The sequence below is a fragment of the Alicyclobacillus fodiniaquatilis genome (genome assembly GCF_042678105.1).
Classification (GTDB): domain Bacteria; phylum Bacillota; class Bacilli; order Alicyclobacillales; family Alicyclobacillaceae; genus Alicyclobacillus; species Alicyclobacillus fodiniaquatilis.
Map to the genome: position 1 here is coordinate 96,259 of NZ_JBHUCX010000014.1, position 57,671 is coordinate 153,929.

Below are 57,671 nucleotides of genomic sequence, written 5' to 3' on the forward strand. Positions count from 1 at the left end.
TGCCGTTTTTTGATGGGCCACGCGATGGGCACCCCACCCGCAAACGCATCGGCGATGAGATGTAGGCCATAACCAACGCTGACACCGATCACACCGTTTTTCCACATCTGTGGATAGGGATGCATTTGTCCGAATGACATATGCAATCCAGCCGTTAACAGCGCCCATCCCAACGCGCTGTGGGTAAATGTTCGGTGCCCGGTGAGCATGGCAAACAAAACCCACACCCCAATGAAAATGGTGCCCAACAGATGTGTTTCATGCTGGATGCCCCAAAACAGGATACCGACGGCGATGACGCACAGGCCGATCATGCGCGCAATGTCGGATCTCTCCCCAAGCACCCATGAAATAAACAGCGCCCCTAGCCAAACATACCAGTGTGTCTGCACGTGCATGAGAAAAGTTAACAGCGCCAACAGTCCAAACATGATCACTTGGCCCAGGCGTTCGACTTTGCGCGCCATCGTTGAATCCGCCTGATCCAAGTCCGGCATCAAGCTGCCAGCCACGGCCGCGCTCACCAGCACGGCCTCCGCGCCTAAAGTGTGAGGAATGTGCGACCAGTTGCCTTGAAAAAAGTGGCTGATATCGACCCACTTCGTCTGTAATACAATCGGAGACACGAGCGCTGCCCCGACCGCCCCAATCGCCATATGTGTTTTGCCTAGCATGATATATCCTCCATTATTTCGCTATCATTTTTCGATCACGCTCTAGCGTAGCAGACTTCTGTCATTTTTTCGTTGGTGGGGTGAGTTTTGTGGGGGATGATCATGTAAATTTGCACTGGAAACGGCGCAAGAGAAAGGGGAGCATATCACTCTAAGCTACGGGACGCTTCTCCCTGTACCTGTGCGGGTTCAAGTTCACGCTCGTCACGGAAAGCGCGTTTCCATTCTATCGCCTCCAGAGAGTTGATATTTTTATTATAAATTACAATTCAGAAAATTGTTGAGGAGAAAAGACATGTGAGGATCGACCGAACGGTGAACCTGGTGCTATTTTTCGATATGAATGTTTGCTACCCACATACCAACCACAACATCGTACGATTGCACCGCAACCGCTGGAAAATATGAGCGCCGTTTGAAGCGATGTTTTCGTGTATACTTAGAGCTATCTATGACATCGGATACAATTTGGGCTGCAGAGTATGAGTTTGGTGTGGCATGAGGAGAAGTGAAGATTTGACGCAAGAGATCGTGATCGGCATTGATGGCGGCGGGACATCTACGCGCGTCATGGCTGCCGATTTGACGGGGAATATACTTGGATATGTTGAAAGTGGCACAGCGCGATTGGACAAGCATCAGGACGCATTACAGAATGTGCAGGGCGCAATCGCCGATGTCGTCCTGGCGAGCCAGCGCACGTTCGCGGATGTGGCTTGCATTGTCGCGGGCATCGCTGGATTGAATTGTGAAAATGACAAGGCGTGGGCGAGATCCTTGACTCAATTGCCGGGGGTGGAGTGCCGTCGCAGGCATGTCAACGACGCGGTCATCGCGCATGCAGGCGCGTTGCAATCCAATCCCGGGATCATCGTGATATCGGGAACGGGTTCCGTCGTTTACGGGGTTACGGACGCAAGGCGGCATATCAGAAATTATGATATGCAGCATTACGCGAACTCTGGTGCGCGGCATATCGCGTATGCGGCCATTTTTCAAATCCTGGCTGGGGAGAACACGCCAGCAGATGAGCCGTTGATCGCGCAAGTGTTGGATCATTGGCAGGTACCGACGCTGGACATGCTGCGCGATATGCTGACGTACGAAAACACGGGCGCTCATGAGGTTGATTGGGCGCATGTGGGGCAACTGGCGCCCATCATCACCGAGGCTGCAATGAAGGGCGTCCCCATTGCCAAACGCGCGTGTGATCGCGCCGCAGATGAGCTATCCGTCGGCATCCGGTTAATTGGAAGTCACTTCGGCACCGCGTCGGTGGATGTCGCGTTCATCGGCAGTGTCATCCGCAGTCGATACATGCGATTGGCCACGGGAGCGCGGTTGCAGATACAAAGCGCGAATAAATCCTATCATGTTGTCGAATCTGTATTTTCCAGTCAGGTGGGGGCAGTTTTATTGGCTTTGGAGGAATTGGACATCCCGTTGACAGAGAATGTCATGACCAACATCCGCCGTCATCCCAAGTCGATACTGCTTGATGAGTAGAAGGAAGACAACTGCGGTACATAGGAGTGCGACATATGGCAAATACGACTGAAATGATGTCGATAGAAGCGGTCCAGCAAGTGGTGGAGCGGATTCTCGCAAATGCGTTTGCGTGTGTGGTGCATGCCACCGTAACGCGCATCACGGATGAAGAACGCCGAAATCAGGTATACCGATGCGAAATACAGGGTGATCACCCGGATCTTCCGTCATCCGTTATCGTCAAACAAGCGTTGCACGGCAACGGCATCTTTAACGATTGGGCAGGCGTGCAGTTCCTCTCCCAACTCGGTGTGTCGATTAGCCCGCGGTATTTCGGTGGGGATCGGCAAACCGGGCTCTTGCTGATTGAAGACATCAAGGATGCCAAAGGGATTCATGATGTCTTGCTCGATGGCACCGCAGTTGAAAGCAAAAGCCATTTTGTGCTCGTTTGCCCAGGCGCTTGGTCAAATGCACGCGCGCACAATCGGGCGGGAGCCGGAATATCGCGCAATTCGCGCCGAGTTGGCATCGGTCCATTCCGCCAATAAGCCGCGTGATATCGCCGATGATGTCCGTCGCATGTTCGCTGAGACGGCCAATCAAGTGGATATCCAAGTGGATGAAGCGTTTTATGCGGCGTTATCGAGCATCGAGCGCAAGATGCGTGCACCTGGGCCATTCTATGCGTTCTCACATGGGGATCCATGTCCAGACAATTGGCTGTGCGACGGCGAAACGACGAAGCTCATCGACTACGAATTCGCGGGATACAAGCATGCCCTGTTGGACGGGGTATATGGGCATATCATGTTTCCCACCTGTTGGTGTGTAGGGCTGATTCCCGAAGCGTTGGTTGCCGAGATGGAGGACATTTACCGCAAGGAACTGATGCAGGGCTGCGCTGAAGCGGCCGACGATGCCACATTTCAAGAAGAGTTGTTCGCGGCTTGCGCTTATTGGACATGGCACACGTTGCGTGGCTTGCTCAAGAGCGCGCTGGAAGAGCGCCATACTTGGGGCATTGCCTCCACGCGCGCGCGCATTGTCAGTCGGCTGGCGGCGCTTTTGGCCATGGCAGAGAGAAACAAAAGCAGCCAATACCCTTTGCTCGTGGCGGTATCGCAACGCTTGTACGCGCTTGTCAGCGCATTGTGGTCAGAGGAGAAATTGCAACTGTACCCATGTTTTCAGGAGAAGTGAGGTGCGCTTTGAGAAAACAATCATTTGGATAATAATAACATTTTTGGGCATTCATAATGCAAGAACCTTCTATAATTTAGAGGAGCATATGAATGCGAACGCACACACGTCGAGGCCGTCATCGAATCAAATTATATGAATCAAAACAAACGGATACACACGATACACACGCTTCAAACGATGAAGTGTCTTCTGAGATCCCACTGTTTGATCGGTTAGAATGGAATCTAGAATTCTTCCGGTCTGTCTTTGACCATTCTTCTGATGTTATTTTTCATGATTTTCGAATCCTCGATGGCCGAGATGCAGTCATTATTTACATTGACGTATTGTCAGATACGAAACTGATTGATTCTGACATTTTATCTCCACTGACAAAAGCGGAAAATCCTTTCAAAGAATCTGTTCCAACGCTTTCTCTAGAAGCGATTGCTAAGGATTACATTACGATTTCGAGCACCCAACAAGTACGTACATTCTCGGACGCGATTAGAATGATTGTCAAAGAAACGAACGTGCTTCTGCTGGTTGATCACGAAGCTGGGGCGCTTGCTTTGTGCGCAGGTGGCGGAGAAGACCGCGGAATTCAGGAACCGAACACAGAAGCTGTCATTCGTGGTCCCCGTGAGGGATTCAATGAAAGTGTTCGTACAAGTCTCTCTCTGCTTCGGCGTAGGCTGCGTACCGAGCATTTCAAGATAGAGAACCTTGAGGTCGGAAAATATACAAAAACGAAAGTTAAAATTTGCTACATCGAGGGAATCGTGGAGCCAGGTGTGGTCGAAGAAGTACGAACTCGCCTCAACCGGATCGAAATAGACGGAATCATTGATTCTGGTTATATTGAAGAGCTGATTGAAGACAATGCATATTCACCGTTTCCACAGGTACAGAACACCGAACGTCCCGATGTTGTTACAGCTGCGCTTCTTGAGGGAAAAGTTTCTATAATGACGGACGGTTCTCCATTTGCTTTAATCGTGCCGTGCAATCTGTGGGGTGCAATACAAGCCTCGGAGGATTACTACGAACGGTACATGATCGCAAATGCAATTCGGTTTCTCCGCTATGGCTTTTTGTTCATCAATTTGTATTTACCGTCTTTATACGTAGCGATTACCACGTTTCATCAAGAGTTGTTACCGGAAAAGGCGCTCTTGTCTATTGCGGCAGCACGAGAAGTGACCCCGTTTCCTGCGGTAGTTGAGGCCTTTATTATGGAAATTACTTTTGAGGCCCTCCGTGAAGCGGGTGTTCGGTTGCCGAAAACAGTCGGTTCCACAATCAGCATCGTCGGGGCGCTCGTCATCGGTCAAGCTGCTGTCCAAGCGGGAATTGTTTCAGCGCCTATGGTGATTGTCGTGTCGATTACTGGCATAGGTTCCTTCGTGATTCCACGTTATAATTTCGCAATTACACTTCGTTTGCTTCGATTTCCAATGATTCTTTTGGCAGCCTTCTTGGGTATATTTGGGGTTGTGGTGGGTACACTTGCGATTGTTATCCATCTCAGTGGCCTAAGATCTTTTGGTGTTCCATACTTGTCACCCGTTTCTCCGTTTACTAAAGGTGGTATGAAGGACGTGATGATACGTGTGCCTCAATGGGCAATGCAACTAAGACCGAGACAGACCAGCAAACTGAATCTACGCCGACAAACGGATGCAACACGCCCTCGGAATCGGATGCCAGGTCTTCCTAAGCGCAAACCGCAGTCGTAGTGAGGTGATTATTGTGGGCATTCGCGCTTTTACTTGTGTTGCAATCCTCGCTTTATCGACACTGTGCACCGGCTGCTGGGATGCGACAGAAATCGATCAACTGGCCATTGTTGTCGCAAGTGGCATGGATCTGGTCCAACATGACGATTCACAGCAACCGACCTTTCGGGGCATGTTACAGATTGCTCGGCCAAGTGAGTTGGGAACAAGCGGGGGTGGGACGCCAACAACATCAACGGGCTCAACTGGTTCATATGTACTTGAGCAAGCAGAAGGCCCTAATGCGCTGGCAACGCAAGACATCATGCGAAAAAGATTATCGCGTAAGTTGTTTGTTGGCCAGCGTAGAGTCATTATCCTAGGCGAAGATTATGCCAGACATGGTGTATATGATTTGGCGGACGAGATTCTTCGCAATCCCCAATCTCGTCTTCGGACTTACATTGTCATCGCCTATCATGGCACTGCTCAGTCCATTTTAGAAAGGCCTTATCCACTAAATCGTTTGCCGGCTGACGCCATTTCAGATTTGGAGCGAAACGGCGCCACTCCAGAAGTGGACGCGAAACAATTCCTTCAGCGATTGACCTCAAAGGGGGATCCTTTTGCAATGGGAATCGAACAAACCTCTACGTTGTATGATGCATCGGATAACCCGTCTGGCGCGTTCGCTTTAACACGTATTGCGATATTTCAAAAAGACAAACTTGTAGGCTGGTTGGGGAGCGCGCAACTTCGTGGCTTTATCTGGATATATGGTCGAGCGAAGCGGGAGGAATCGACCGTTAATATCCCGGGTACCCCTGGTTATATCACGGGGAGAATGCTTGGTAACAATACGACTCGGTCAATTAAAATCATCAACGGAAAACCACGCATTGATATACACACGAGATCTGAATATGACATATCGGAAAATGGCACGCCTTTAAATTTAAATGATCCGAAGAATATTCAACTCGTGCGCTCAGCTATTACAAAAGAAGTAACGAGCCAAATACAGTCCACAATGGATACGCTCCAACACAAGTATCATGCTGATTCGTTTGGATTTAGTGATCTGATAGACAAAAAGCATCCGAGGATGTGGGCAAAAATGGAGAAACACTGGCGTGAAACGTATAGCAGCATGCCCGTAACGGTACGCGTCGATGTCGATATTCGAAACAGTGGTCTAACAGGTCCATCACTACGCGGTTCTCAAGGAACAAGCTTGCAAAGGGGAGCATCCTAATGTTTGGTACCCTCTTGATACTGATGCTCATTCTCGTTGTGACCTTTTCGGTTGACTATCGTATACTTGCCGCGGAGGCGAGTAGAACACAATGGGTCGTCTATAGCACATTATTTAGCATCGGGTTTATCATCACTGCGCTATATCTCTTCAATCCTTCTCTTCCGGACCCTCTAAAATGGATACAAAGTCCGCTACAACCGATAGGTGCGTGGGTGTCATGAGTAAAACGAAAGAACAATTATCAAATATTCAAATTTTCATCATTGTGATTGCCTCCTCCACTGCGTTTGGTCATTTTGTTTACGTGCACTTGTCCATACTCTATGCAGGAAGAGATGCTTGGATCTCGCTCATTCTTGCGGCGTTGATTGGCATCGGCATTGTTTATATTCACCTTAAATTCGCGATAAGTTCGGATTCTGGGCTATATAACCATGTTCATTCCGTCTTCGGTAAATGGTTCGGTCGGTTGATCACATCCATTTATGTCATGTTTTTCATGATTGCTGTGGCGGTAACCATCAAAGTCCTCAGCGATTTTATGGATGTGATCTATCCAACAACGCCTCCGTCCGTATTTTTGTTGGCTGAATTTATACTCATTTTCTGGGTTGTTCACTCTGGTGTTGAAGTAATTGGTCGGACGATGCAGTTTTTATTACCCATTTTGATGGTGCTTGGGATACTAGCCAGTGTCTTATCCACGGGTGATAAAGATTTTACGCAGATATTTCCCATTTTCGAGCGGGGTATGACACCTATCTTTTTAGGGGCATTGCCTTTCATAGCGATGTTTTCAGAACTCGTGGCGTTTTGTTGTATTACCCAACATGCAAGGGATCCTAAGAAACTCCCCAAACAGGCTTGGCTCTTGGTTACAGTGTTGTTTTTTATGTTTATTTCTCCTGTGACCGGCCCCATCATGACGTTTGGCGAAAACATGGCTAGAAATTTGGCGTTTCCTACGTACACTGAGATTCAGTATATTCGAGTGACGAACATCATTGAGCGTATGGATATCGTAGGAATTTCGTTGTGGACAATCGGAAGTTTCTTTCGAATATCCATGTTCACATTTGCAATAGCCAAGGGCCTAGCAAGATTATTTGATGCCAAACGGCAAAATGCGTACCTCATTCCGACGGTCATGCTCATCGCCGCAATCAGCCTCAGTTTGATGAAGGCTTCGCGAGAAGAGGTTTACCATTTTATTGGGGGTATTTATCTATACTTAGCGCTTGCGGTCGGGGTGGGAATCCCACTATTCACCGGGATCGTCGCTCTCATCCGCAAGAAATTTGGCATGAAGTCCCGCAAGCTAGAAAGTGCGAATTAATCTCGACGATGTTTTAAACACCAACGATCAGAAAGGGGCACAGAAACTGGATTTCCGCAAATCTGCATGAGATTCCGTTCTGGTGCCACAAAAGTCAAATTTGCAGTGACCAATAAAATCAAATTGTCACGTCGAATATCTATCAAAGTCACAGAGAGACGCCCATCAAACACCGTTTGCGGGTCAATCCTCTTCCCGATTCATATCTTGAAGCAGTTGAATGGTGTTGTTCAGACTGTTGTTGAAGATTTGCTTTGCGACATCCAGCAAATCAAACAGGAGCGGATCTTTCACTGAGTACATCACTTTGGTTCCATCCTTGACACCCAATACAATATTCTTATTCCTCAATATGGCGAGTTGCTGTGACACCACAGCACTATCTACGCCCATGTGCTCCTGCAGTTCGTGTACATATTTATCACCGTCGCGCAGCAACTCTAAAATTCGGATGCGGAGCGGGTTTGACAATGCTTTAAAAAATTCAGCCTTAAATGTTTGCAATTCATGCAGCATACACATCAGTTCCTTTTCGGGGGAGATTTCAATTCGCGCGTCCGTTCAATTGCCTGCAAGATTCCCTCTAAAATCGCCTGTGGGCGTGGCGGACAGCCGGGGACATACACGGATACAGGGAAAATCTTGTCTACTCCGCCAAAGTTGGCGTATGTCTTGCCAATCAGATCTTCGCCACAGGCACATGCACCAACGGCAACCAATATTTTGGGACTCGCAGCCGCGCGATATGTTTTTCTCAGTGCTTCTTCTAGGTTGCGGGTCACGCCTCCAGTGACAAGCAGCATATCCGCATGTCGTGGAGATGCGACAAAGTCGATGCCATACTGCTGAATGTCGTACACCGGATTCATGAGCGCCATCGTCTCAAATTCACAACCATTACACGAGCCAGCATCGATATGACGGATGTGCAGGGAGCGGCCAAACATATGCCGAATGCCGGAGGTCAATCTCTGTTCGATCCCGGTCAAACCCATCTCCCCCTTTGCTGTTCCGTTTGTTCGCGCGTGGCGCGCTGACGTTCATCTGTGAACCAAATCGTCTTTATCACTGCAATCAACTTTAGCGTCCTCTCTCAAAATAACAAGTGTCTGCGGCAAATTAGCGATCACAACATGCATAACACAGTTCGAAGCTCTTATTGATGAGCGGAAAGTCCGGAATGATATTGCCCGGCACGCAAAATGGCACAACGGGCCAGTTGGCATACGCCGCTGAACGCACGCGATAGCGATAGATGCTGTGATTGGGTCCGGTCATCACCAAATGGACATTTTCTCCGCGCGGGGACTCTGTGATACCTATCCCGAAGTCATACGGCGGTAAATTTCCAAGCGGCACACGGATATCTCCATCAGGCATGCCTTCTATGACTTGTTCGACCAATCTGAAGGACTGTTTGGCCTCAAGAAATCTTTGTTTGAATCGGGCTAACACATCTCCTTCGGGTAAGGTGGGAACCTCAAAGTTTAATTCCCTGTACGCTGCGTAAGGTAGATCACGACGCGTGTCGACATCGTAGTGCGAAGCGCGCGCCGCAGGCCCGACAGCCGCGAGATCACGCACGACTTGTTCAGGCAAGACGCCCGTATTCGCAAAGCGATTCACGACAGTATCATGGGATAAGATCTGATCCACAATTGCCTCTAATTCCGCTTCCACACGGCCCAATGTAGCTTTGATCCACCCGCGTTTCTCAGCACTCACATCTGCAGCCGCGCCGCCGAGCGCAATGGAGCCTCGTAGAAAGCGATGCCCAATGACTATATCATTCAATTGCATCAGCTGTTCTTTTAAGCGCGCGCCGCGATTGATGCCAGGAGCGTAACCAATGCCGACGCACATGTTGCCAATATCGCCGACATGGTTATACAACCGCTCCAGTTCAGCAAACAAGACGCGTAGATAGGCCGCTCGTCTTGGAATGTCTACGCCTGCAATGTTCTCAATGGCTTGGGCATAGGACAACGCATGAGAGACACTGCATACACCGCAAATGCGCTCAGCAAGCTGCAAGCCGTCTGTAACGGGCATGCTCTCACTGCGCTTCTCAATCCCTCGGTGGGTATAAAACAGCTTTGCCTCCAAGTGAAGCACGGAATCGCCCATCACCTGGAACCGAAAGTGACCCGGTTCGATGACGCCCGCGTGAATTGGCCCGACTGGGACCTCAAAGACGCCTTCCCCTGCCACTTTTGGATATGACCACGGGCGCGTGTTCTCCCGTGGCGGCATGGCTGTCAAAGGGGAGTCTTTGCGCAGGGGAAAGACCCCTTCAGGCCAGTGCTCATGCAATACCAAAGGCCGTAAATCCGGGTGCTGCAGCGGACGGATGCCAAAGAGATCATACGCTTCTCGCTCCGCCCAAGCGGCGGCCGGGATGATGGACGCCACGGAAGCATAGGTCGGCTCCTGTTCCGGCACGACACTTTCGATCACGCTCAGCTCTGTTCTTCCCTCTTGCGCAAATAGATAGCGTACGACAAAGCGATCAACGCCGCATTCACATTCATCGGACGCGACCATGGTGATGAAACGCCCGCGCTGATGGATGACTGCCGCGCAGGCGTCTGGCAGTTCGTGTGGCGGGACAGCGACACGAATGGGGCTCATACATCATTTCCTCCTGTCAGAATCACCGACGCATGGTGAATCAATTGGGTAAACGACTCGGGCATATATAAGCCGAGCGCAACCACAAAGAGTAGGGGCAACACCAGCGGAATGGCAGACCAGCGACTGATTTCCCCTTTTGTGACTCGCTCTCCGCCTTCTGCTCCAAAGCTCATCTTTGTGACGTGGAACATCATGGCCGCAAAGATCAAAGCGATAAAGAAAATCAGTATGCTCGTTGCAAGCGCATGTCCCTGCCTAAAACCAGCGACAAAGATGGCTAATTCACTGGTGAAAATATTGAACGGCGGAACACCTGTCACGGCCAATGTGCCGACCAGAAACACCACACCCGTAAACGGCATGATGCGAAGCAAGGAAAATACACGCGGTATTTGCTTTGTTTTATATTTCTGATTCACGTTTCCGGCAGACAAAAACAACATCGATTTTCCCATGGAATGGTTAAACATTTGCAGTAATGCCGCAGAGTAACCCAAGGAGCCGCCGATGCCAAGCGCCACGGCGATGATGCCCATGTGTTCGACGGTTGAAAAGGCCAGCATTCGCTTGAAATCTTTCTGAACGAGCATAAAGGGAAAGGCGACGACGACAGACAACAGTCCAAATCCGATGAACAGATGTTGAATCAACTGATTATGCAGTGTGTGTTCGGCGACAATGCCAAAGCGGATGAGTCCGAGCATCGCGCAGTTGAGCAGAACGCCCGACAACAAGGCGCTGACTGGCGATGGCGCCTGGCTATGCGCGTCAGGCAGCCAAAAGTGCATCGGAGCCAGCCCAACTTTAGTGCCAAACCCGACCATGATGAACACGAAGGACAACGTGACGAGATTTGGCTGTAGCATCAGGTGCGCGTCAGCTAAAACCGTCCAATTCAGCACCTGATTGCTCGCGCCAAGTTTTGCCACAGACGAAGCATAGAGGATGATCACGCCCAAGAGTGCAAATGCAATGCCCGTACTGCAGATGATGAGATATTTCCACGCCGCTTCGAGCGCTTCCCCTTTTTTGTATAACGCGACTAAGAACGCAGATACGATGGTGGTCGCCTCAATGCCGACCCAAAGCAGTCCCATGTTGTTCACGACGGCGACGAATACCATTGTGGCGATGAACAAGTGATAAAATAGATAGTATTGTTTGCTCTGTTGATCGTTCAAAAGGCCGTGCGCTTCTTCATGTCGGACGTAGCCGATGGAGTGAAGCGAAGTCGTCAAACTGACAATGGCAACAATCATGAGCACGATTGCGCTGAGCGCGTCAATGTGAAAAAACTGATTATGGCTTGTCATCGCGCCATGTTTGGCAACTTGCCAAACCAAGCCAAGCCCGATGAGGCTCGTGGCAATGCTGCCGGCCAAATGAATCCATTCACGCAGTCGAGCTGGACTGATGAATGCAAGCAACCCTGTGATGATGGGCACAATTACAGCGAGTAAAGCCACCATTTCTCACCCCCGCAGCCTGCGCAGATTTTCTGTGTGCGTACTCTTGAATGTCCGGTCGATGCGATACGTCAGCATGCTCATCAAAATCATGGCCACAAACACGTCAAGAAACACGCCGATGTCAATGAGGAAGGGCATGCCGTAAGTCGTGACGAGCGCGATGAGAAACAAGCCATTTTCCATCACGACAAGCCCAATGCCCTGCATAATCGCTTTCTGGTGCGTCATCATGATGAATAAACCAATGAGCAACATCGCGATGGACAACGGCAAATATGCATGGTTCGCGTTCGGCGTCGCGATGTGCAGCCGATTCGATACGATATATCCAATCGCCAGCAATCCACCGCCGCACAGCAAGGAGAATTCACGGCCAATCAGTTTCTCCGTTTCCCGCCGCGTGCCAATCTTGCAGAGTGTATACCAAAGAATCCAGGGAATGCCGATGGCCTTCATCAGAATGGTGAGTCCCGCCATCACATAGAGATCGACCGTGTGCGTCTGTCTGGCGATGATGAGCGCCATCACACCTAGAATCAGCGATTGGACAGACAGGATTTTGATCCCGGTCGCAATGTGTTTGACCCAGAGCAGCGCGAGTGTGGTCAGGACGAGCGCAATGGATAATGCTTGTAAGAGCGTCATACCGGATTCTCCCTATATCAAGTACTCGGTTACGATGGCGATCATCGACAAGGCAAATGCCGCCGACAGCAATCTTGGAATGCGAAAAAACCGGATTTTCGCGTAGGACATTTCAACGAAAGCCACCACCACGGCAAGCATGATGAGCTTCAGCAAGAAAGCGGCCAAGCTCGCCAACAACAGCCATCCGCGCCCGCGGCTATCGATGCCCCAGGGGAAGTAGAAGTCGATGAGAAGGGTGAACATGAGGACTTGCTTGATCCACGCGCTCCACATCATCAACCCCAGCCGTTTCCCGGAATACTCCAACAGCATGCCTTCGTGCATCATGGTCAACTCCAAATGCGTATCTGGGTTGTCCACGGGAATTCTCCCTGTCTCAGTCACCACCAAAATGAAAAACGCCAAGCATGCCAAGTAAAATGTCGGTGATAAAAGCAGGGCATGATTTGCAACCATCCGTTCGGTCATCAACGTGACATTCGTCGTTTTCGTGGGGAGTGATACGGACAGCAAGGTCACAAACAGAACCGGCTCGGCCAGCGCGGACACAAACATGTCTCGACTCGAACCCATTGCGCCAAATGAGCTGCCTGTATCCATGCCCGCCAACGCCGTAAAGAAGCGAGCCAGCGCAAATAAATAGACGACCAGCAGCAGTTGACCCGTAGCGGCCAGCAGCGCCTGTGTCGTGAACACAGGAATCATCGCGACAATCGTCAGCGTGATCGCGAAGACCACATACGGTGTGATGAGAAAGAGCCATGAGGCGTGGGTGGACACCACTTCATCTTTGCGCAGAAACTTGCGCAAATCGTAATAAGGCTGCCAAATGGGCGGGCCATGGCGGCCTTGAAGCAGCGCTTTTGTCTTTTTGACAATGCCTTGTATCAGTGGCGCAACACCGACGAGAAAGATGATTTGAACGAACGACAGTACGACGTGCATCATGTCTTTTTGACCTCACTTCACCAGTAGCAGAACCACAATGAGCGCGATGAACAAATACGCCAGATAACTTTGAACTTGTCCATTTTGAACGCGGCGCACGATGCGGGCGATGCGCAGTACAGCGCCGACAACCGGTTGATAGAAATATGTTTCCGCAAATGCGTTGATTCTGCTGCTATACACGTATTTAGCGGGGAAGTAGTCACTCCCCTCGGTGCGGCGCAATAGACGAACAGGCTGAATCACTTTCCGAAAGGCGATTCGAATCGGCTTGCTGTAACCGCTGGCCGTGTAGGTCATCAACGGTGTCAACGTCTCCCCGCAGGCCCAGGTTTCGTCGCGGACGACAGATGTGCGTTGCCCCGTAAAACGGGTGATGAGCCATATCAAGATGAGCGCCGCCACAGCGGTCAAGACAACCGAGACCACTGAGAGGCGCGCGTTGGCGCTTCCTACATGTTGAAACGCGAAATGAAGCGGGCTTGTCATTGGGCGCACACCCGTCATTTCTTGCGCCAAACCTTGGAGCAGGCGAATCCAATTCGTCGCGAAGATGCCCATCAATAGACATAGCCCAGCCAATCCAGCCATGGCGATGCGCATGGAGCGCGCCACCTCATGCGCCTTTTGCGCGTGTTCGCTTCTCGGCAAAGACAAAAAGGTCATCCCGAATGAACGTACGAAGGCCATTGCCACAAGCGCGCCTGTCATGGTCAGCGCGCCGACCAGCAAAATCGCAAAAACACTGACCCAAGGGGCATGCGCCGAAGTGGACAGGCCAAAGGCCGACTGGAATAACATCCACTCCCCGATAAATCCGTTGCACGGGGGCAGCGCAGCAATGGACAGGGCGCCGACCAGCGTAAATGCCGCCGTCCATGGCATGCGACGCATGAGGCCGCCGAGCTGATCCATATTCTGTGTGTGCGTCACAGACAGCACCGCGCCTGCGCTCAGGAACAAAAGGCTCTTGAACAGCGCGTGGTTGAGCGCATGGACGAAAGTGGCGAGCAGTGCAAATGCCGCCAATGTGGTGTCGTGCAAAGACAGGAAAATCAGGCTGATGCCAAGTCCCATGAAGATGAGCCCCATGTTTTCGATGCTGCTATATGCCAGCATCCGTTTTTGATCACGCTGGCTCAGAGCGTGAAGAATGCCTAACAGAGCCGTGATCGCGCCAAGACAGGCGACGAGCATCCCCCACCAAATGGGTCCGCTCGCTAGAAATTGAAAGACGACAACCAGGAAGCCATACATCGCCATTTTGAGCATGACGCCAGACATGAGCGCTGAAACATGACTGGGCGCAACTGGATGGGCACGCGGCAACCAGATGTGCAGCGGCACGAGGCCAGCCTTTGTCCCAAAGCCGATGAGCGCGAACAGAAAAACCAGTGACTTGACTCCCAGCGGCATATGTGCCGAGTCCATATGCTGAAATGAGAGGCTGTGGGTGTAATTGGCCAATAGCAAAAAGGAAATCGTCAAAAAAACCGTTCCGACATGCGTCATGACCACATAGATAAATCCGGCGCGCTGTACCTGCTGTCGCTCATGTTCATAAATCACCAGAAGAAATGAGATGACAGACATACATTCCCATGAAACGAGAAAGGTGAACACGTTCCCAGCAAGCGCGACACAAACCATGGTCGCCAGAAAAATAAGCACGCCGGACACGAGCAGGGATGCAGACTTGCGACCGGTGTATTCCCTCACGTAGCCGATACCGTATATCGACGTGCACAATCCCACGATGCCGATGAGCAACACAAAAAAAGCTGCTATAGCATTCATGCGAAAGCTCAGTGTCGCGAACGTAAAAGCGCCATGGCCGATAGACACATATTCTGTTGGCTGAAACAGCCCCAGCAAGCCTGAGACAACAAACCCAAGCGATGCGAGCATTCCCGTGAAATGACCAAGGTTGATACAACGTTTGACAGCCGCTGCGAGCAATCCCGCGAATAGACAAATCGCCACACAACCTATCGCGGTATCAAGTGCGCTTGAAGACAACGTAAGGCTCCTCCGCTCCAACTCGTTTGCATAAATTTTATAATATATATATATTACTATATACTCAATAACGGATTTAGATCAATCATTGAACAGCGCAATGGTTGGAACGCGGTGAGGGGAGGGAATGAATCATGCGTATTGGCATCAGTTGTTATCCGACCGTAGGCGGATCAGGCGTCGTCGCCACTGAGTTAGGAAAGGCGCTTGCCCAAAAAGGGCATGAGGTGCACTTTATGGTGACGGATGTTCCATTTCGCTTGGGAGAATTTGTGGAGCATGTCTATCTGCACGAAACGCTCGTCACCACATATCCCGTTTTGCGTACACCGTCGTATGATTTTTCGTTGGCTGCGCTGATGGCGAAAGTCGCGGATGAATACGACTTGGACGTCATCCATGCGCACTATGCCATGCCGTTTGCGGTCTGCGCCTATCTTGCCAGACAGATGACACAAAGAGACGTGAAGATTGTGACGACACTGCATGGGACAGATGTGACCGTGCTTGCGCAGGATGAGCGTTTGAAACAGGTCATCAAACTGGGATTGGAAAAAAGCGATGCGGTCACTGCGGTGAGTCGCAGTTTGATTGACCAGACGAAAGCGTTGTTTGAGACGGACAAAGATATTGAGTGTGTATACAATTTTATTGACACTGACGTTTTTCGCCCCGGAGCGGGCGTGGATATTCGTCGTTCCCTCGCACAGCCTGGCGAGCGAGTCATACTGCATATGTCCAATTTCAGAGCAGTGAAACGAATTGACGATGTCATCGATGTTTTTGCCAGTATTGTGCAGGAGATGCCCGCAAAGCTCGTACTTGTGGGGGAAGGCCCTGATTACAGTCGTGCGCGTCAAAGGGTACACGCGCTACATCTGGAACCGTTCGTGCACTTCTTGGGAAAACAGGATGAAGTGGCCCCGCTCGTCGCGGCGGCAGACTTGCTGCTTCTCCCTTCGGAAAAAGAAAGTTTCGGTCTCGTGGCGTTGGAAGCCATGGCATGTGGAATTCCAGTCATTGGCTCGGTGGCTGGAGGGATACCGGAAGTGGTTGAACACGGCGTGACCGGCTTTTTGGCAGCCGTGGGGGATGTAAATCAAATGGCGCGGGATGCGCTGTATTTACTTCGCGACGAATCACGCTACAAGATGTTCTCCACGAATGCTCGACTTCGTGCCAGCACACACTTTCAGATTCAGGACAGGGTTAGCGAGTACGAAGCGATTTATCGAAAAGTCTGTGGACGAAGGACAGTTGATGTACGCTAACTGGCGCTGTCAAATTCGGGAGATGTCGCAAGCGCATGTATATATTCTATGGTCTGGTACCCGTGTTGCTATTTGCTTTTTGGTGTGTCCACTTCGCTTTGGCACGGTACTTTGAAACGAAAACGCACATAGATACGTTGCTTCAGCAGATTGATGCAGTGAAGAAACAGCTGGCAACCCAGCAGCGTGACCTCAGGCGCGATACGGCGATTCGAGCGGCGTTAGGCGCCATTGAGCGCGAGTTAATGAACCTCACTGTATCTAAAAATGTACTTGCGCGGGAGCGTTCATGTGAAAAACTTCAGAGGAAAATGGCAAAGATACAAGCGTGCGTGGAGACGGGCGCCAGTGAAATGGCGGTGAAGTGCGATGCCGCAGATTGAAAAGCGGCGGTATAGGGTTTCAGGTCAGTTGGCTAGATGAATCTTTATATCAGACAAAAGGGCACAGAAACTGGACATGAGATTCCACTCTGTGCCATGGACCTACGTTACATACCTGGTTTCAAAATGACTTTAATACAGTTGTCCTCCCGGTCATGAAACGTTTTATACATTTCACTCGCCCGCTCAAGGGGAGCTTTATGCGTGATGATCTCTGTCGGATCGAACTGGCCTTCACGAATCATGTCAAACAGCATGGGCATATAGTGAATAACGGGCGCTTGTCCCATTTTGAGGGTGATATTTCTCTCCCAAATGTTTCCGAGCGGAAACTGATTGTATTTTGATCCATACACCCCTGTAAGCTGAATGGTGCCGCATTTCCGCACGGTATCCATCGCGATTTTAATGGGACTCAATGTCCCGCCCACGAGCTTGATTTTCTGTTCTATGGCCTCCATGGCGGTCTTTTTGCCATCCATGCCGACGCAGTCAATGACAACGTCTGCGCCACCAGTCAGCTCTTTGACGTATAGGCCGACATCTTCATGTTCGTCAAAATTAAATGTCTCCACATTGTTCATTTTTTGCGCATGGTCTAGTCGATAGGGCAAATTGTCGATGGCGATGACGCGTTTGGCGCCTTTCATCCAGGCGAACTTTTGCGCCATGAGACCCACAGGCCCGCAGCCCAGCACCACCACTGTATCACCAGATTTGACGCCGGCGTTGTTCACACTCCAATACGCAGTGGGCAGTACGTCGGATGATCAGAGAACGAAATATAAATCGTATTAATTACTATTTACACGCGCGTTGAGCTGCTGTAGAATAAACCGAAATTATTACGATTTATGGTTCGGGAGTTCAAGCTGAAGACAGCGTCAAGTGTGAATGACCGCAAAGTGGCGGGTTTCGGCGCGATGGGTTCCGTAAACCGTGCAAATGCGGGACGATGAGCGCAGTTCGAATGGCGCCGCAAGTCGATCAATTTTACTTTCTAGATGGGTGGAATGAACCAAATGACGCAGGCAAGGCATACATACGATGTCGTCATCGTCGGCGCAGGCGCGGCTGGAATTGGGATGGGCGTCATCTTCAGCCAGCTCGGCGTGTCCAATTTTGTCGTTCTTGAGCGGGGAACCATCGGCGCTTCCTTTCAAAAGTGGCCGCAGGAAATGCGGTTTATCACGCCGTCTTTTCCCGGACAAGGATTTGGCGCATTGGACTTAAACGCCATCGTGCCAGACACCTCCCCTGGGTATACGTTGGCCAAAGAGCATATGTCGGGGTGTGAATACGCCGAATATCTGGAGGCCATTGCCCGGCATTTTGCCGTTCCGGTCGCCGAGCATATGGATGTGCAGGCGATTCACAAAAAAGATGAGCTGTTTCAGATACAAACGGGCGCTGGCGTGATCGACAGCCGTTTTGTCGTCTGGGCGGCTGGAGAATTCCAATACCCGAGAGAGGATGCTTTCGCAGGCGAACAATATTGTCTGCACAATAGCCAGGTGCAAACTTGGGCTGAACTAGAGGGGGAAGCCTTTCTGATCATCGGCGGGAACGAGAGTGGGATGGACGCGGCCGACCATCTTGTCCAATTGGGCAAACAGGTCACTGTGGTGACGTCGGGCAAGCATCATCTGGAGGAAGATGATGACGAGGTCGATCCCAGCCTCACATTGTCTCCCTTCACATATCAGCGCTTGGAAGAGGCCAGCGCCAGCGGTCGCTTGACCATCAAGCCACATTTGCGTGTCACACGTGTGGAGAAGACGGGGGATATCTACCGAATTCACTTGAGTGACGGCGAAACGTGGACACAATTGACTCAGCCGATTTGCGCGACTGGATTTCGCGGGGGACTCTCGGCAATTTCTGATCATTTTGACTGGGAGCAGGCCGGAGAGGCGGCGCTCAACCAGCATGACGAATCCACCAAGACGCCTGGGCTGTTTGTGGTCGGGCCGAGTGTGAAACACGGCAATGTCATCCTGTGTTTCATCTATAAATTTAGGCAACGGTTTGCAGTGGTGGCGGAGGAGATCGGCAAGCGTTTGGGGATGTCCGTGCCAGAGTCAGTCATTGCCTATTACCAGCGCAACAACATGTATCTCGATGATTTGAGCTGCTGTGAGGTGAAATGCGAATGCTAGAGGCAAACGAATTGACCGCAGTTTTGGTCGGCATGGAGTCGGCGGGAAAATCCACGCTGTTTGCCAAACTGACCAATTATGCGACGGGGGAAGAGACCAACTTCCGAGGTTCCACCGTCGTTTGTCGCAGGGGAACCATCAACGGCACAGACATTGTGCTTGTTGATACCCCAGGCATACGGCAAAAAACGGACAGTGAAACAACGAGAATGGCCCTGCAAGCGGTGCAGCAAGGAGATGTGATTGTCTTTGTGATTCGCGGGACGCATGTCGCCGCGGAGATGAATCTGCTTTCCCGCGAAGTGCACATGCACAATCATCGCGTGGCGGTGATTTTCACGTTTGAAGACAAAACGCCGCCGCCGTTCAAGCAAGCCGTCGAATTGTTTTGTCGGGAACACGGCATTTCCTTTGTCTCGGTGAACGCGCGAGATTTCGAGGAAAATAAACTGGCGTTGACCATAGCAACCGTGCGATCCGCCAAACCGATGCCGCGGCCATTCCATGAACTGTTTCAACTTACATTGGCGAGTATGGATCCGCCGAACACTGTGCTCGAGCGAGTGAAAGTGGGATCATGGCTCTCTTTGCTCTTGATTTTTCTGCTATTCGGCGTTCCGGTGTTTGCCGCATACCTGTTCGCAAATGTGACCCAGCCTTACGTGGATGATTGGATATTGAATCCCCTGCGCGATGTCATGGGCGCGACCCCGGCTTGGCTGCAGGTGCTCACCGTGGGTAACTACGGTTTGCTCACACTCGGGCCATATTCGTTTTTATGGGCATTTCCCGTTGTGCTGTTTATTGGGATCAGTGTAGCGGTGACCGAAGAGATGGGATTGAAGGACCGCATCACGGACGCGCTTGATCCATGGCTGCAAAAAATCGGGCTGGAAGGCCGTGACCTGATTCCAGTCCTGACGGGTTTTGGCTGCAACGTGGTCGGCGTCTTGCAGAGTCGGGCTTGCGGCGCGTGTTCCCGCAAGCAGTGTGTGTCCCTCATCGCATTCGGATCGGCCTGCAGTTACACCATCGGATCGACATTGTCCCTATTCAGTTCGGCGGGGAAGCCATTTTTATTCTTTCCATACATTGTGCTTGTGTTTATCGTTGGCGCATTGCACACGCGGATTTTCAACAAAGGCGACATGAGCCTCCCAGAGACGCCAAGGCGGACATTTCTGCAGCGTCCGACCTGGAAGGGTGTCTCGTTCCGGGTTCGTTCGCTTGTCAAGCAATTCATGCTGCAGGCCATGCCGACCTTTTTGCTCATCTGCCTCATCGCGGCGATTCTCGATGAATTTCACATCATCGACTGGCTTTCGATCACGCTCGCGCCAGTGTTCGTCTTGTTCCATCTACCTGCTACTGTCGCGCCTGCCGTTTTGTTCTCAATCATTCGCAAAGACGGCATGCTGGTGCTCAACCAGGGCGACATCCTCTCCACGTTGTCCATCATCCAGTTGTTTGTGGCGGTGTATCTCGCTTCCACATTGTCCGCGTGCTTGGTCACGCTATGGACCATTGGCAAGGAGTTCAAGTGGACATTTGCCCTGCAAATCGCGGGCAAACAAGCCACTTCATCCATTGTGAGCGCGATGATCTTGGCTTGGTCATTCGTATGTTTGCAGTGGGTGTTTTGAGCGGAGACACGGCTCCTTGAAACTCGCAGGTGTCAAGGGGGCGTGGTTTGAGGAGCCAGTCGTTTATTGAGCGAATTTTCCACTCTGATAATCCTCAATCGCCTGCGCGATCTCGGCCTTCGTATTCATGACAAACGGTCCATAAGCGACGACAGGCTCGCGTACCGGCTCACCGGCATACAGCAAGACGCGCGTGGGTTCGATGGCGCTGATTGTAATTTCACTGTCCGCGTTTTCGTCTGCTTCAGCCAACTGCAAGGCTTGACCTTGCTCAGCTGCTACCTGTTGGGTGCCGAATACTCCTCGTCCCTGTAGCACGTAGAGAAAGCCGTTGTAGCTGCCTGGCAGGTCCTGGCTGACTGTGGCGCCTGCTTCCAGCGTGATTTCTACCATGGTCACGGGTACATGGTTCTTTGTATCTGCTTGAATGCCCGCCGACGCGCCAGAGAACACGCGAATGACGGCGCCCGCTTCACGGCGGACGGGCATATCTTGGCTGCGCAGGTTTTGGTAGCGCGGCGCGGTCATTTTGTGCTCGCGCGGCAAATTGACCCACAGCTGCAGACTGTGCACGCACTCCCCAGGAGCGGGATCTTCTTTATGGATGACACCGCGCCCTGCAGTCATCCACTGCACGTCGCCGGGCAGAAGTTCCCCGTTCCCGGCCTGATTGTCATAGTGCTGCAGTTTTCCCTCAATGACGTAAGTGACCGTCTCGATGCCGCGATGTGGGTGGACGTCGAACGTCCCTTGTTGGAACCAGTCTTCTGCCATGAGCAGAAATGGATCATACTCAGCGGTTCGCCCGGGTTCAAGCACCATGGCAGCCGTGTGAATTGGACTATTTTGATGTGGTTCCGGATGCCAGACACGCTTGATGTCGCGCTGTACCACTTGTTGATTGGACATATGACAACCCTTCTTTGCAAAAGATTGGTATTGCATGCATGCTCATTTTCATCGTTATTATATCATAGTTACTATACAAATGTAATAAAATGAAATTCTTTGAAGTTTAGTAGCTGTCTACGGGATCTGTTGTGCCAAAGCATGGGAAAGTCGCCGCAAACGGCGTATCATGATAGAGCAGGTATATACAGAAGGAGCGCGGATATGGCGATGGATGTATGTGCAATCGGAGAATTGCTTGTGGAAGTCATGCGCCCCAGTCCCAATGTCCCGTTGTATCAAACCGGGACTTTCACTGGTCCTTACCCCAGCGGCGCGCCAGCTATTTTTATTGACGCACTCGCCCGACTAGGTGTGGCGACGGGGATGATTGGGTGTGTCGGAAACGATGACTTCGGCAAATGCGTTTTGACGCGGTTGGTGGAAGACGGCGTCGATGTCCATCAGGTGGCCACGCTGCAAGACAAAACCACCGCCGTGGCCTTTGTCACCTATTTTTCCGCTGGCGCTAGGCAGTTTTTATTTCATGTGGCAGACGCGGCGGCCGGATGTATTCAAGTGGATCAATTGGATGAACTGGTGCTGGCGCAGACGCGCGTTTTGCATCTCAATGGCTCTACTCTATCTATCAACGAGACCACGCGTCTAGCCTGTTACGAAGCGGCCCGCATGGTCAAACAAAACGGGGGTATTGTCACGTTTGATCCCAATATTCGGCCGGAACTGTGTGAGGCGGGCGAGATGGAACAACTGTACACGCCGCTGCTGAACATGTGCGATTATGTGCTGCCGAGCGACGGAGAAGCAGAGTTGCTGACCGGGCAGGCGCAAAGAGAGGATGCGGTGCGCGCGCTGCTGGAGTTGGGCGCAAAAGCGGTCATCTGCAAGCATGGAGCAGCCGGATGCACGTTGTATCATGGCGCCGGACAGGTGCAGGTGCCAGCGTTTCACGTCGACGTGGTGGATCCGACGGGAGCCGGTGATTGTTTTAGCGCAGGATTTGTCTATGGTTTGTTGAAAGAATGGGACTGGGAACCCATTTTGACGTTCGCGAATGCGATGGGCGCTTTGGCTACGCGCAAGCAGGGCCCGATGGAAGGCATCGGACATTTGGCGGACGTGAAAGCGTTTATCCAGCAAAATGTCAGGCAATTCGGGCATCGTGGATGGGCGCACACCAAGGCGCCGTATTATTTTTAGAAGAGGTAGGTGAAGCACATGGAACTGGTGTCCTCCACACCGTTGCTTGTCGAAGCTAGGGCGCGCGGGTACGCCGTTGTCGCTTTCAATATTCACACTTTGGAAATGCTGCAGGCGGTGGTGGAAGCGGCGGAAACGGCGAGATCGCCACTCATTTTGCAGACAACGGTCGGGACAGTTCATCATTTGGGCGCAGAATATATCGCAGCGGCAGCAAAGGTGGCGGCGAGTCAGGCTACGGTGCCCATCGCGCTGCACTTGGATCACTGCCAAGACTTCGATCTCATTTTAAAATGTATGCGGGCAGGATACACGTCCGTGATGATGGACGCTTCGATGTATCCGTTTGCGGAGAACGTGCGCCGGACGAAGGCGGTGGTCGATGTGGCGCAGGCATTGAATGTCAACGTCGAAGCGGAACTGGGGAAAGTAGGCGGCGTCGAGGACAACATCGTGGTCGATGAAGCGGACGCGTTGCTAGCCGACCCGGCTGAATGCGCGGCGTTCATTGAGCAGACAGGCGTGCCCACATTGGCGCCCGCCATCGGAACGGCGCACGGCATTTATCACGGCGAGCCGAAAATTGACTTTGCGCGCCTTGAGCAAATTGCGCGCATGGTCGAGGTTCCCCTGGTTTTGCACGGCGGATCCGGCATTCCGACGGCGCAGGTGCAGCGTTGTATCGCGTTGGGCATGGCTAAGATGAACGTGGCCACCGAGTTGAAGAACGCCTTCTCACAGGCCATTCGTCAATTTTTTATCGATCATCCGTCTTCGCTCGATCCGCGGCAATATATGGTGCCTGCTAAAGCAGGGGTTAAACAATTGGCGCGTGAGAAAATGGAGATCTGCGGTTGCGTCAATCGAGTTTGAGCGATGCATACGCGCGCAGATGATGATTCACTTATCCATATATCGTGGACGTTGGCGGAGGAATTTCAAGTAAGCAAAATGCGTTCGAAAGCAGGGCGACAGATGGCGGGAAGCTATTTACTGGGGATTGACATAGGCACTTCCGGCTGCAAGATGGCAATCTTTCGCAAGGATGGACAAGCTGTTTGCCAAGTGACGGAACCGTACGACACGTTTTCGCCGCTCGCTGGTTACGTGGAGCAGGACCCCAATGATTGGTGGCGCGCTGTTTGTACGGGAATTCAGCGCATGCTGGCGGAAGCAGGCATTCGATCCAGCGACGTGGCGTGTATTGGCGTGGATGGGCAAAGCTGGAGCGCGCTTCCCGTGGACAAGCGCGGAAATGCGCTGCGCAAGGCCATCATCTGGTTGGACACGAGAGCAAGTCAAGAATGTGAGCAAATCGAGCAGACGGTTGGCGAAGAGCGAATTTTTGCGATTGCGGGCAATCGGCTCGCGCCTGGCTACACAACCGGCAAGATATTGTGGCTCAAAGCGCATGAGCCTGACGTGTATCGGCAGACTTTTAAATTTTTGCAGAGCAACAGTTTTATCGTCTACAAACTGACAGGGCAGTTCACGCAAGATCTGTCCCAGGGGTACGGCATCCACGCTTTTAACGTGAGCACAGGCAGATGGGATGACGCCTTGTGCGCGCAGATGGGCATTGATCGGGAACTGCTGCCGGACATCTACGCCTGCAGTGACGTCGTCGGTGAATTGACAGCCGAAGCCGCGCGTGCCTGCGGTTTGAAAGCAGGGACGCCTGTCGTGGCGGGCGGTCTGGATTCAGCTTGCGCCACGCTTGGCATCGGTGCGATTTCACCTGGCCAAGTGCAAGAGCAAGGCGGTCAGTCTGGCGGCATGAGCATTGTGATGGACGAGGCGCAGCGCGACAAAAATCTGATTTTGGGTTATCACGTCGTCGCCGATACCTGGCTCCTGCAAGGGGGGACCGTTGGCGGCGGCAGCCTGAAATGGTTGCGTCGAGAACTTGCCAAGGAGTTTTCTTCCGCCAGCGATGAAGCATTCTTTGCCACGGTCAACCGTGAAGCAGCGTCTGTTCCGCCAGGGAGCGACGGGGTGATTTTTTTGCCCTATATGGCGGGCGAGAGATCTCCACTATGGGACATCCATGCCAAAGGCGTGTTTTTAGGCCTGTCCTATGACAAGTCGCGGGCGCACATGATTCGCGCCGTGATGGAGGGTTGCGCGTTTGCCTTGCAGCACAACCTGATGACGGCGCAGGCGGCAGGTGTCGCCGTCCACGAACTGTACAGCACAGGGGGCGCAGGCAACAGCCATGTTTGGACGCAAATGAAGGCGGATATCACAGGGAAGATCATCAAAGTGCCTACCATGGCCTCTGATAAAGCGACTGCGCTGGGCGCCGCCATGCTCGCGGGGATTGGCGTGGGCATCTATGCGGATTTTCAGGACGCGGTGCAACATACAGCCTGCAGCCATCGCATCCACACGCCGGACGCCAATCTTCGGTCCGCGTATGGACGTCAGTATGAACTGTATCTGGAGACGTATGAACGGTTGAAAGATCTATTCCCAAGGTTAGGGTTAGATGACCATGCGTGATGCGTCCCGCATCAGCAGCAGCATGAAAATGCCAGTTGATTCAGGCATCGCCGCTGGCGCAGGCAAAGGTAGCAATTTTATTTTCAGGGGAGGACGGTGAACACATGAAGACGATGCAAGCGGCGGTTTTACACGGCAAAGACGATTTGCGTGTGGAAACTGTGCCCATGCCCGAAATTGGCGATCACGATGTATTGGTCAAAGTGATGGTGACCGGCATTTGCGGTTCCGATTTGCCGCGGGTGCTCGGGGATGGCGCGCATTTTTATCCCATTGTCCTCGGTCACGAATTCGCGGGTTTGGTGGACAAAATCGGCGCAGCCGTCACGGATGTCCAAGTGGGTGACCGCGTGGCGGGAGCGCCGCTCGTGCCTTGCCGCAGCTGTGCCGACTGCCAAAAGGGAAACTATGCGCAGTGTAAGCACTACACATTTATCGGATCGAGAATCCCGGGCAGTTGGGCGGAATACGTCAAGTTGCCGGCGGCGAACATCGTCAAACTGCCGCACAAGGCGAGTTTTGCAGAAGGTGCGCTATTTGAACCGTCGGCGGTGGCGTTGCATGCGCTGCGTCATATTGCCTATGAAGGCGGCCAGGACGTCGCCATCCTAGGCGGTGGCAACATTGGCCTATTGGCGCTGCAATGGGCGCGTGTGCTCGGCGCCAAATCGGTGACCGTGTTTGACATCGCAGATGCGCGATTGACGACCGCGCAAAAATTGGGCGCTGATTATACACTCAATACAACCGCTCCCGATTTTAAAGCAGCATGCCAAACGATCACCGCTGGCCAAGGGTTTGGCGTGGTACTGGAAACGGCTGGCGCCGTCGCCGCCATGAATTTGGCGTTCGAATTGGCAGGCAATCAGGCGAAGGTCTGTTTTGTCGGCACCGCCAGTCAGGATGTCACATTTGATGCCCGCTTGTTTGAACTCATGAATCGCAAGGAGTTTACACTTACGGGGTCATGGATGTCCTACAGTGCGCCGTATCCAGGTGAGGAGTGGGCGATGACCAGCCATTTTCTCACGGCAGGGAAACTGAATCTGACAGACATCGTTTTTCAGTCCATGCCACTGGCCGAAATCAATCAGGCGTTTGCATTATACAAGACGCCTGGGACGGTGCAGGGCAAGATTTTATTGCGCTGTGCGGCGGAATAAAGCGCTTAGAAGAGGAGGTTGAGTCGGGGATGGAACATCATCACCACATCAGGTCGAAAGAAGGGCATGAGATGCTGGACAAGGTGCGTGAAATTTGCCAAGCCTTGCCCGAGGTCGAGGAGATCATCGATGGATTCGGCCACACGACATTTAAAGTCAAAGGCAAGTCGTTCATCATGATGAGTGAAAGTGAGGAAGGGCCGGGTTTTTCGTTCAAATCGGATCACGCCAATCAAGAGATTCTGTTGCAGCAAAGCTGTTTTTTTAAACCGCCGTACATTGGGCACCACGGCTGGGTAGCGACCAAACGGGGCGAGCCGCTGGATTGGAATGAAATGCGTGAATTGCTAAAGGAAGCTTATTTGCGGGCAGCGCCAAAACGGTTGGTGAAGCAACTGCTCCAGTGAGTTCGTGTACGGTATGCTCCGCTGGTCATGCAGAAGATGCACAGGCTGGCGCAGTGACAACACCCTGAATGGAATGTTGGTGAAAAGGGCGCGTCTTCCACTTGTGTTGACGTGTTCTTTGTTGTATTTTTGTTATATCTGATATAGAACAAAGGTGCTGACTATGAAAATTATCCTGGAATTGGAGAGCGATACACCGTTATATCAGCAAATTCGCGATCAGATTGTCGAGGGCATCGCGACAGGACAATTGGTTGATGGCGCGTCACTGCCTTCGACACGTCAATTGGCGGCCGATTTCGGCATCAACTTCCACACCGTCAACAAAGCGTACGACTTGCTCCGACAGGAAGGGTTGTTACGCTTAAACCGAAAATCGGGGGCCGTCATCCACGTCGATTTGCCGCCTGAAGTCTTCCGGGAACAGTGGCAGGCTAGAGCGCGCGTATTGCTGGCTGAGGCGTTTGTGAAAGGAATTGACGGCAACGAACTCCTCGAAATCTGCCGGACCATTCTCGCTGGCTTTACTGCATCGCCACTTGAAGACACGAAATAGACCGCCATGTGTGATGCGTCCCGCACCAGCAAAATCATGAAAATGCCCATCAATCAGGCAGCGCGAATGGCGCACACTAAAAGTACCTTATGATTTTCAGGGTAGGGCGATGTATCGGTTAGCAATCTCAGATTTCTCAAGGGGCGAGTTGCATGTTTGATTTTTTTGCCGTATTCACTATCGTTCTTTTGCTGATTCTGGTCCTCAACTGGATGATGCCATCCCTATTGCCAAATACGTTGCAGTTCGGTGTGCGCATTCCGCCAGATTTCGTTCACCATCCAGCCGTACTGCAAGCGCGAAGTGTTTATTATCGCTGGCTCGCTGTGATCACGCTTGTGGCCATTGCCGCCGATGTAGCGCTGTATGCTGCGAACACGAGCGAAGGTATGGCGCCATTCTGGATGCCTGCGCTCATTCTGTTCAGTCTGCTGGCCAGTTATGCGAATTATTACACAGCGCATCGCCGACTTGGCCGCACAAAGAAGGCAGAAAGTTGGTATGCGGGGAAAAAGCAGGTGTTGGTTGCGGACATCAGCGCCAGCCAACAGCCGCAGCATGTGTCTCTCTGGTGGGCCTTGCCATCTGTCGTTATTTTTCTTGGGACGCTTGTCATCGGCATCGTGCGGTATCCGCATCTGCCCAATCGCATCGCCATCCACTTCAACTCGCATGGCGTGCCGGACGGGTGGGCTGACAAATCCATCTTTAGCGTGCTTGGCCCCGTGTTTGTGCAGTTGTTGCTATTGGTGATCATCGGGATCGTCAATTTTTCTGTACAGCGCGCTGCCGTGCGGATTGATGCAGGTGAACCGGAAAGCGCGTTCGAGCATCAGGTGTGGACACAGCGCCAACTTGTGCGGCTGATGTGGCTGGTCATCGCCATTTTCAATCTGATGATGCTATTTGTCAGTTTGTTCGCCTGGGGTTCGTGGAACCATGGCGGAGTCAACGGTCCAGTGTCCGTTTTGCTCCCCACGCTGCTTTGTTTTATCGCTGTGCTTTTCATTGTCATTTGGGCAATAAAGCGCAAACAGCAACGTGAACAAATGCAACAAGTGGCAGCGTCAGCGAAGAAATATGTGCACCCAGATGACGATAAATACTGGAAAGGCGGCATTCTCTATTTCAATCCGCAAGACCCAGCTATTTTCGTGAATAAGCGGTTTGGCATTGGCTGGACGTTCAATTTTGCGCATCCAATTGTCTGGGTCATTCTCGTTGTGATCATCGGCATTCCCGTGATCCGTTCATGGTTGGCCAAATAAGCGGTGTACATCTTGAACTTGCGAAAAAAACCTTTGAACCATTCAAGTAGGTCGTCGATCCCGCTCGTTCACTGCGGTGGAGGGCAAGCAGAAATGCGCACGAGCTTATCTGGGTTGACCAGGTAATAGATGCGGTTGACACCTTGTGCGTCACAGGCCAGTGACAGAACTCCGTGCAGGGTGGGGCCGTGATACAACAACATCCCGGGGTGGCCATTGACGAGGGCGCACTGGTAGGTGCCCTGCAACGCACCCCGTCGACTGATGCCCAGGATAAATCGAACAACTTTATCCTGCCCGTAGATTGGACGTAAGGCAGATCTAACGCGCCCGCCGCCGTCGGAAACCATTTGGACGTCCTCGGTCAATACTTGAATAAAGCCAGAGAAATCGCCTGTTTTTACGCCATGAATGAACCGGTTGATATAATCGCGCATCACATTTTCATCGGTCATATGCGTTTTCGGTTCTTGGCCCAGTTTTTGTTTGGCCCGACTGTGGATTTTGCGGCAGTTGACCGCTGATTTGCCAACCATGTCGGCAATTTCATCGTAGTCAAAGCGAAGAATGTCCCGCAAGACAAAAACGGCTCTTTCGATCGGATTGAGTCGTTCTAACACGACCAGCATCGCATACGAAACGGACTCAGCCTGTTCGAGCGACGCGAGTGGGTCTGTCCTTTCTGCGGTTTGGATCACAGGTTCCGGCAACCATGGACCTGTGTACACCTCCCGCTGGTAACGCGCCGATTGCAGCGTATTCAGGCAGCGATTGACGACCATCCGCAACATGTATGCCTCAAGGTTTTGTACAGACGCCACGTCTACTGCATGGACAGTAGTGAACACATCCTGTACGACATCCTCCGCCTCTGTCCTTGTACCAAGCATGCGATAGGCGACAGACAACAACCTGGTTTTTTGTTGGATATACAATTGTGCGATGTCCAACGGTTCTAGGTTCATGGGCTCCTCCGTCCATGTCTCTCAATTGATGCGCAAAAAATGCGCGTACGCTGACTAGACAATCAAGTGGGCATTTTTGTGACAAAAGAGATGTCGCCTCGAGGCAATGGGGCATACGTGGTCCATCGTCATCATTTATTCCAAGTGTGCCATGTAGTCTTTTAACGCGTTTTGGTTGTGGGCTTTGGCGAGCTGTTCGGCTTCTTCAGCGTTTCCTTCAGCGATGGCGCGCATAATGGCATGGTGTTCCTCCTGGGAACGAATCAGTCGATGAACGAGCACTTCACTGAAGAAGTAATGTCGAATCCGGTTCCACTTGTTCAATATTTTCTTGGTGATTTCCTTGAGCATGGGCATGCCCGTCATATTGGTAATGGCATCATGAAATTCAGTATTGAGCGCACCCCACGCCTCATAGTCGCCGTTTTGCAGCGCGTCGTCCATGTCGGCCACGTGCTGCTTGAGCAATTGCAGGTTTTCCGGCGTCATGCGCTCCACTGCTGTGCGGGTTGCCACTGCTTCAAGCGCCTCTTTGATGGTAAATGTCTCGACGATGGAGGCCTTGGATATGGGCGACGCGATGGCGCCGATGTGTGGTTTATACTCAATCAGATCTTCGGAGTGAAGCATGCGCAGCGCTTCGCGCACTGGAATGGAACTGACGCCAAATTGATCTGCGATGTTTTGGATGATCAATCGCTGTTCGGGTTGAATTTCACAACGCATGATCGCGTCGCGCAGCGCTTGATAAATAAATTCCTGCTTGGTGTTATACGATGGGGGCGTAAACCCGGATTCTTTCATCTTTTCAGCTCCACTCTTGATTTCAATTGATATCATTATATATTTTTATAATGAGATAATCCGCTTATTATATCCTATATATTATATATGTAATCTAGGGATTGTTCAAGATGAAGTGCACCGTGAGTGAGTTCAGTGCAAGTGGATTGAGCACATGGAAGGGGTTGTTCTATGTTTGATTTTACTTTTTGAGCATTATACCTTATATATTATATATGATATGTAGAAAGCGCCTGAGAGAAGTTGCGCGAACGTCACTTGAGAGGAATGGTCATCATGAAAAAAATCGGCGTGATCATGAACGGCGTCACGGGGCGGATGGGGACTTTTCAGCACTTGGAGAGATCCATCATCGCCATTCGCGAGCAAGGGGGGATCCCTTTGCCAGGCGGGGAAACTTTGTGGCCGGATCCCATCCTGGTCGGACGAAATGAGCACAAGTTGCGCAGCTTGGCGGAAAAGTACGGTATAGAACGATGGAGCACAGATTTACAAGCGTGTCTGGCAGATCCGCAAGACCAGATTTATTTTGACGCCCAGACGACTTTGCAGCGGGCAGCGTCTGTCACAGCGGCCATCGAGGCGGGGAAGCATGTATATTGTGAAAAACCGCTGGGCGTCAGCTTGGCAGAATCGTTGAAACTGGCCAATTTGGCCGTGGAAAAAGGGGTTAAGAACGGGATTGTTCAAGATAAGCTTTTTTTGCCAGGGTTACTCAAACTAAAGCAGTTGGTGGACAGCGGCTTTTTTGGCCGCATTCTCTCTGTGCGTGGCGAGTTTGGCTACTGGGTGTTTGAAGGAGATGGCCAGCCAAGCCAGAGACCTTCGTGGAATTACCGGGCGGAGGACGGCGGTGGAATCATCGTGGATATGCTCTGTCACTGGCGGTACGTGCTCGACAACATTTTTGGCGGAGTGAAAGCGGTGTCTTGTCTGGGAAAAACGCACATTCCCGAACGTTGGGATGAGCAGGGGGAAGCGTATGCCGCCACCGCGGATGATGCTGCTTATGCGACGTTTGAGCTTGCAGGCGGCATCATCGCGCACATCAATTCCTCGTGGTGTGTGCGTGTAAACCGCGGTGAGCTGTTTGAGCTTCAGGTTGATGGCACGAAAGGGAGCGCTGTGGCGGGCCTGCGAAACTGTAAAGTGCAGCATGCCGCATTTACGTCTGCGGCAAGGTGGAACCCGGATGTGGCAGATCCGAATGACTACAGCGCCCAATGGGTTGATGTGCCCACCTATCAGGAACCGGACAACGCATTTAAAGTGGAATGGGAGATGTTCCTGAAACACGTGGTGTTGGATACGCCGTTTCCCTATGACTTTTTACAAGGCGCCAAAGGCGTGCAACTGGCAGAGTTGGGTTTGAAATCCTCGACGTCGCGTTCATGGGTGGATGTGCCCGAACTGAAGGTGGAGTCTTTGGCGAGGAGTGGCAACTAAACAGTGGCGAAACCAATATTGCTTCCACGTGCGAATGGTCAGCTTGAACCCTATCATATGACAGAACAAGTCATTCCTACGCCTAAGGGAACATCCTTTGCGGCGCGTACAGCGTACGCGGCAGCCCATGTGGTGGCCAATCCACTGGCAGATGTACATCCATCCAGCGATTGCGCGATTGACTGGGAGGCGACGCTTGCCTACCGGAGGCATCTGTGGTCGATGGGGTTTGCTGTCGCCGAGGCGATGGACACTGCGCAGCGGGGAATGGGCCTTCATTGGGAGGCGACGAAGGAACTGATCCGTCGTTCTGTTGCTGAGGCAAATGCGCTCAACGCAACGGTTGCCTGCGGCGCCGGGACGGATCAGTTGCAGAGCGGCGTCACCGGGTTGACCTTGAGCGCCGTTCAGCAGGCTTATGAAGAACAGTGCGCGTTTATTGAATCTATCGGCGGCCGGATCATTCTCATGGCGAGCAGGACGCTTGCAGCGATTGCCAAAGGGCCGGAGGACTATGCCAAAGTCTATGACGCCGTACTGTCGCAAGTCTCTCAACCTGTCATTCTCCATTGGCTTGGTGACATGTTTGATCCTGCGTTAACAGGCTATTGGGGGCACAAGGATCGGTCGGCGGCAATGAATGTCTGTCTGGACATCATCCGCAGACATGCGCAGAAGATTGAAGGAATCAAGATATCGTTGCTCGATGCGGCATTTGAGATTGAAATGCGCCGACAACTGCCAGCGGGCGTCAAGATGTATACGGGGGATGACTTCAACTATCCTGATTTGATGCTGGGCGACGACATAGGCTACAGTCATGCGCTGCTCGGCATCTTTGACGCCATCGCGCCCGTGGCCGCCGCCGCGCTGCACGCGCTCGACGATGGAGATGTCCCGCGCTATCAATCTCTTTTGGCGCCTACGGTTCCTTTGAGCAGACATATTTTTCAGGCGCCGACGCAGTTCTACAAGACGGGCGTCGTGTTCCTGTCGTACCTGAATGGTTATCAGACGCACTTCAAAATGGTCGGCGGGTTGGAGAGCATGCGTTCAACCTTGCATCTGGCTGAGATATTTGTCTTGGCTGATACAGCTGGCTTGCTCGTGGACAAAGAACTTGCCTGCACGCGCATGAATCGTTTTTTGGCGCTCGCGGGGGTGGTGTAAAGATGGAGCTATCGCGGCTCAGTTTCAACCAAATCACCGCGAATGATTGGAGCGTGCGCGAAGCTGCCATGGGCTGCGTACAAGCGGGCATCCCTTACATCAGTCTATGGCGGGATAAAGTCGAAACCACAGGTTTGGCGGAAAGCGCGCGCATTGTCCGCGATTGTGGACTGCGCGTCTCCAGTCTCTGTCGCGGCGGCATGTTTCCCGCCGCGAGCGCGTTGGAGCGGGCGGCGCGCGTGGATGACAATCGTCGCGCCATTGACGAAGCCGCAGAACTCGGCGCTGAGGTCCTTGTGCTCGTCTGCGGCGCTGCGCCAGATAAAGATTTAGATGCTGCGCGCAAAACGGTGGAGTCGGGGATAGCGCAAATCATCCCCTACGCGGTAGAAGCCAATATCAAGTTGGGGATTGAGCCATTGCATCCGGTTTTTGCCGGAGACCGCTCGGTGATTGTGACTTTGGCGCAGGCGAACGACATGGTTCAGCGACTCACTTCACCGCAAGTGGGCGTGGTTGTCGATGTCTACCACGTTTGGTGGGATCCTGCACTGTATGCGGAAATCGAGCGCGCGCAGGGGCATATCGTTGGCTTCCATGTCAACGATTGGCTGGTTCCGGTCGGCATTCCGTTGACGTCGCGGGGCATGATGGGCGACGGCGTCATCGAGATCAAACGCATGCGCAAAGCGGTGGAAGCGGCCGGATACAAGGGGCCGATTGAAGTCGAAATCATGAATCAGGAAATCTGGAATCGCCCCTATGACGAGCTGCTGGAAGAAATCAAAACGCGCTTTATACAGCATGTGTGATGTGGATGGGATGTGTAAGTGCAGAAAGGCGGATGGACGATGACGAAGGAATTTCGTTTTGCGCTCTTTGGCTGCGGCGGCATCAGCAGAGTTCACAGGGAGCAAATCGCAAAAATCGACGGCGCGCGCTTGGTGGCTGTTGCGGATATCTCCGAAGCCAACGCCAGCGCGGTGGCGGCAAAGGCGGACGTGGATTGGTACACAGATTATCAGGCGATGCTGGCGCGGGACGACATCGACATTGTGAACATTGTCACGCCGAGCGCGACGCACGCTGACGCCATTGTCGCAGCTGCAAGGGCAGGCAAGCATGTCATTGTGGAAAAGCCAGTGGATATCGCCATTGATAAGGCCGAGTTCGCCATTGCGGCATGCCGGAAAGCGGGGGTGAAATTGGCCGTCGTGTCCCAACATCGCTTTGACGATTCGACCATTCGCGTCAAACGTGAGATTGATTCCGGGAAATTTGGCAAGCTGTTTCTCGGCCAAGCCGCTGTCAATTGGTATCGTGCCCAATCTTATTACGATCGCGCCCCATGGAGTGGGACATGGGCCATGGATGGCGGCGGTGTGCTGATGATTCAAGCGCTGCATACGATTGACGTGCTGCAATACTTGATGGGCCCTGTCAAAAGTGTGTTCGCACACACGTTGACTGCGACACATGATCGCATCGAAGTGGAAGATGTCGCCGTGGCTGCCGTCACGTTTGCAAATGGCGCAATTGGCACCATTTCGGGCACCACGAGCGCTTACCCCGGCCTGTCGACGCGCTTGGAACTTTTCGGTGAACTGGGTACGGCCGTGATCGAAGACGACAAGTTGAAACAACTGTATTTTCGCGATGCGAATGAGGCTGGTGGGATGTTTGGCGGGGTGGCGGCGAACTGGGCGGCGGATGCTGAAGTGGAGCCAGGTCAGGCGCATCGACGCCAGTTTGAGGATATGCTCGACGCCATTCGCGAAGACCGCGAGCCTCTGTTAAATGGGGAAGAGTCACTCCAAGTCCTGAAGTTGATTTTAGCCATGTACAAGTCCGCTCAAACCGGAGAACCGGTGGATTTGTATGAGACTGTTGCGCAGCATGGATAACGAAATGAAAGGATTTTTGTCATGAACTGGACAGCGCGCTATCGCCTGGGGGAGCTCATTTATGAGAACTCCCTCGGCGTCCCAGCAGATGTCGCGGTCTTTCGCATGGAGGGTCAAGCGGCGGTCACATTTCCGCTGGGGCGGATGAGATTGGAGAATATGTTGGATCCAGAGCAAGGTCAGGCATCCAACTTTGTTTTTTGGTGTCCGGAAGTGTTTCCGAACCAAATATCGATTCAATGGGAATTTTGGCCCATCCGGGAACCTGGATTGTGTATGCTCTTCTTTGCTGCCGCGGGCCGCGATGGCGAGCATCTGTTTGATGCGTCGCTGCAGCCGCGAGACGGACAGTACCCCATGTATCACAGCGGGGAGATCAACACCTATCATCTCTCCTATTTTCGGCGTAAATTGGCGGACGAGCGGCGTTTTCACACTTGCAATCTCCGCAAGAGCTTTGGCTTTCATTTGGTCGCGCAAGGGGCGGATCCGATACCAGAGGCGAGCGAAGCTGTCGGCCCTTATCGACTGCAATTGATTCATGCCGCGGGAGAGATCTTTTTCTCAGTTAACGAACTTCCAGTCCTCTATTGGCGGGATGATGGCGTTGCGACAGGACCAATTTTGGGAGAAGGGCTGCTGGGGTTTCGCCAGATGGCGCCGATGATGGCAGAGTATGCGAAGCTTAGGGTTCATCGGTTGGCGTTGATTTAGGATTTGGTTTCAGGCAACGAGTAGATCCTTGCTGCGCGTCAGCTTCAACATCTTACGGATTGTTTACGGATAAGCCCAACGATTAGTAGTAAAATCGGGATTCCGATCATAACGATTGGAACCACATAATGAACTGCAAAATTTACAAAGACAACACCGGTACTCGCGGTGTTACGTGGAATCATAGCGAAAATAAAAGTGATGAGCGCAACAGGACCAATCATGCGCTCCCAGTATTTTGGGAATGAGAGCCATTGTGTTGTTCCATATGACGTGATGAACAAATAGATAGACAACTTTACAAAGATGCTTACAATCCACACGATCACGATGAGTACATCGGTATTTTGAATGAAATCCAGAATAGAGATATATTGAACGAGCATAAATACAGGGTATATCATCCTGGACGGAACATTTGAGCCAAATTCTGCGACGACTCCGATAGCCACAAGCACTGTGATTGTCGCAACAATGATGCATGCCCAGAGTACAGGGATTACAGCTGTCTTTGGTTTTTTCAAAAAACTGAAGAGTGTCAGTACCATGATTGCAGGCTCGCCAAAAAAAGCCGTAGCAGGTAGTCCGCCGCTGATAATATGTGTAACCCCTTTATGCAAATATAGAGGTAACAGTCGATGATAATCCCAATCACGAATACTCAAACCAGAGACTATGATCATGCTCAATATGATGATCACGGCTAATATTTCGGCACATCGAGCGATGCCTTCAATGCCTCCTTTGTACGTGACATACATCAAAGCCAATACCATAATGCTCATGGGTACCCAAAGTGGTGTTTGTTCAAATAACGTGATTTGAATAAAGTCTGCAAACTCACGCAGAATGACGGCCAAGTATGAGTAACATGTGAGCAGGTAGGGAATTGTAATCAATCTCCCCAACCACTTGCCTAAAATGGATTGGCTGTACTCAATGATGGTTTGACCTGGGTATCGCAAACTTAAGCGTGTCGAGATATATGCAATGAGTATGCCAAATACGCCTGGCCACATGATGGCTATCCAAGCATCCTGTTTGGCATACAGAACCGCTGGGTTGATGGTTAAAAGAAGGATCATGCCAAGAGACATCGTGAAGAGTAGCCAATATAATTGTAAACTCGAGATTCTCACTGTTTGATGTCGCTTCCTTTAGCCGCGAGCGGTGCCCCAACCAGCCCGACATGTCGAATCGCCACTTTCACAGCCACATGTACATTTGCATGAGAAAATTCGTCTTTCCAGTTATTCCGAAGTTGATTCCAGATGACCGGATGCTGTCGATTTATATTTTCACCAAAATTGAAGACGTCTGCCCCGAATTGGTGTTGAACCCTTGCTATCATATTTGACACCTGCTTTGACGCTTGAGCATCGAATGATCGCTCAACTTCATCAATGTTCTCTGGTTGAGACAGATCCAAGAATGTATTATTCTCACGGACAATACCCGTTCCCTTAAGTTCAACGTTGATTTCGACCTGATTGTGTGGATGAATCATTGTGCGAATTCTGCTCCTGACATGGGTGATATTCACGGTTACGTTTCCTTTTTGATTCGGTACTTCACAGTGAAAGAAGCCGTATGAGTCTTTTCCTAATATCCATAGGCGTTCAACAGCCTCATCGAAGGTAAGGTAGCCAATCAAGTGTAGATTTTTGTCAAAGATTGCTCGACCGGCTAACTGTATAGCAGGTTTTGTCTGACCTTCTCCAACTTTTGAGACAATTTCCACAGCAGGTAGTGTCGGGTAAGTGCTGTCATTCTCCACATCCATAAGAAAATTCAAAAAAGATTCGCCGACCTCCCCGCCCATCGCTTTATAAATTTGTGAGGCGGCAGCCGCAGAAAAAGGTTCAAGTGGATAGCTTAATCTCAGGAGTGTCCGTGCTTCTCCATCTTTCACTACCCAGACATCAGTACGAAGTCGATTTTTCGGATCCCTGTTAAACACATCCATGGTACGTTCTATCCCGTGTTTTGCCATGTTTTCACCAATGTACAAATTTCTTCTATAGCTCACAAAAATGTGCCTGGATAATTGCAATTGATTCTTTTTGATGCACTCACTAATATCTGAACCGGTACTGGATATGATGAAGTACGCGTTGTTGGCTTGCCCTCCTTGCGTCTGGCTACCATTCATTTTTGAAGGGACAATAAACTGCTTTGTCACAGAAAATTGTTTTGGCTTGACGAGATCAATTCCTGCGCCCATATCAATTGCCAGGTCATTGAGTTCCATCTCATCCAAACAACCTGTGCTCAGACAGGAACATAGCATCAACGACAGAAAAACCACCAACTTTCTATTCATCGGCGTCTCCTAGAGAATCGATTTGCAGGTTGGCGCTGAGAAATACGGTTTGTGGTTGACTCCGAAAATTCTGAACGTGTTGTCATCATCCAGCGTGGGATACGAACGATGGAGTCCTTCATTTCGCTAAAAATTTGGGGTGCGATTGGGCTCAGGTAAGGTTCGCCAAATGAACGTAGACAGACCAAATGAATTAGAACAAAAATACATCCCATCGTCAATCCGAAGATTCCAAATACACCAGACATAATTAGAATTGGAAATCGCAATAAGCGATGTGCAATCCCGAAATTAAATTTTGGGATTGCGAAGGAGCAAATACCTGTGAGGGCAATAATAATGACCATTGGAGCAGAGACAATGCCCGCTTGCACCGCGGTTTCACCAATGACGAGCGCGCCAACGATACTGACAGCTGGTCCAACGGGTTTGGGCAAGCGAAGTCCAGCCTCGCGCAATCCCTCAAACATAAACTCCATGATGAGGGCTTCGATCATCGTTGGAAAGGGGATCCCTTCACGCGCCGCAGCAATACTGAACAGTAGTGGCGTTGGCAGCAGTTGCTGGTGGTAAGTCGTGATGGCAACATAAAAGGACGGTAACACGAGTGAAATCGTGTACATCATTAACCGTAAAAGCCTGATGCAAGTTGAAAAAATAAACCGCTCATAATAATCCTCTGAAGATTGTAATGCTGCCCAAAAACTCACGGGTACAATCAAGGCATTTGGACTTCCGTCAGCCATGATCGCGATTTTACCATCCAAAAGGGTAGTGGCTACAACGTCTGGCCGTTCTGTATTTTGAATCGTTGGGTAGGGAGAAAATGTGGCATCTTCAATAAACTCTTCAATGTAAGCTGTGTCAATCACTGAATCAATTTCAATCGCAGAAATTCTCCGACGAACCTCATCGACCATTGGCTCGGAGGCAATGTCCTTGATGTATGCAACTGCAATACTTGTATGAGTAACCGTACCTAAGGTGAAATGCTCCATTTTAAGTCCTGGATGAACAATTTTTCTCCGGATCAAACTAGTATTGGTCAATAGAAATTCCGTAAAACCTTCCTTCGGACCTCGAATTGCGACTTCAGAGCTCGGCTCTGTGACTGTCCTGGTTTGAAAACCATGCAAATCCGCAATGATGGCCTGCTGTTCTCCGTCTGCTAAAATTGCAACTTTTGCGCTTAATATCTCCATAACGATTTCATCAATGGTGAATGCGGTCTTGGTTTGGGCAATTGCAATTAACTGGTGTTTGATGATTTGATGTAAACTGCAATTCGTCCGGAGTTTCATCGTGTCCCCTTCAAAGATAAGGGGCTTCAACACTGCACTGTCGAGACTGTCGGAGTTCACTAATCCGTTCACGAACAGGATTAATATCTCACCGAGATCAGGAAGATGAATCGGACGAAATACGATATCAAAAGAATCATGAAAGATCCCATGTAAAGTTTCTATATTCTTATCTAGGCTCTTGTCTAATCTTGTGTGCGGCGGATCAATGGTCGCCTGGGCTTTCTCTACAGAGTGTCTGGTTTTCCCCATAACTTAGAATTCATCTCCTCCGCCAGTCCTTGTTTGGTAAATTTTCCGTATAGGCTTTGGTTTATACGCACTGCGGAGGATGTGCGGATCTAAAAAAGACCACAATCGGTGGTCTTTTCGACAATCTAAAGGCTACCTTGTTGATGAAGCCTATGATTTATTTAGTTGAGATGACGGATAGCTGTCATCGTTTGCTATGGGTTTATTCACGTACATCAAACTTTATAATCAGGCAAGGAATCGACATCTTTAGGAATGTCGACTAAATATAAATTCCCGTATCCATTTTTATCGCTGGTAAATAAAAGTTGCGTTCCATCCGGACTAAACCGAGGATGCGCGTGGACCTTTTGGGAGTGGAAACTGCAGCGATGCTGGCACAGAAGTTTAGCGTGACTAAAGGAACCATGTTCTCTTTTCCAGTAAATGATGGAATCTGACGGAGTTCGTCCATCAACGACCACTTGTGTGAAACCATCTGACTGTGCGTGCCAATTCCTGAACGGGAATTCGATTTCTTCTTGCTCAGTATTATCATATCTGGTTTTTCCAAAAAAACCGATGCCATTTTCGCGGAATCCATGATACCCCAGGTGAATACCGTCTGCGTGCCAATACTCATGTCCGACCTTCTCGTGCGCTTCAATACGAGGCCGAATTTTCCACACGTCTTTCGTGTTCAAATCAAATCCCCAAATTCGATGGTCGACGAGATCCCATGGTCCTTCGTGGCAGAATGTAATGAGATGTGACTGGGTCGGAGATGTATTGATATGCCCAATCCAGTTCTGCTCTTCAAAGACCACTTCTGGTTCTCCACCGTTGGTAGGAATTTTGATGATTTTAGAATGTGGTTTTGCCTCCATGATTTCACGATGTCCCACATATCCGTTGCCAAGATCTACTCTGAAACGATGAGACATATTTTCTGACAACGCGGTGATAAGAAATTGCCCATCAGCTGTACAACTCAATTGCCCGACACGAAAAGTTGATGTCTCTTCATACAATTTGTCGAGCTGAAGTGAGTATAAATCAACTGCGTATACTTTTTCCCCAGTGGAGAAGTAGGCTTTGGTTCCTTCTGGATTGAGGCAAGGGTTGATATTGGTTATTTTCTCATCGAGATCGGTCAATTGTGTGATTTCTCCAGTTGACATACATAGGCTAAATAAATTCGTCCGATTTTCCCGATCCGAGATGAACAGCAATCGCCTATTTTCATCGTACCAACCATTTTCAGTGAAATATAAGTGGGCGCTATGTGCTCTATAGTTTGTGAGTTGGCGGATATGTACGCCAGAGAACGGATCGCGAAATTCAGTCCATTCAGTTGGCCAGATATATCCTTTACCAGTTGTCATAAGTGCTTCCTCCTAATGTTAAGAAATGATTGGAATTTTAATCACCATTGGGGCAACGACTGGTTCTATAAAATATATTATATACGAAAAAGGCGGAGGTGGGTATTCAAAGCGAAGTGTAAAAGTAAAAAAAGATGAAGTGACGAACGAGCACTAAGTATCAGAGCGCATGACGGACAGGTATCGCTACGAGGTTTCATCGTTTTAATCGACAGACATCATGTTTAATGTGCATTTTGAATTCTATGGGGGATGCAGTCGCGTTAATGCATGAACTGCTGTAATTTCAAGTGCATATGCATCAATCGTCTTGCTGTACACACTCCTTTCGACGAGAATTGGAACGCAGGAATCTGGCTTCATTGAGAACCATCAAGCGCCTGTTTGGCGAGATGTTCCATGTAATTGCGCAAGGCGTTTCGATTGTGTTTTTTTACAAGATTCTCTGCCTTTTCACTGTCTCGTCTCTTCACTGATTCAAGGATGGTATAATGCTCTTCTTGCGAATGATAAATGGTGTGAAGTAGCACATCCTTAAAAAAGTATCTTCGAACTCGATTCCATCTGTCTATGATATGTTGATAAGTTTCCCGTAGCATGGGCATGTTGGCCGTCAACGCAATGGTTTCATGGAACAGGGCGTTCAGATCACCCCATTCTTCGTATCTTTTCTCTGAAATAGAAACCTCCATTCTGCCAACGATTCTCTCAAGCTCCGCGATTTCATCTAAATTCATTTTTTCCACAGCCATTCTTATCGCTACAATCTCAAGTGCTTCCTTGATTGTGAAAATCTCTTCAATTGATGAACTCGTAATGGGGGATACCACAGTTCCTATATGGGGGCGGTGTTCAACAAGGTGCTCGGAGTCCAGCAAGCGCAAAGCTTCTCGAATGGGAATGGGACTGACGTGATATTCAGCGGAAATGTCCTGAATAACGAGCCGATGGCCAGGAGGCAGTTTGCAGTGCATAATGGCATCTCGCAAAATTTGATATATAAACTCTTGTTTGGTGTTGTATGAGGGCTTTGATTTACCAAAGACATTCATAGAATCGCTCCTTAAGAATCAATCGCAATAAAGTCCCGCAATGAAGTTTATAGAAGAAGGCCCCTACTCGAATTTGTGCAAATGAGTATATTATATCAAAGATATAATATATGAAAGAGAGGATGAGACTATAAAAACCCTAAAATTACATCAATGTTTTTGTGAAATCGCGTAGTAGGTAAGTTTGTACAATGCAAATGTTTATAATTTGATATTGTGTTATTAAACCCCATGAATTGATAGGCATATCCGCGATGAGATAGCCAGTATGCAATGATATAAGTGTTTTGAAAATGTCCGTTTTATTTTATTTTACTTTGTTTAAATCGAGTGTGCAATAGAAGAAAAATTCGGAGTGATTATCGATCTAGGATTTCTGGTTCTCTGTGTTCATTCAATTGGATATTTAAGTTTTATTTTGTGTTTATTTTATCTTTTTCAAAAAACAATCAATGATGAGGGTTTATTGAGCCTGTGAATTTAAATCATCCTTGGCTATTATCGCCATGAAACCAGATTTTATTAGGGAATTGTCAAGCCGAATTTTCAGAATTAACGGTTGACACTTAAAATCGTATATTATATAAAGTATATGTATGCGGATTCATGGCGGGGTATGAAGAAGAACACAGAACTTCAAAGGCGGAATGGGGTGTTATAAAAATCTTTATGTCAGAAATGTCTGTTCTTTTTATTTGGTTATCGGTCTCAATGATGCGGTATTTCACAGGGAGGTCAGCACATTGATGAAGAGAAAGAATTTAGTGACATTCGTTGGTGTCTCGGTGCTGTGTGTCGGCACGTTAGCTGGTTGTGGGAAAACAACGCCGTCGAGCGCATCGAAGACGGGAGATGCTAAGTCCGCTTTTACCGTCACGATGATGACAGCGGGAGGGAGCCTTACGCACGCAGCGGCAAATAGCCCCTTGTGGCAACAATTAGAGAAGTTGACTAACGCGAACATTCAAGTGCAGTGGGTAGACGATAGCAATTATGATTCAAAGGTCAGCGTGGAATTGGCATCTGGGAATCCTCCGGCAATCATGAGGCTGATTCATTTGAACTCCGATGTTACAGATGCGGCTCAATCGGGTGCATTTTGGGATTTGGGTCCATATTTAAAGAATTACAAGTACTTAAACAAAATCAACCCAATTATTTACGACAACATAAAAATTGATGGACAGATCTATGGTATACCAGCTGTTCGGCCATTAGCAAGATTTGGGATCATCTACCGAAAGGATTGGCTCAAAAACTTGGGCCTAACCCCGCCTAAGACGATGGAGCAGTTTTACAATATGCTGTATGACTTTACGTACAAGGATCCAGACAAAGATGGGAAAAACGATACGTACGGCATGGTGGTATCGCAAGATACATTTCCATTTACTGAACTCGAAGGCGCTTTCGGCGTACCGTTCAACTATTCAGTCAAGAACGGGAAACTCACTCCTGCACAGGAAACACCGCAATATATCCAAGCACTTGAGTACTTTCAAAAGCTGTATAAAAACAAGTTGATCAATCAGAATTTTTCAGAGCTCCCTGTGAATAATTGGCCGCAGGATTTCTTAAATGGCAAGGCAGGCGTGATTGTCGGGACGGCTGACGATGCGAAGGGATATGTGCAGCAAGAGCCGTCTCTGAAGGGCAAGATAGGGGTACTCGGACCACTCAAAGGACCTGACGGCACAACGTATGACTATGATACTGGCGGAAATGACGGGATGTTTGTGATTCCCAAGTCAACAGTTAAAACAGTGGCTGATTTGAAAAAAGTATTGTCTTTTATGAATGCCATGTGTTCGCCGGATGTGGAGAATTTGTTGGTTTACGGGGTCAAAAATCAAAACTATAAACTCGTGAACGGCTATGCCGTGCCTATCAATACGAACAACACGAAGGATACAGCGCAATTGAATGATCTCGAAGAACTCAGCCCTTTACTGCAATCCAGTGAAACGCTGACGGCTAAGCCAACACCGTTGGATAAAGAAGTGGACAATGTTGAGAATGTTGTAGACATGAAATATCTGCTGACGGATCCAACGGCTTCTCTCAGTTCAAAAACGGAAGCTCAGGATGGGACCCAATTAACCAATCTATTAAACACGGCGATGATGAAGTTCATTGCAGGTCAAACGGATGTCTCCGGTATCCAAGCAGCCAATCAACAATGGCTCAAGGACGGTGGACAAAAAATGCTCAGCGAGCTTGAAGCCGCTTACGCAAAGTATAAATAACCCGCCATGCCCTGCACCGGTAGAGTCACGAACATACCAGTCATTGAGGCGTTGTGGGTGGCGTAGTACCAGGGCGTTGACATTTTCTTCGGATAGGGTGGAACAGGGGAGATGACGAAATGCCGCGTCATCTTCTCCAATACGCGCTGAATACGGCAAATCAGAATCAAAGAGAGGGAGAGGCGAACCGCGTGTCTCAACAAGAGGATATGGTCATGGTCACAAGCGCGACTGTCGTAAAGAAGCGTTCGAGAAAAGGGGTAATTTACAATTTAATCAAATACAGATATCTTTACATGCTCCTCTTCCCCGGATTATTGTATTTTCTGGTATTCAAGTATTATCCGATGTGGGGCGTACTGCTTGCGTTTAAAAACTATCAACCGTTCCTCGGGTTCTGGCATAGCCAGTGGGTCGGCATGCAGAACTTCAATCAATTATTCACGAACTTTGAATTTTTGCAGCTAATCCGCAATACGTTGCTTCTCTCGCTATACAACATCGTCTTCTTTTTCCCTGCGCCGATTATCATCGCCTTGCTTCTGAATGAAATGCGCAAATTGTGGTTCAGAAAGGCATTGCAAACCGCAATTTATTTGCCACATTTCATATCCATAGTGGTCGTAGTTGGCATCACCTTTGATGTTTTAACCACCAACGGTGGTGTGGTAAACCATATTCTTCAGCAGGTGTTCGGCACGCAGATAGATTTTCTTTCGAGTCCAATCTGGTTCCGTCCAATCATTACATTACAAACCATGTGGAAAGAGACAGGTTGGAGCACAATTCTATTTTTGGCGGCGTTGTCAAACGTCGATGTGGAACTCTATGATGCTGCGCGCGTCGATGGCGCAGGTAGATGGAGACAAATGTGGCATGTAACGCTGCCTTCCATCCGGAGCACAATCGTCATATTGTTAATCCTTCGCATGGGTGCGATTTTGAATAGTGGTTTTGAGCAGATTTATCTGATGACCAATTCCTTGAATCAGAATGTGGCAAACGTCTTTGATACTTATGTGTATTTTGTTGGTCTCACACAGGGTTCGTTTAGTTATGCCACAGCGGTAGGGTTATTCAAGGCTGTAGTCGGCGCGATTTTAATATTTGGTAGCAATTATCTCGCTAAGCGGTTTGGTGAATCCGGTATTTTTTGATTGTGAGGTGTATCCAAGCATGGGCAATGAAAAAACCTTTTCAGGCCGTGTCTTTGATGTCTGCAATTACGCGTTTCTGACGTTCTTTTCGATTTGTACCATTCTGCCACTTATATATATGATATCGGGATCCTTTGCTTCAAACACGCAGTTGGCCACGAGTTCTTTTTTCTTGATCCCTGAGCACGCCACGATGGCAGCGTACCAGTATATTTTTTCAACGGGCGCGATCATCAGGGGCTTAATTGTCTCTGTGTATGTCACGGTGCTGGGTACGCTGCTCAATCTAGCATTTACAGCGACCATGGCGTATGCGTTATCTCGCAAAGAATTGCCTGGTAGAAATTTTGTCCTCAACCTCATTATCTTTTCCATGGTTTTTAGCGGGGGGTTAATTCCGACCTATTTTGTGGTCAAGCAATTGGGCATGTTGGATACACTGTGGTCACTCATGATTCCAGGGCTAATTGACGCCTTTAACTTGATCATTATGAAAAACTTTTTTCAAGGCATTTCAACATCGTTGATTGAAGCAGCAAAAATCGATGGTTGTTCCGATATTGGCGTCTTTCTGAGAATTGTTCTTCCATTATCTAAACCAGCGTTGGCGACCTTTGCGTTATTTTATGCGGTGGGGCATTGGAATGATTTTATGAGCGCACTGCTGTATATCAACAACTCCAATTTATGGCCGCTGCAAATGTTGTTGCAAGAAATCGTAACGGGCGCGCAAAGTCTTGCCAGCCAGAGTTTACAAAATCCTGGATATGTACCGCCCCCGGCACAGTCCATTCAAATGGCTGTGATGGTCATCAGCACATTGCCGCTTGTCTTGTTGTATCCCTTTTTACAAAAATACTTCGTCAAAGGCGTCATGATTGGCGCGATCAAAGAATGATCCGCCTTGCACGACAGGATTGGAGTTCATCTACACAGCATGTTTGGGGCGGTATCGCGAGGAGGATGCTTTGTGTCTGATAACACCATCAAACTCAATTGGCTTGATAAGCAACCATTGCAACCGTTAGGCGTCACATGGGGCGTTCCGTGGAAGCAAGGTCAACTCCAGCGGGATCGAACGATTGTGATGAAGGACAGTGACGAGAACTTGATTCCACTATGCAGTCGCCCTTCTGCTTATTGGCCGGACTGCAGCGTGAAATGGACGACACACACTGCGGTTTTCAAGCAGAGCACCCAAACCAACTGTGAACTGCGACTTGAACAATCGCCTTTCACACACGAGACTTCTTTCATCAAAGATCCATTGAAGGTGAAAAAGAATCAAACCAGTATGGAAATAGACACAGGGGCAGCCATTTTTCGTTTGAATGTAAGCGGCATGCGGATGATCGAAAGCATTCAATGCCAGGGCAAAGAAGTATGTTCCGGCGTAGAACTCGTTTGTATTCGTGAACGACGTGCGCAAACAGAGGATGGACAACTATGTAGGCATGAGACCTTCAGCGGGGAGGTTTCAAATGCAATCATTGAGCAACAAGATGAGATGCGTTGCGTCATTCGAATCGAAGGAAAGCACCGAGCCGCTGCACGCGACACGGGGTTTCTGCCATTTATTCTTCGATTATATTTCTATCGAAACCTCTCGACGATGAAGATTGTACATAGCATGATTTTTACTGGGGATCAGAAGAGAGATTTCATCAAAGGATTAGGTCTCGTTTTCTCGATCCCAATGTCTGGCGCCATGTACAACCGACATGTGCGTTTCGTCGGAGATACTGGGATTTTTGCTGAACCAGCACAGTCGCTTTCTACAAGGGCTTATCGAAACATAGACGGGCTTTACGAACAACAAATCGCCGGTCAGCTTTTGAACATCCAAACAGAGAAATACACCAGATTTCTGCAGCATGTCGAAGACGGAGCGGTATGGGACAGTTATAAACTCGTGCAAAATTCGGCGGATCACTATCAAATCCAGAAAAGAACTGGTCCAGCATGTTGCTGGATTGAATGCGCTCATGGGCAGCGTTCTGGTGGTTTGATGTTTGTGGGTGATGAGACGGGCGGTCTGACTGTGGGGCTGAAAGATGCGTGGCGCAAGTATCCCTCCGCGCTGGAAGTCCACCATATTTCCGCTGCTGAAGCAAAATTGACGACTTGGCTCTGGTCGCCTGATGGACCAGCGATGGATTTGCGGCATTACGACACAACGACGCACGTCGATTCGGCCTATGAAGGGTTCGAGGAGATGCGCGCCACTGCCGAGGGCATTGCCAACACGAGTGAAATCACGCTATGGTGCGCATCAGGCATTCCAGAACGGACCGAGCTTTTGGCGCAGTCTGCACAGACCCAGTTTCCCTCGATGCTCGTCTGCGAGCCCGAATACTATCATCAGACGAACGTGTTTGGGGTGTGGAGCCTTCGGGATACAAGCACACCGCATAAAGCCTGGCTGGAGAATCAACTCAATGCTGCCATTGATTTTTACAAAAATGAGATCGAACAACGGCGGTGGTATGGCTTTTGGAACTATGGCGACGTGATGCATACGTACGATCCTGTACGCCATACATGGCGCTACGATATGGGCGGATTTGCTTGGCAAAATACCGAATTGGTGCCCAATATGTGGCTTTGGTACGCTTTCCTGCGCACAGGCAGAGCCGATATTTTCCGCATGGCTGAGGCGATGACACGCCACACCAGTGAAGTGGATATGTACCATCTCGGCGAATATGCTGGCCTGGGCTCGCGGCATAATGTCGTCCACTGGGGATGCGGTTGCAAAGAAGCGAGAATCAGCATGGCCGGGCTGCACCGATTTTATTACTATCTGACGGGCGATGAAAGAATCGGTGAAATTTTAGACGAAGTCAAAGATGCGGATGCTGCGACAAAAAACCTTGACCCCATGCGCGCGCTCGTGCCCAAAGACGATTTTCCCACCCATACAAGGAGTGGGCCAGATTGGTCCGCCTTTTGCTCGAATTGGATGACCGCGTGGGAGCGTTCTGCCGACGAATCCTATCGCGGCAAAATCCAGACAGGTATTGATTGCTTCAAACAAATGCCCTTTGGTTTATGTTCGGGGCCGACGTTCGGGTATGATCCGCAAACAAGCAAGTTGTTTCACATGGACGATGGAGGAGATCAAAGCTATCACATGGTGATTGCCTTTGGCGCGCCGGAAGTGTGGATGGAACTTGTGGATTTGCTTCAGGATCCAGCGTGGGAGGAGATGATCATCGACTTCGGTAAATTTTTTGCGCTCAACGATGAAGAAAAACGGGCGCGAACGTCGGGCAAGATAGGGGATAAAAATTGGCATTGGCCCATGTTCTACGCCCGGCTTGTGGCGTATGCAGCAGCGAAAAGCGGTGATAGAGCGCTTGCAAAAAAGGCCTGGGCGCTCCTGCTGCATGACGAGCTGAATACGCTCAGACTTCCCATCGAATGCGTCCCAGTGCGCGATGCGGAATGGATCAAACCGATGACGGAAATCCCATGGGTCACGACGAACACGGTCTCGCAATGGTCACTGAACGTGATCGAATGCTTGGCGCTGATAGACGAGTATTTGCCGGAGGCGTTCTCTGCAATCGCTGGCGTGGGAGAGAAGCAGTTATCTTAAGCCGAGGAGTGATCTGCGTGATGGATCATCTTTTGTTTCGCAATCCCCTTGCGAAATACAGGATACATCCGTTTTGGTTTTGGAATGGCGAGATGGACAATGCGCAAATTCGGATACAAATTGTCGAGATGGCGCAAAAGGGACTAGGTGGTTTTTTCCTTTGCGCCAGACAAGGGATGCAAATTCCATACCTGTCTGACGCCTGGTTTGACAAGGTGGAATACGCCATCCAAGTGGCTGAACAATGCCATCTGGATGTTTGGTTGTATGACGAATATCCCTATCCAAGCGGCATTGCGGGAGGAGAAGTAATCTTACAGCACCCAGATGCCAAACATCGGACCTTGGATAGGCGGACGAAACGGGCATCGGATGGTGAAGATGTGCTGCTTGATTTGCCATGGGGCAAAATCATTTTGGCGCTCGCTGTTCCGGTCGACGCTACAACTGGTCAGAAACAGTGGCGCGAGGCGATAGATATCCGGGACCATATTGGGAGTCATCAACATGAACCAGTTTTTCAGAAGACTGGGCTGACGAATTACAATCAAAAGCGCTTCTTTACTTATGGCACGATGAAACAGTTGCAATGGACAGCGCCAACTGGTTGTTGGGAAGTTTGCGTTTTTATTGAAGAGGAGATCCATGAATTCAAGTATTACGGAACTTTTGTCGACCCTGGGCATCAGGAGGCGATGAAATCTTTTATCGAAATCACGCATGAGCGCTACAAGCAAAAAGTAGGTCGGCACTTTGGCAAAACCGTCAAAGGGATGTTTACCGATGAGATTGGTTTTCTGGGGCGGTATCCCTGGTCATCGCGGCTGCCCGATTTCTTCTATCAAAAAAATGGCTATCGCCTAGAGGCGCATTTACCAGCGTTGCACGATGCAAACCATCCGCAAGCGGCCAAAATCCGCTACGACTATTTCCAAGCGCTGCACCTTTTATTGCGGACGGTTTATCACAGGCAGGTGCATGATTGGTGTGCGGAAAACGGTTTGGATTATGCGGCTGAGGTCCCGGCCATGCGGATGACCACACAGTTGTTCAGCCATGTCATCGGATCGGACAGTGCGCATGACAAAATCGGGCGTTCTTTAGATTGGTCACTGGAGCACTATTATTTGAACTTCCGATGGAATCCGAAAATGACTAGTTCGCTGGCGCGGCAGCTTGGGCGGGAGCGGGCTTTGGTCGAGTGTTTTCACAGTGTTGGCTGGTCGATGACATTGCAGGATGCCAAGTGGATGATTGATAGAATGGCAGCCATGGGCATCAACTTTTTTAACTTCCATGCGTTCTTTTATACGTTGGATGGCCTGATGAAACACGATGCGCCACCTTCGCAGTTTTTGCAAAATCCTTATTGGCGTCATTTCAAACAGCTTGGGGACTATGTAGGACGCATCAGCTATGTGATGAGTCAAGGAGCGTCCATTGGTGAATTGGCCCTTTTGGATCCGACAACCAGCTTTTGGACGCATTTGGGCAATCCGTTACATGGTTTTCGCTATATCGGTGACCACGCAGCGGAAAACGAGCGACTTGAGAGGCTGAAAAGCGATTGGATGGCCATCGGCAAGACTTTATTGCTGAATCAGATGGAGTACGATCACCTGGATCCTGAGTTGCTCATGGATGCCGACATTGTCGATGGCCGCATTTGCATTGGGCAAGCGACATATTCAACGTTGATTTTGCCGCCGATGCGCAATCTGGAATTTGGCGCATGGGGCAAAATTAAGGATTTTGTTACGCAAGGCGGCACCGTGATTAGCGCCGGATTGCTGCCGCATGAGTCCATTGAGGAAGACCACGACACTTTACAAGCGGAGCTGTTGGCGCTTTTTGGCGTTTCGCCATCTGTAGCATTTGATGCTTGGCATGACCGCGAAAATGTGGATTCTCCCGTTCCGTGGACGAAAGGGCAAGGCAACACCTACTTTGTCCATGCGGCGGAAAAGGACGCAGACGGCGACTTGGCACACCGCATGATGGATTTATTGCGTCAGTTGGAACAACCAGTCGTCCAATTGGCCGATGCCAAAGCAAGGCGCAGTTTTTTGATACAATGCAGATCTTTTGGCGATTCATATGTGCTTTTCGTGGCGAATCAGGAAGATTTGGCGTGGGATCTGCCGATAGAAGTCCATTTGAATCGCCTGTTTGGTGAGCACATACAGACAGAACAACTACGCATGCGAGCGTGGAATCTAGAAACAGGCGAAACACAGATGATTGCCTTTGCGCAACAAGCGGAGTTGGCGATTGTATCCATGCACTTTGCGCGGTATGAATCTCATTTGATTGAAATCTATCTCGCGTTGCCGTCTGATCTGAAGTCCGCCAATCAGCCAGAGTCAGTGGCCCCTTACCAGTTGGCACTATGTGCGAAGGACAGTTGGGAAGTCGCGGCACATCAACTGAACATCATCCGGTTCGATACATTTACGCTTACGTTGAATGATGAGCACGCGGGTACGAAAGTTCAAGTGAAGACATTTATCGATCAATGCGCAGATATGCAAGATGAGCAGAAACTGCCGTTGCAATTCCAACAAGTATTTGGCACCCCAATGAAGGTTCAGCTAAAATATCCCCTTCGCTGCACATATCAAACGCAATTTACGGTCGCCGAGGTACCCTCCGTTTGTGACATATTCATGGACAGCGGCGCGATTTCCGGAAACTATGCCCTCTATGTCAATGGCCATCAAATTGCGAAAGAAGATTTTCATCCCAAGTTCGTGTACGACCATATGAATGTAGCTTGTCATGTCAAAGATTTTCTGCGATCCGGCGAGAACAAGCTCCTGGTCGTAGTAGACGTCCAACAAGATTGGGATGGACTGGTGGATGCGATTTATCTGCAAGGCGATTTTGGTGTGGCATTTGCCGGGGATCACACGTCAATCATCACCAAAGCCTGCGGGATAGCCGCGTTGAATGGCGGTCCATATCCAAGCTATCCGTACTATGCCGGAACGCTGTCATTCAAACGAAGTTTCTCGCTGGAACATCTGCCTGCCAATCCGTGTTTTACGTTGGATTTTTCGGATTGGGATCCACATTTTCACGACTGTGCGGAGGTCATCATCAATGGCCAATCACTGGGCGTGCGCCCGTGGTCGCCTTATCGTTGGCGCGGGGATACAAATCTTCTGCGCAGCGGTGACAATCTCATTGAGGTGCAGGTGACCAATACGTTGGTAGGGATGCTGGAAGGGAAGTACTTTGATTACGCCAACCATCAATTGATAGATGTGACGGATGTCGCCAAGGAAATGTAGCACTTGGTTGGGGTGGTAGGATTCGGTATTCACATGCGTGGATGATGAACCGATGGGAGGTTTTATCTGTGAACAAAGATGCGAACATTTTGCAAAGTCAACATGGCCAACAAGCGAAGTGTCGGCAGATGGAAGCCCTGGATAGGGGCGTGATCGCCGTCCGGGTGGACGAAGGTGTGTATGTTGGCTGGCGTTTGTTGGGGACGGAACCGAGCGATACCGGGTTTCAGCTTTACCGCGATGGCGTCAAAGTGACAGATACGCCGATAACGTCGTCGACCAACTATCTGGACACAGAGGGTACGGTGGATTCCACTTATGAGGTGCGAGCCATTTTACACGGAAAAGAGGAACCGCCATCGGAGCCCGTTGGCGTCTGGGATACGAATTATCTCGCAATTCCTCTGAAAATCCCAGCTGGCAGCATGACGCCAGATGGTGTAACCGCCACGTATAGCGCGAATGATGTCAGTGTGGGCGATCTCGACGGCGATGGCCAGTACGAGATTGTCTTGAAGTGGGATCCCTCCAATTCCCACGACAATGCGCATAGCGGCTATACGGATAAAGTGTATCTGGATGCATATAAATTGGACGGCACATGGCTGTGGAGAATCGATTTAGGCATCAATATTCGCGCAGGCGCGCACTACACGCAATTTATGGTCTACGACTTGGACGGCGATGGCAAGGCGGAGGTCGCCTGCAAGACGGCGGATGGAACAATTGATGGGACAGGTGAAGTGATTGGTGACGCAAATGCGGATCATCGCAACCAGCGGGGATTCATTTTGGATGGGCCGGAGTATCTCACAATTTTTGAGGGGGAAACAGGGAAAGCGCTTGTGACGACAGCGTACCATCCGCCGCGCGGCAACGTCTCCGCATGGGGGGATGCGGAAGGGAATCGCGTGGACCGCTTTCTAGCCTGCATCGCTTATCTGGACGGAGAAAGACCTAGCCTCGTCATGTGTCGCGGCTATTACACCAGAACCGTGCTCGCTGCGTACAACTGGCGGGATGGCGCACTCACGACCGTTTGGACCTTCGACAGCGATGCCGAAGGAAACGCTGGATATGCCGGACAAGGGAACCACAGTGTCAGCGTCGCAGATGTCGATGGAGACGGGTACGATGAAATTGTCTATGGGTCATGCGTGATCGATCACGATGGACAGGGGCTGTATACCACGGGCTTGGGACATGGCGACGCGATGCATGTGGGAAACCTCGACCCGAGCCGACCAGGATTAGAAGTCTTTCAGGTTCACGAAAATCCTTCCGACAACGGCATCGAATTGCACGACGCAGGAACCGGGGGAATTCTCTGGGGTGTGAAGTCGACGAAGGATATTGGTCGAGGGACTTCAGGGGACATTGATCCGAGACATCCTGGGGAAGAGTATTGGGCGGCTGGCAAGTTGTTCAATTGCAAAGGGGAAATCATCAGCAACAACTACCCCTCCTCCACTAATTTTGCGATTTGGTGGGATGGAGACTTGTTGCGGGAGTTGCTGGATGATAATCGGATCGACAAATGGGATTATATCAATGATAGGACGGAAAACTTATTGACTGCCGCTGAATGCGCATCCAACAATGGCACGAAAGCGACACCGTGTTTGCAGGCGGATCTCTTTGGCGACTGGCGGGAAGAGGTCATTTGGCGAACAGCGGACAACACGGAATTGCGCATTTATACGACCACTATGCTCACAGCGCATCGCATCCATACACTCATGCATGATCCCATGTATCGCTTGGGCATCGCATGGCAAAATGTTGCTTACAATCAGCCACCGCATCCTAGTTTTTATCTTGGTGAAGGAATGGAATCGCCTCCGTCGCCAAACATCTACCTGGAAGAGCGTACAGCATCTTCACGCGTGCCATCCGCGCGGCGCTGATTGACTGGAAAGGTGTGGTGACGAACTTGGCAAAGAAAATCCGAGTTTTTATTGCCGGTGATTCAACTGCGGCCAGCTATCCCCAAAACAAATCACCAATGGCCGGATGGGGACAAATGTTGGAGGATTTCTTCGGAGAACAAGTTCAGGTTTGCAACGAAGCGGTTTGTGGTCAGAGAGTTGGCGCATCGATTAAAGATTCCGTTGATTGACTTGAGTGAACGGACAAAAACGCTGTTTCAAACGGCTGGTGAAGTTGCTTCGGAAGGTTTCTTTGTGTGGTTGAAACCCGGTGAGCATGTGAACTATCCTGCTGGATTGCGGGACAATACGCATTTTAACGAAGCGGGTGCGCGGGAAATTGCTGGACTGGTGGTCAAGGAGATAAGGGGGCTGTCGCTTCCGCTTGCTGATTATCTTTCCCCCTAAAGAGTTTACTATGGCGAATAACGTGATTGGCGCGCCTTCGGGTGCGCCTTATTGATGGAGATGAACATTTTGCTGCATGCCAGGAAAAAAGACGCGAGTTGATTGTTCTCTGTATAGTGAGAAAATAAAAAAGATGAGTGCGGGTAGTCGTACATTTTGACAAAGTCGCGTTTTTGTCAGCGATGTTTTAAGGATCACTGGTGTCGAATGGAGAAATCATTTCTCGGGAAATGTCGAGGTGCTATGAAATTTTGTGATTGAGGTCAAAATGTGCAATGGAGAAGGAGGAGAAACATGTCATTCCATGGGATTGAACAATTGGCGCGAGAAATCGCGGGGGACGAACGTGATCCTCATGTACAGGTGCGCAGGCTGATTCAATGGATGCATCAGGCGTTTGAATGGACCGCGACAGATTATCAACAGCGCACAGTTCGTATCAGAAAATGCATAAAGCTTCAAGTTGGACCGTGAGAGATATTCGGATCGAACAAAAATTGAAAATGTGACTGCACCCGCACACATGGTACAGTGTGCAACTTGAGAAAGTGGGTGTTTTTATGCGATTTGTGTATACATCTGATTTGCATGGAGATGTGGAAAAGTTCAAACAACTGAGGGATCTCATTGTGAAGCTACAACCTGATGTTTTCATATATGGGGAGATCTTTTCGAGTTCAACCGTTATACGCTGATTCCAGAGCGGGAGAAGAGCCGTCAGTTCCTTCTGGATTTTTTCTCGGATATATCCATTCCATCCTATGTCATACCAGGGAATGTGGATTTCCCACTGACCGTCGGTGTGTTGGAGGAGCTACAGAGTAAAGGGTTATTGACGATGCTGAGTCTGGAACCGATAAGTTTTTCGGAAAATATCTCTTTACGGGGCTATCCGCTCATCAATGCCAGCCCGTTTCGCAGGAAAGATTTCGAACGGCGCGACTTGGCTGCGGATGACGTGGAGAGTCGAGCTGATGCCTTTATTACGGATATGGATGGCGCCGCCGCGCCTGTACCTACACAGTACTTGAACACACTGCCCAGCATTGAAGAAGATCTGGCGAAGGTTCAACAGACTACGGCCAACGAGATTGTCGTCATGCATGCGCCACCCTTCAATACGCCTTTGGATGTCGTACATCATGGGCAACATGTGGGCAGTGTAGCCATCCGGAATTATCTTGTTCAGCATCAGCCTGTCATTTCCTTGCATGGGCATATCCATGAATCACCCGCCGTTTCTGGCATGTGGTGGAGCTATCTCGACAAGACCGTTTGCGTCAACCCAGGTCAAGGCGAAAACCTGCACGCGGTCGTGTGCACAATGATAGATTTGAAGATCCGTGAATTGCATCATACAATCTATGGATCAGCTTCCTTGTAGACATCGTCTTCCGCCAAGTGAATCCCTTCAAGCAGCAGTTGATATTCGGCAATCGAAACGCAATCATGGCGTCCTGCTCCTGAATTGTTCTCAAAATTGTACTCATATGGTCTCATTTTGTCCATAAATCAGCGGTAGAATCGACGTTTTAAAAGCCATCCGTCATGTACAATAGTTTGGTTGGAACAGTTGTTTGACGTTGCTTCGAACGCAGTTCAGTTGCGGTTTTGCGATAGATGAATTGGAGGAACATCAATGTCTACTCATAAATTGAATCTAGGTGTCGCCATTGCGTCCACCATCGCAATGGTGATGCTTATTTCCGGATGTCAAACTCAGTCTGTGAAGGCTCTGCCAAAGGCGCCAGCCGTTGTGCCCAAAGGGACTTTGACGGTATTGGGGCAATATTACGGATATGTGTACATCGATGGCGAGTGGAAGGTTCTCCCGAATGATGCGAGCGCTAATGGCGGGCCTTCCGATGCGTTTCAGAGTTTGGATTTTTCGCCAAAAGGGATGCTGACGGCTACAACGGTTGGTAGCAACGACAATGCGCTGGTGGGCAACGAAATCGGTTTGTGGACATATGACAAAAGATGGAGACAAGCAACCATCAATGGGGATACAAACGTATCTTTATATGTTTGGTCGCCGTCCAATGTCTTGTACGCTGTGCCTGACGATGGTCAGGTTGCGGGGATATGGTATGTTTCCAAGAATAGTTGGAAGTCTGTAAAAGGCAGTTCTGCGTTGGGTTATATCAACTCAATTGAAATTTCTCCCAAGGGGACGTTGACGGTGACGTCCCAAGCTTCAAATGGAGCAGCGAGTGTCTGGCAGGATTTGAATGGGAAATGGACGCGACTGACGACAGGCAATGAAGCGTTTGCGGCGGATGGTCTGCAGGTGAAGTGGTCGCCAACTGGTGTGCTCACACTGGGAACCAGTCAACATGGCGTTTGGCAGTATGTAGATGGCGCATGGCGTCAACCGGGAGGCGTCGCCAGCCCAATTGCCGATGTGACTCAGCTTAGTTGGTCGTCGCAGGGAACACTTGTCATCTCCGGCGATTCAAGCAATTCTGCGGGACTATGGGAGATGGAGAACGGGCAGTGGTCGCGTGTAGATGGCGCAAATTCGCCGATTGCAAAAGACGGCATTCGCCAATTCGGTTGGTCGCCGTCTGGGGTACTCACGGTCAGTGATTCGACCAATGGACACATCTACCAATATCAGAACGGGAAATGGACGGATATTTGGTCCAAATCAGCTTCAAATGGGCAGGATCCGGTTGCGCCGACGTTTGGTTGGTCACCGCAGGGTGTGCTTGTATGCAATGGCGGCAACATGGATGGTCTCTGGCAATATCAGAACGGGAAATGGACAGAGATCGGCGGTCAGAATTCGCCCATTAAAAATCAATCATCGCTTTTGTTCGGCTGGTCAGACGGCACCAACTAAACAGAAGTGTCAACTTGGAGCAGTCCGCTGGAAGCACGGGTACAAGAATGTAATTTTAAG

The 57,671-nt window shown here is 50.1% G+C and carries 49 protein-coding genes and 1 pseudogene; 33 read left to right on the top strand and 17 right to left on the bottom strand.

Annotated features, from left to right (window positions below; genetic code table 11):
* On the bottom strand, positions 1-674 hold a 674-nt coding region (locus ACFSB2_RS04690; RefSeq protein WP_377941667.1), incomplete at its 3' end, for a metal-dependent hydrolase.
* 516 nt (positions 675-1,190) lie between these two features.
* Between ACFSB2_RS04690 and ACFSB2_RS04695 the strand changes: the two genes are divergently transcribed.
* The 6 genes from ACFSB2_RS04695 (at position 1,191) to ACFSB2_RS04720 (ending at position 7,659) form a co-directional block, all read left to right on the top strand.
* Complete coding sequence (locus ACFSB2_RS04695; protein ID WP_377941668.1) at positions 1,191-2,180, top strand: BadF/BadG/BcrA/BcrD ATPase family protein; 990 nt, start codon at positions 1,191-1,193, stop codon at positions 2,178-2,180.
* A gap of 35 nt (positions 2,181-2,215) precedes the next feature.
* Positions 2,216-2,713, top strand: coding sequence for a hypothetical protein (locus ACFSB2_RS04700; RefSeq protein WP_377941670.1), 498 nt, complete (start codon positions 2,216-2,218; stop codon positions 2,711-2,713).
* The gene (locus ACFSB2_RS04705; protein ID WP_377941673.1) at positions 2,634-3,365 is read left to right on the top strand and encodes a phosphotransferase family protein; all 732 of its coding nucleotides are present in this window, start codon (positions 2,634-2,636) and stop codon (positions 3,363-3,365) included. The genes ACFSB2_RS04700 and ACFSB2_RS04705 overlap by 80 nt, the downstream gene beginning before the upstream one ends.
* 92 nt (positions 3,366-3,457) lie before the next feature.
* Positions 3,458-5,086 carry a spore germination protein gene (locus ACFSB2_RS04710; protein WP_377941676.1) on the top strand — a complete coding sequence of 543 codons (1,629 nt, stop codon included), beginning with the start codon at positions 3,458-3,460 and terminating at the stop codon, positions 5,084-5,086.
* Positions 5,087-5,099: 13 nt separating this feature from the next.
* Positions 5,100-6,320, top strand: coding sequence for a Ger(x)C family spore germination protein (locus ACFSB2_RS04715; RefSeq protein ID WP_377941678.1), 1,221 nt, complete (start codon positions 5,100-5,102; stop codon positions 6,318-6,320).
* Between the two features lie 220 nt (positions 6,321-6,540).
* Positions 6,541-7,659: a GerAB/ArcD/ProY family transporter gene (locus ACFSB2_RS04720; protein ID WP_377941680.1), complete on the top strand. Its 1,119-nt coding sequence runs from the start codon at positions 6,541-6,543 to the stop codon at positions 7,657-7,659.
* A 183-nt stretch (positions 7,660-7,842) separates the two neighbouring features.
* Here ACFSB2_RS04720 and ACFSB2_RS04725 read toward each other — a convergent pair whose 3' ends face one another.
* The 7 genes from ACFSB2_RS04725 to ACFSB2_RS04755 all read right to left on the bottom strand — a co-directional run bounded on the left by ACFSB2_RS04725 (position 7,843) and on the right by ACFSB2_RS04755 (position 15,377).
* Complete coding sequence (locus ACFSB2_RS04725; protein ID WP_377941683.1) at positions 7,843-8,175, bottom strand: ArsR/SmtB family transcription factor; 333 nt, start codon at positions 8,173-8,175, stop codon at positions 7,843-7,845.
* A 5-nt stretch (positions 8,176-8,180) separates the two neighbouring features.
* On the bottom strand, positions 8,181-8,648 hold the full coding sequence (locus tag ACFSB2_RS04730; RefSeq protein WP_377941685.1) for an NADH-quinone oxidoreductase subunit B family protein: 468 nt from the start codon (positions 8,646-8,648) through the stop codon (positions 8,181-8,183).
* A gap of 130 nt (positions 8,649-8,778) precedes the next feature.
* The gene (locus ACFSB2_RS04735) at positions 8,779-10,290 is read right to left on the bottom strand and encodes a hydrogenase large subunit (RefSeq protein WP_377941687.1); all 1,512 of its coding nucleotides are present in this window, start codon (positions 10,288-10,290) and stop codon (positions 8,779-8,781) included.
* Positions 10,287-11,759, bottom strand: a complete 1,473-nt coding sequence (locus ACFSB2_RS04740; RefSeq protein ID WP_377941688.1) for a hydrogenase 4 subunit F — start codon at positions 11,757-11,759, stop codon at positions 10,287-10,289. Before ACFSB2_RS04740 ends, ACFSB2_RS04735 begins: the two co-directional genes overlap by 4 nt.
* Before the next feature lie 6 nt (positions 11,760-11,765).
* Complete coding sequence (locus ACFSB2_RS04745) at positions 11,766-12,407, bottom strand: hypothetical protein (protein ID WP_377941689.1); 642 nt, start codon at positions 12,405-12,407, stop codon at positions 11,766-11,768.
* Positions 12,408-12,419: 12 nt separating this feature from the next.
* Positions 12,420-13,358 (bottom strand): respiratory chain complex I subunit 1 family protein, encoded by a 939-nt coding sequence (locus ACFSB2_RS04750; protein ID WP_377941690.1) that lies wholly within the window; start codon positions 13,356-13,358, stop codon positions 12,420-12,422.
* Between the two features lie 12 nt (positions 13,359-13,370).
* Entirely contained in the window at positions 13,371-15,377 is a 2,007-nt protein-coding gene (locus ACFSB2_RS04755; protein WP_377941692.1) for a proton-conducting transporter transmembrane domain-containing protein, read from the bottom strand.
* A 134-nt stretch (positions 15,378-15,511) separates the two neighbouring features.
* On the opposite strand from ACFSB2_RS04755, the gene bshA reads away from it, so the two are divergent.
* A complete protein-coding gene (gene bshA, locus ACFSB2_RS04760) occupies positions 15,512-16,648 on the top strand; it encodes an N-acetyl-alpha-D-glucosaminyl L-malate synthase BshA (RefSeq protein WP_377941693.1) in 1,137 nt (378 codons plus the stop codon).
* 35 nt (positions 16,649-16,683) lie between these two features.
* Positions 16,684-17,031, top strand: coding sequence for a hypothetical protein (locus ACFSB2_RS04765; RefSeq protein WP_377941695.1), 348 nt, complete (start codon positions 16,684-16,686; stop codon positions 17,029-17,031).
* 107 nt (positions 17,032-17,138) lie between these two features.
* Here ACFSB2_RS04765 and ACFSB2_RS04770 read toward each other — a convergent pair.
* Positions 17,139-17,798 (bottom strand): annotated as a pseudogene (locus ACFSB2_RS04770) (zinc-binding dehydrogenase); the annotation flags it as partial.
* Positions 17,799-18,053: 255 nt separating this feature from the next.
* Here ACFSB2_RS04770 and ACFSB2_RS04775 point away from each other — a divergent pair.
* On the top strand, positions 18,054-19,190 hold the full coding sequence (locus ACFSB2_RS04775; protein WP_377941697.1) for an NAD(P)/FAD-dependent oxidoreductase: 1,137 nt from the start codon (positions 18,054-18,056) through the stop codon (positions 19,188-19,190).
* Positions 19,184-20,833, top strand: coding sequence for a nucleoside recognition domain-containing protein (locus tag ACFSB2_RS04780; protein WP_377941699.1), 1,650 nt, complete (start codon positions 19,184-19,186; stop codon positions 20,831-20,833). Before ACFSB2_RS04775 ends, ACFSB2_RS04780 begins: the two co-directional genes overlap by 7 nt.
* Before the next feature lie 63 nt (positions 20,834-20,896).
* Here ACFSB2_RS04780 and ACFSB2_RS04785 read toward each other — a convergent pair whose 3' ends face one another.
* Entirely contained in the window at positions 20,897-21,742 is an 846-nt protein-coding gene (locus ACFSB2_RS04785) for a pirin family protein (RefSeq protein WP_377941701.1), read from the bottom strand.
* A gap of 204 nt (positions 21,743-21,946) precedes the next feature.
* On the opposite strand from ACFSB2_RS04785, the gene ACFSB2_RS04790 reads away from it, so the two are divergent.
* The 7 genes from ACFSB2_RS04790 (at position 21,947) to ACFSB2_RS04820 (ending at position 28,838) form a co-directional block, all read left to right on the top strand.
* A complete protein-coding gene (locus ACFSB2_RS04790; protein ID WP_377941703.1) occupies positions 21,947-22,942 on the top strand; it encodes a sugar kinase in 996 nt (331 codons plus the stop codon).
* A gap of 18 nt (positions 22,943-22,960) precedes the next feature.
* The gene (locus ACFSB2_RS04795) at positions 22,961-23,815 is read left to right on the top strand and encodes a class II fructose-bisphosphate aldolase (protein WP_377941704.1); all 855 of its coding nucleotides are present in this window, start codon (positions 22,961-22,963) and stop codon (positions 23,813-23,815) included.
* Between the two features lie 3 nt (positions 23,816-23,818).
* Entirely contained in the window at positions 23,819-25,444 is a 1,626-nt protein-coding gene (gene xylB / locus ACFSB2_RS04800; protein WP_377941705.1) for a xylulokinase, read from the top strand.
* Between the two features lie 104 nt (positions 25,445-25,548).
* Complete coding sequence (locus ACFSB2_RS04805) at positions 25,549-26,607, top strand: galactitol-1-phosphate 5-dehydrogenase (protein WP_377941707.1); 1,059 nt, start codon at positions 25,549-25,551, stop codon at positions 26,605-26,607.
* A 29-nt stretch (positions 26,608-26,636) separates the two neighbouring features.
* The gene (locus ACFSB2_RS04810; RefSeq protein WP_377941709.1) at positions 26,637-27,014 is read left to right on the top strand and encodes an MmcQ/YjbR family DNA-binding protein; all 378 of its coding nucleotides are present in this window, start codon (positions 26,637-26,639) and stop codon (positions 27,012-27,014) included.
* Positions 27,015-27,177: 163 nt separating this feature from the next.
* Entirely contained in the window at positions 27,178-27,570 is a 393-nt protein-coding gene (locus ACFSB2_RS04815; RefSeq protein WP_377941711.1) for a GntR family transcriptional regulator, read from the top strand.
* A 152-nt stretch (positions 27,571-27,722) separates the two neighbouring features.
* Positions 27,723-28,838 (top strand): DUF1648 domain-containing protein, encoded by a 1,116-nt coding sequence (locus ACFSB2_RS04820; RefSeq protein WP_377941713.1) that lies wholly within the window; start codon positions 27,723-27,725, stop codon positions 28,836-28,838.
* Between the two features lie 68 nt (positions 28,839-28,906).
* Here ACFSB2_RS04820 and ACFSB2_RS04825 read toward each other — a convergent pair whose 3' ends face one another.
* Together ACFSB2_RS04825 and ACFSB2_RS04830 are read right to left on the bottom strand one after the other, a co-directional pair.
* Positions 28,907-29,803: an RNA polymerase sigma-70 factor gene (locus ACFSB2_RS04825; protein WP_377941716.1), complete on the bottom strand. Its 897-nt coding sequence runs from the start codon at positions 29,801-29,803 to the stop codon at positions 28,907-28,909.
* A 135-nt stretch (positions 29,804-29,938) separates the two neighbouring features.
* Positions 29,939-30,607 carry a GntR family transcriptional regulator gene (locus tag ACFSB2_RS04830; protein ID WP_377941718.1) on the bottom strand — a complete coding sequence of 223 codons (669 nt, stop codon included), beginning with the start codon at positions 30,605-30,607 and terminating at the stop codon, positions 29,939-29,941.
* A gap of 276 nt (positions 30,608-30,883) precedes the next feature.
* On the opposite strand from ACFSB2_RS04830, the gene ACFSB2_RS04835 reads away from it, so the two are divergent.
* From ACFSB2_RS04835 to ACFSB2_RS04855, 5 genes are read left to right on the top strand one after another with little or no spacing between them, the layout of a single operon-like run.
* Complete coding sequence (locus ACFSB2_RS04835) at positions 30,884-32,053, top strand: Gfo/Idh/MocA family protein (RefSeq protein ID WP_377941720.1); 1,170 nt, start codon at positions 30,884-30,886, stop codon at positions 32,051-32,053.
* 3 nt (positions 32,054-32,056) lie between these two features.
* Positions 32,057-33,223, top strand: coding sequence for a dihydrodipicolinate synthase family protein (locus ACFSB2_RS04840; protein ID WP_377941722.1), 1,167 nt, complete (start codon positions 32,057-32,059; stop codon positions 33,221-33,223).
* Positions 33,224-33,225: 2 nt separating this feature from the next.
* Positions 33,226-34,035, top strand: a complete 810-nt coding sequence (locus ACFSB2_RS04845) for a sugar phosphate isomerase/epimerase family protein (RefSeq protein ID WP_377941725.1) — start codon at positions 33,226-33,228, stop codon at positions 34,033-34,035.
* A 39-nt stretch (positions 34,036-34,074) separates the two neighbouring features.
* Positions 34,075-35,127, top strand: a complete 1,053-nt coding sequence (locus ACFSB2_RS04850) for a Gfo/Idh/MocA family protein (protein WP_377941726.1) — start codon at positions 34,075-34,077, stop codon at positions 35,125-35,127.
* Positions 35,128-35,148: 21 nt separating this feature from the next.
* Positions 35,149-35,841 (top strand): DUF1961 family protein, encoded by a 693-nt coding sequence (locus ACFSB2_RS04855; RefSeq protein WP_377941728.1) that lies wholly within the window; start codon positions 35,149-35,151, stop codon positions 35,839-35,841.
* Positions 35,842-35,885: 44 nt separating this feature from the next.
* On the opposite strand, the gene ACFSB2_RS04860 is transcribed toward ACFSB2_RS04855, so the two are convergent.
* The 5 genes from ACFSB2_RS04860 to ACFSB2_RS04880 form a co-directional block, all read right to left on the bottom strand.
* On the bottom strand, positions 35,886-36,980 hold the full coding sequence (locus ACFSB2_RS04860) for a GerAB/ArcD/ProY family transporter (protein ID WP_377941729.1): 1,095 nt from the start codon (positions 36,978-36,980) through the stop codon (positions 35,886-35,888).
* Positions 36,977-38,164: a Ger(x)C family spore germination protein gene (locus tag ACFSB2_RS04865; protein ID WP_377941730.1), complete on the bottom strand. Its 1,188-nt coding sequence runs from the start codon at positions 38,162-38,164 to the stop codon at positions 36,977-36,979. Before ACFSB2_RS04865 ends, ACFSB2_RS04860 begins: the two co-directional genes overlap by 4 nt.
* Positions 38,161-39,717, bottom strand: coding sequence for a spore germination protein (locus ACFSB2_RS04870; RefSeq protein WP_377941733.1), 1,557 nt, complete (start codon positions 39,715-39,717; stop codon positions 38,161-38,163). Before ACFSB2_RS04870 ends, ACFSB2_RS04865 begins: the two co-directional genes overlap by 4 nt.
* 215 nt (positions 39,718-39,932) lie before the next feature.
* On the bottom strand, positions 39,933-41,081 hold the full coding sequence (locus ACFSB2_RS04875; protein WP_377941736.1) for an oligogalacturonate lyase family protein: 1,149 nt from the start codon (positions 41,079-41,081) through the stop codon (positions 39,933-39,935).
* Between the two features lie 359 nt (positions 41,082-41,440).
* Positions 41,441-42,133, bottom strand: a complete 693-nt coding sequence (locus ACFSB2_RS04880; protein ID WP_377941739.1) for a GntR family transcriptional regulator — start codon at positions 42,131-42,133, stop codon at positions 41,441-41,443.
* A gap of 746 nt (positions 42,134-42,879) precedes the next feature.
* Between ACFSB2_RS04880 and ACFSB2_RS04885 the strand changes: the two genes are divergently transcribed.
* The 11 genes from ACFSB2_RS04885 to ACFSB2_RS04935 all read left to right on the top strand — a co-directional run bounded on the left by ACFSB2_RS04885 (position 42,880) and on the right by ACFSB2_RS04935 (position 57,611).
* Positions 42,880-44,379, top strand: coding sequence for an extracellular solute-binding protein (locus ACFSB2_RS04885; protein WP_377941740.1), 1,500 nt, complete (start codon positions 42,880-42,882; stop codon positions 44,377-44,379).
* Between the two features lie 215 nt (positions 44,380-44,594).
* Positions 44,595-45,536 (top strand): ABC transporter permease, encoded by a 942-nt coding sequence (locus ACFSB2_RS04890; RefSeq protein ID WP_377941775.1) that lies wholly within the window; start codon positions 44,595-44,597, stop codon positions 45,534-45,536.
* Between the two features lie 19 nt (positions 45,537-45,555).
* A complete protein-coding gene (locus tag ACFSB2_RS04895; protein ID WP_377941742.1) occupies positions 45,556-46,434 on the top strand; it encodes a carbohydrate ABC transporter permease in 879 nt (292 codons plus the stop codon).
* 39 nt (positions 46,435-46,473) lie between these two features.
* Entirely contained in the window at positions 46,474-49,137 is a 2,664-nt protein-coding gene (locus tag ACFSB2_RS04900; protein WP_377941745.1) for an exo-rhamnogalacturonan lyase family protein, read from the top strand.
* A 20-nt stretch (positions 49,138-49,157) separates the two neighbouring features.
* Positions 49,158-52,430 (top strand): glycosyl hydrolase, encoded by a 3,273-nt coding sequence (locus tag ACFSB2_RS04905; protein ID WP_377941777.1) that lies wholly within the window; start codon positions 49,158-49,160, stop codon positions 52,428-52,430.
* 128 nt (positions 52,431-52,558) lie between these two features.
* Positions 52,559-54,337, top strand: a complete 1,779-nt coding sequence (locus ACFSB2_RS04910) for a rhamnogalacturonan lyase (RefSeq protein ID WP_377941778.1) — start codon at positions 52,559-52,561, stop codon at positions 54,335-54,337.
* 26 nt (positions 54,338-54,363) lie between these two features.
* Positions 54,364-54,549 (top strand): SGNH/GDSL hydrolase family protein, encoded by a 186-nt coding sequence (locus ACFSB2_RS04915; RefSeq protein WP_377941746.1) that lies wholly within the window; start codon positions 54,364-54,366, stop codon positions 54,547-54,549.
* Positions 54,518-54,766: an SGNH/GDSL hydrolase family protein gene (locus tag ACFSB2_RS04920; RefSeq protein ID WP_377941748.1), complete on the top strand. Its 249-nt coding sequence runs from the start codon at positions 54,518-54,520 to the stop codon at positions 54,764-54,766. Before ACFSB2_RS04915 ends, ACFSB2_RS04920 begins: the two co-directional genes overlap by 32 nt.
* Before the next feature lie 294 nt (positions 54,767-55,060).
* Entirely contained in the window at positions 55,061-55,240 is a 180-nt protein-coding gene (locus ACFSB2_RS04925) for a hypothetical protein (protein WP_377941750.1), read from the top strand.
* 181 nt (positions 55,241-55,421) lie between these two features.
* A complete protein-coding gene (locus ACFSB2_RS04930; protein WP_377941779.1) occupies positions 55,422-56,150 on the top strand; it encodes a metallophosphoesterase family protein in 729 nt (242 codons plus the stop codon).
* 255 nt (positions 56,151-56,405) lie between these two features.
* Positions 56,406-57,611, top strand: coding sequence for a WD40 repeat domain-containing protein (locus tag ACFSB2_RS04935; RefSeq protein ID WP_377941752.1), 1,206 nt, complete (start codon positions 56,406-56,408; stop codon positions 57,609-57,611).
* Positions 57,612-57,671 lie beyond the last annotated feature (60 nt).

Excerpts from the sequence above, each read along its gene's own strand:
- ACFSB2_RS04720 (WP_377941680.1), top strand. The coding sequence starts at position 6,541 with ATGAGTAAAACGAAAGAACAATTATCAAATATTCAAATTTTCATCATT.
- ACFSB2_RS04835 (WP_377941720.1), top strand. The coding sequence starts at position 30,884 with ATGAAAAAAATCGGCGTGATCATGAACGGCGTCACGGGGCGGATGGGG.
- ACFSB2_RS04780 (WP_377941699.1), top strand. The coding sequence starts at position 19,184 with ATGCTAGAGGCAAACGAATTGACCGCAGTTTTGGTCGGCATGGAGTCG.
- ACFSB2_RS04735 (WP_377941687.1), bottom strand. The coding sequence starts at position 10,290 with ATGAGCCCCATTCGTGTCGCTGTCCCGCCACACGAACTGCCAGACGCC.
- ACFSB2_RS04895 (WP_377941742.1), top strand. The coding sequence starts at position 45,556 with ATGGGCAATGAAAAAACCTTTTCAGGCCGTGTCTTTGATGTCTGCAAT.
- ACFSB2_RS04935 (WP_377941752.1), top strand. The coding sequence starts at position 56,406 with ATGTCTACTCATAAATTGAATCTAGGTGTCGCCATTGCGTCCACCATC.
- ACFSB2_RS04705 (WP_377941673.1), top strand. The coding sequence starts at position 2,634 with ATGCACGCGCGCACAATCGGGCGGGAGCCGGAATATCGCGCAATTCGC.
- ACFSB2_RS04880 (WP_377941739.1), bottom strand. The coding sequence starts at position 42,133 with ATGAATGTCTTTGGTAAATCAAAGCCCTCATACAACACCAAACAAGAG.
- ACFSB2_RS04900 (WP_377941745.1), top strand. The coding sequence starts at position 46,474 with ATGTTTGGGGCGGTATCGCGAGGAGGATGCTTTGTGTCTGATAACACC.
- ACFSB2_RS04795 (WP_377941704.1), top strand. The coding sequence starts at position 22,961 with ATGGAACTGGTGTCCTCCACACCGTTGCTTGTCGAAGCTAGGGCGCGC.
- ACFSB2_RS04810 (WP_377941709.1), top strand. The coding sequence starts at position 26,637 with ATGGAACATCATCACCACATCAGGTCGAAAGAAGGGCATGAGATGCTG.
- ACFSB2_RS04745 (WP_377941689.1), bottom strand. The coding sequence starts at position 12,407 with ATGACGCTCTTACAAGCATTATCCATTGCGCTCGTCCTGACCACACTC.
- ACFSB2_RS04815 (WP_377941711.1), top strand. The coding sequence starts at position 27,178 with ATGAAAATTATCCTGGAATTGGAGAGCGATACACCGTTATATCAGCAA.
- ACFSB2_RS04710 (WP_377941676.1), top strand. The coding sequence starts at position 3,458 with ATGCGAACGCACACACGTCGAGGCCGTCATCGAATCAAATTATATGAA.
- ACFSB2_RS04865 (WP_377941730.1), bottom strand. The coding sequence starts at position 38,164 with ATGAATAGAAAGTTGGTGGTTTTTCTGTCGTTGATGCTATGTTCCTGT.
- bshA (WP_377941693.1), top strand. The coding sequence starts at position 15,512 with ATGCGTATTGGCATCAGTTGTTATCCGACCGTAGGCGGATCAGGCGTC.
- xylB (WP_377941705.1), top strand. The coding sequence starts at position 23,819 with ATGCATACGCGCGCAGATGATGATTCACTTATCCATATATCGTGGACG.
- ACFSB2_RS04845 (WP_377941725.1), top strand. The coding sequence starts at position 33,226 with ATGGAGCTATCGCGGCTCAGTTTCAACCAAATCACCGCGAATGATTGG.
- ACFSB2_RS04775 (WP_377941697.1), top strand. The coding sequence starts at position 18,054 with ATGACGCAGGCAAGGCATACATACGATGTCGTCATCGTCGGCGCAGGC.
- ACFSB2_RS04925 (WP_377941750.1), top strand. The coding sequence starts at position 55,061 with ATGTCATTCCATGGGATTGAACAATTGGCGCGAGAAATCGCGGGGGAC.
- ACFSB2_RS04785 (WP_377941701.1), bottom strand. The coding sequence starts at position 21,742 with ATGTCCAATCAACAAGTGGTACAGCGCGACATCAAGCGTGTCTGGCAT.
- ACFSB2_RS04725 (WP_377941683.1), bottom strand. The coding sequence starts at position 8,175 with ATGCTGCATGAATTGCAAACATTTAAGGCTGAATTTTTTAAAGCATTG.
- ACFSB2_RS04790 (WP_377941703.1), top strand. The coding sequence starts at position 21,947 with ATGGCGATGGATGTATGTGCAATCGGAGAATTGCTTGTGGAAGTCATG.
- ACFSB2_RS04820 (WP_377941713.1), top strand. The coding sequence starts at position 27,723 with ATGTTTGATTTTTTTGCCGTATTCACTATCGTTCTTTTGCTGATTCTG.
- ACFSB2_RS04825 (WP_377941716.1), bottom strand. The coding sequence starts at position 29,803 with ATGAACCTAGAACCGTTGGACATCGCACAATTGTATATCCAACAAAAA.
- ACFSB2_RS04855 (WP_377941728.1), top strand. The coding sequence starts at position 35,149 with ATGAACTGGACAGCGCGCTATCGCCTGGGGGAGCTCATTTATGAGAAC.
- ACFSB2_RS04905 (WP_377941777.1), top strand. The coding sequence starts at position 49,158 with ATGGATCATCTTTTGTTTCGCAATCCCCTTGCGAAATACAGGATACAT.
- ACFSB2_RS04765 (WP_377941695.1), top strand. The coding sequence starts at position 16,684 with ATGTATATATTCTATGGTCTGGTACCCGTGTTGCTATTTGCTTTTTGG.
- ACFSB2_RS04830 (WP_377941718.1), bottom strand. The coding sequence starts at position 30,607 with ATGAAAGAATCCGGGTTTACGCCCCCATCGTATAACACCAAGCAGGAA.
- ACFSB2_RS04885 (WP_377941740.1), top strand. The coding sequence starts at position 42,880 with ATGAAGAGAAAGAATTTAGTGACATTCGTTGGTGTCTCGGTGCTGTGT.
- ACFSB2_RS04910 (WP_377941778.1), top strand. The coding sequence starts at position 52,559 with ATGGAAGCCCTGGATAGGGGCGTGATCGCCGTCCGGGTGGACGAAGGT.
- ACFSB2_RS04750 (WP_377941690.1), bottom strand. The coding sequence starts at position 13,358 with ATGATGCACGTCGTACTGTCGTTCGTTCAAATCATCTTTCTCGTCGGT.
- ACFSB2_RS04700 (WP_377941670.1), top strand. The coding sequence starts at position 2,216 with ATGGCAAATACGACTGAAATGATGTCGATAGAAGCGGTCCAGCAAGTG.
- ACFSB2_RS04850 (WP_377941726.1), top strand. The coding sequence starts at position 34,075 with ATGACGAAGGAATTTCGTTTTGCGCTCTTTGGCTGCGGCGGCATCAGC.
- ACFSB2_RS04890 (WP_377941775.1), top strand. The coding sequence starts at position 44,595 with ATGGTCACAAGCGCGACTGTCGTAAAGAAGCGTTCGAGAAAAGGGGTA.
- ACFSB2_RS04870 (WP_377941733.1), bottom strand. The coding sequence starts at position 39,717 with ATGGGGAAAACCAGACACTCTGTAGAGAAAGCCCAGGCGACCATTGAT.
- ACFSB2_RS04805 (WP_377941707.1), top strand. The coding sequence starts at position 25,549 with ATGAAGACGATGCAAGCGGCGGTTTTACACGGCAAAGACGATTTGCGT.
- ACFSB2_RS04875 (WP_377941736.1), bottom strand. The coding sequence starts at position 41,081 with ATGACAACTGGTAAAGGATATATCTGGCCAACTGAATGGACTGAATTT.